52 protein-coding genes (2 of these 52 running past the window's edge) are annotated in these 57,671 nt (G+C 43.1%); 36 read left to right on the forward strand and 16 right to left on the reverse strand.

Annotated features, from left to right (window positions below; genetic code table 11):
- The 7 genes from D1164_RS07020 to D1164_RS07050 form a co-directional block, all read left to right on the forward strand.
- Positions 1-483, forward strand: the 3' portion of a protein-coding gene (locus D1164_RS07020) for a Crp/Fnr family transcriptional regulator (protein WP_119349245.1). Its footprint begins 219 nt before the window's first position; only the last 483 of its 702 coding nucleotides appear in the window; its start codon lies off the left edge, out of view; it ends in the stop codon at positions 481-483.
- Positions 484-487: 4 nt separating this feature from the next.
- Positions 488-1,285 (forward strand): class I SAM-dependent methyltransferase, encoded by a 798-nt coding sequence (locus D1164_RS07025; RefSeq protein ID WP_119349246.1) that lies wholly within the window; start codon positions 488-490, stop codon positions 1,283-1,285.
- Positions 1,286-1,450: 165 nt separating this feature from the next.
- Positions 1,451-1,675 carry a phospholipase D-like domain-containing protein gene (locus tag D1164_RS07030; protein ID WP_119349247.1) on the forward strand — a complete coding sequence of 75 codons (225 nt, stop codon included), beginning with the start codon at positions 1,451-1,453 and terminating at the stop codon, positions 1,673-1,675.
- A 220-nt stretch (positions 1,676-1,895) separates the two neighbouring features.
- Positions 1,896-2,534, forward strand: a complete 639-nt coding sequence (locus tag D1164_RS07035; RefSeq protein ID WP_147372077.1) for a ferredoxin--NADP reductase — start codon at positions 1,896-1,898, stop codon at positions 2,532-2,534.
- A 4-nt stretch (positions 2,535-2,538) separates the two neighbouring features.
- A complete protein-coding gene (gene miaB / locus D1164_RS07040) occupies positions 2,539-3,879 on the forward strand; it encodes a tRNA (N6-isopentenyl adenosine(37)-C2)-methylthiotransferase MiaB (RefSeq protein WP_119349249.1) in 1,341 nt (446 codons plus the stop codon).
- A 211-nt stretch (positions 3,880-4,090) separates the two neighbouring features.
- Positions 4,091-6,286 carry a S9 family peptidase gene (locus tag D1164_RS07045; RefSeq protein ID WP_119349370.1) on the forward strand — a complete coding sequence of 732 codons (2,196 nt, stop codon included), beginning with the start codon at positions 4,091-4,093 and terminating at the stop codon, positions 6,284-6,286.
- Positions 6,287-6,425: 139 nt separating this feature from the next.
- Positions 6,426-7,184 carry a Bax inhibitor-1/YccA family protein gene (locus tag D1164_RS07050; RefSeq protein WP_206610944.1) on the forward strand — a complete coding sequence of 253 codons (759 nt, stop codon included), beginning with the start codon at positions 6,426-6,428 and terminating at the stop codon, positions 7,182-7,184.
- A gap of 318 nt (positions 7,185-7,502) precedes the next feature.
- On the opposite strand, the gene D1164_RS07055 is transcribed toward D1164_RS07050, so the two are convergent.
- Both D1164_RS07055 and D1164_RS07060 read right to left on the reverse strand, forming a co-directional pair.
- Entirely contained in the window at positions 7,503-9,056 is a 1,554-nt protein-coding gene (locus D1164_RS07055) for a bifunctional GNAT family N-acetyltransferase/carbon-nitrogen hydrolase family protein (protein ID WP_172594372.1), read from the reverse strand.
- Between the two features lie 83 nt (positions 9,057-9,139).
- Positions 9,140-10,150: an aspartate-semialdehyde dehydrogenase gene (locus D1164_RS07060; protein WP_119349252.1), complete on the reverse strand. Its 1,011-nt coding sequence runs from the start codon at positions 10,148-10,150 to the stop codon at positions 9,140-9,142.
- Between the two features lie 82 nt (positions 10,151-10,232).
- Between D1164_RS07060 and D1164_RS07065 the strand changes: the two genes are divergently transcribed.
- The 4 genes from D1164_RS07065 (at position 10,233) to ppk1 (ending at position 15,880) form a co-directional block, all read left to right on the forward strand.
- Complete coding sequence (locus D1164_RS07065; protein WP_119349253.1) at positions 10,233-11,669, forward strand: T9SS type B sorting domain-containing protein; 1,437 nt, start codon at positions 10,233-10,235, stop codon at positions 11,667-11,669.
- A 102-nt stretch (positions 11,670-11,771) separates the two neighbouring features.
- Positions 11,772-12,242 carry a regulatory protein RecX gene (locus D1164_RS07070; RefSeq protein ID WP_119349254.1) on the forward strand — a complete coding sequence of 157 codons (471 nt, stop codon included), beginning with the start codon at positions 11,772-11,774 and terminating at the stop codon, positions 12,240-12,242.
- Positions 12,243-12,284: 42 nt separating this feature from the next.
- Positions 12,285-13,374, forward strand: a protein-coding gene (gene prfB, locus D1164_RS07075; RefSeq protein ID WP_194074852.1) for a peptide chain release factor 2 whose coding sequence is annotated in 2 segments (ribosomal slippage) — positions 12,285-12,347 and positions 12,349-13,374 — 1,089 coding nt in all. Because the reading frame shifts where the segments join, the coding sequence is not laid out codon by codon here.
- A gap of 103 nt (positions 13,375-13,477) precedes the next feature.
- The gene (gene ppk1, locus D1164_RS07080) at positions 13,478-15,880 is read left to right on the forward strand and encodes a polyphosphate kinase 1 (RefSeq protein ID WP_119349255.1); all 2,403 of its coding nucleotides are present in this window, start codon (positions 13,478-13,480) and stop codon (positions 15,878-15,880) included.
- A 58-nt stretch (positions 15,881-15,938) separates the two neighbouring features.
- Here the strand turns inward: ppk1 and D1164_RS07085 are convergent, their stop codons facing one another.
- The 3 genes from D1164_RS07085 to D1164_RS07095 form a co-directional block, all read right to left on the reverse strand.
- Complete coding sequence (locus D1164_RS07085; protein ID WP_147372079.1) at positions 15,939-16,670, reverse strand: hypothetical protein; 732 nt, start codon at positions 16,668-16,670, stop codon at positions 15,939-15,941.
- A gap of 366 nt (positions 16,671-17,036) precedes the next feature.
- Positions 17,037-18,497, reverse strand: coding sequence for a NupC/NupG family nucleoside CNT transporter (locus D1164_RS07090; protein ID WP_119349257.1), 1,461 nt, complete (start codon positions 18,495-18,497; stop codon positions 17,037-17,039).
- Positions 18,498-18,506: 9 nt separating this feature from the next.
- A complete protein-coding gene (locus D1164_RS07095; RefSeq protein ID WP_119349258.1) occupies positions 18,507-19,100 on the reverse strand; it encodes a bifunctional nuclease family protein in 594 nt (197 codons plus the stop codon).
- Between the two features lie 320 nt (positions 19,101-19,420).
- Here D1164_RS07095 and rplU point away from each other — a divergent pair, with 320 nt between their 5' ends.
- From rplU to serS, 3 genes are all read left to right on the forward strand, one after another.
- Positions 19,421-19,732, forward strand: coding sequence for a 50S ribosomal protein L21 (gene rplU / locus D1164_RS07100; RefSeq protein WP_119349372.1), 312 nt, complete (start codon positions 19,421-19,423; stop codon positions 19,730-19,732).
- Positions 19,733-19,747: 15 nt separating this feature from the next.
- Positions 19,748-20,317 carry a 50S ribosomal protein L27 gene (gene rpmA, locus D1164_RS24275; protein WP_449405540.1) on the forward strand — a complete coding sequence of 190 codons (570 nt, stop codon included), beginning with the start codon at positions 19,748-19,750 and terminating at the stop codon, positions 20,315-20,317.
- Between the two features lie 274 nt (positions 20,318-20,591).
- Positions 20,592-21,878 carry a serine--tRNA ligase gene (gene serS / locus D1164_RS07110; protein WP_119349373.1) on the forward strand — a complete coding sequence of 429 codons (1,287 nt, stop codon included), beginning with the start codon at positions 20,592-20,594 and terminating at the stop codon, positions 21,876-21,878.
- 2 nt (positions 21,879-21,880) lie between these two features.
- Here the strand turns inward: serS and D1164_RS07115 are convergent, their stop codons facing one another.
- The 6 genes from D1164_RS07115 to D1164_RS07140 form a co-directional block, all read right to left on the reverse strand.
- On the reverse strand, positions 21,881-22,813 hold the full coding sequence (locus D1164_RS07115; RefSeq protein ID WP_119349259.1) for a CPBP family intramembrane glutamic endopeptidase: 933 nt from the start codon (positions 22,811-22,813) through the stop codon (positions 21,881-21,883).
- A gap of 2 nt (positions 22,814-22,815) precedes the next feature.
- Positions 22,816-23,526, reverse strand: coding sequence for a 3-keto-disaccharide hydrolase (locus D1164_RS07120; protein ID WP_206610945.1), 711 nt, complete (start codon positions 23,524-23,526; stop codon positions 22,816-22,818).
- A 293-nt stretch (positions 23,527-23,819) separates the two neighbouring features.
- Positions 23,820-27,488 (reverse strand): methionine synthase, encoded by a 3,669-nt coding sequence (gene metH / locus D1164_RS07125; RefSeq protein ID WP_119349261.1) that lies wholly within the window; start codon positions 27,486-27,488, stop codon positions 23,820-23,822.
- A gap of 160 nt (positions 27,489-27,648) precedes the next feature.
- Complete coding sequence (locus D1164_RS07130) at positions 27,649-28,398, reverse strand: UPF0280 family protein (RefSeq protein WP_119349262.1); 750 nt, start codon at positions 28,396-28,398, stop codon at positions 27,649-27,651.
- 59 nt (positions 28,399-28,457) lie between these two features.
- A complete protein-coding gene (locus D1164_RS07135) occupies positions 28,458-28,868 on the reverse strand; it encodes an NIL domain-containing protein (RefSeq protein WP_119349263.1) in 411 nt (136 codons plus the stop codon).
- Positions 28,861-30,024 (reverse strand): homocysteine biosynthesis protein, encoded by a 1,164-nt coding sequence (locus D1164_RS07140; protein WP_119349264.1) that lies wholly within the window; start codon positions 30,022-30,024, stop codon positions 28,861-28,863. The genes D1164_RS07135 and D1164_RS07140 overlap by 8 nt, the downstream gene beginning before the upstream one ends.
- A 104-nt stretch (positions 30,025-30,128) precedes the next feature.
- Here D1164_RS07140 and D1164_RS07145 point away from each other — a divergent pair, with 104 nt between their 5' ends.
- The 10 genes from D1164_RS07145 (at position 30,129) to D1164_RS07185 (ending at position 38,591) form a co-directional block, all read left to right on the forward strand.
- Positions 30,129-31,514: a glycoside hydrolase family 88 protein gene (locus D1164_RS07145; RefSeq protein WP_119349265.1), complete on the forward strand. Its 1,386-nt coding sequence runs from the start codon at positions 30,129-30,131 to the stop codon at positions 31,512-31,514.
- Between the two features lie 46 nt (positions 31,515-31,560).
- Positions 31,561-32,391 (forward strand): sugar phosphate isomerase/epimerase family protein, encoded by an 831-nt coding sequence (locus tag D1164_RS07150; protein ID WP_206610946.1) that lies wholly within the window; start codon positions 31,561-31,563, stop codon positions 32,389-32,391.
- A gap of 2 nt (positions 32,392-32,393) precedes the next feature.
- Entirely contained in the window at positions 32,394-33,542 is a 1,149-nt protein-coding gene (locus D1164_RS07155; protein WP_119349266.1) for a Gfo/Idh/MocA family protein, read from the forward strand.
- 62 nt (positions 33,543-33,604) lie between these two features.
- Positions 33,605-34,375, forward strand: coding sequence for a 3-ketoacyl-ACP reductase (locus tag D1164_RS07160; protein WP_119349267.1), 771 nt, complete (start codon positions 33,605-33,607; stop codon positions 34,373-34,375).
- A gap of 34 nt (positions 34,376-34,409) precedes the next feature.
- Positions 34,410-34,898 carry an RNA polymerase sigma factor gene (locus tag D1164_RS07165; protein WP_119349268.1) on the forward strand — a complete coding sequence of 163 codons (489 nt, stop codon included), beginning with the start codon at positions 34,410-34,412 and terminating at the stop codon, positions 34,896-34,898.
- 6 nt (positions 34,899-34,904) lie between these two features.
- A complete protein-coding gene (locus D1164_RS07170) occupies positions 34,905-35,585 on the forward strand; it encodes a hypothetical protein (protein WP_119349269.1) in 681 nt (226 codons plus the stop codon).
- A 73-nt stretch (positions 35,586-35,658) separates the two neighbouring features.
- Entirely contained in the window at positions 35,659-37,041 is a 1,383-nt protein-coding gene (glmM, locus tag D1164_RS07175; protein ID WP_119349270.1) for a phosphoglucosamine mutase, read from the forward strand.
- Positions 37,042-37,172: 131 nt separating this feature from the next.
- On the forward strand, positions 37,173-37,298 hold the full coding sequence (locus D1164_RS24105; RefSeq protein WP_262707162.1) for a hypothetical protein: 126 nt from the start codon (positions 37,173-37,175) through the stop codon (positions 37,296-37,298).
- A 13-nt stretch (positions 37,299-37,311) separates the two neighbouring features.
- Entirely contained in the window at positions 37,312-37,785 is a 474-nt protein-coding gene (locus D1164_RS07180; RefSeq protein ID WP_119349271.1) for a methylglyoxal synthase, read from the forward strand.
- 101 nt (positions 37,786-37,886) lie between these two features.
- Complete coding sequence (locus D1164_RS07185) at positions 37,887-38,591, forward strand: queuosine precursor transporter (RefSeq protein WP_119349272.1); 705 nt, start codon at positions 37,887-37,889, stop codon at positions 38,589-38,591.
- A gap of 217 nt (positions 38,592-38,808) precedes the next feature.
- Here D1164_RS07185 and tsf read toward each other — a convergent pair whose 3' ends face one another.
- From tsf to rplM, 4 genes are all read right to left on the reverse strand, one after another.
- On the reverse strand, positions 38,809-39,636 hold the full coding sequence (gene tsf / locus D1164_RS07190) for a translation elongation factor Ts (RefSeq protein ID WP_119349273.1): 828 nt from the start codon (positions 39,634-39,636) through the stop codon (positions 38,809-38,811).
- Between the two features lie 39 nt (positions 39,637-39,675).
- Positions 39,676-40,515, reverse strand: a complete 840-nt coding sequence (gene rpsB, locus D1164_RS07195) for a 30S ribosomal protein S2 (protein ID WP_119349274.1) — start codon at positions 40,513-40,515, stop codon at positions 39,676-39,678.
- 100 nt (positions 40,516-40,615) lie between these two features.
- Positions 40,616-41,002: a 30S ribosomal protein S9 gene (gene rpsI, locus D1164_RS07200; RefSeq protein ID WP_119349275.1), complete on the reverse strand. Its 387-nt coding sequence runs from the start codon at positions 41,000-41,002 to the stop codon at positions 40,616-40,618.
- 5 nt (positions 41,003-41,007) lie between these two features.
- Positions 41,008-41,463, reverse strand: a complete 456-nt coding sequence (gene rplM, locus D1164_RS07205; RefSeq protein ID WP_119349276.1) for a 50S ribosomal protein L13 — start codon at positions 41,461-41,463, stop codon at positions 41,008-41,010.
- Positions 41,464-41,839: 376 nt separating this feature from the next.
- On the opposite strand from rplM, the gene D1164_RS23630 reads away from it, so the two are divergent.
- The 5 genes from D1164_RS23630 to D1164_RS07225 all read left to right on the forward strand — a co-directional run bounded on the left by D1164_RS23630 (position 41,840) and on the right by D1164_RS07225 (position 48,512).
- Positions 41,840-42,220, forward strand: a complete 381-nt coding sequence (locus D1164_RS23630; RefSeq protein ID WP_147372081.1) for a hypothetical protein — start codon at positions 41,840-41,842, stop codon at positions 42,218-42,220.
- Between the two features lie 161 nt (positions 42,221-42,381).
- Positions 42,382-42,642, forward strand: coding sequence for a hypothetical protein (locus tag D1164_RS07210; protein WP_119349277.1), 261 nt, complete (start codon positions 42,382-42,384; stop codon positions 42,640-42,642).
- Between the two features lie 87 nt (positions 42,643-42,729).
- Positions 42,730-44,238: an efflux RND transporter periplasmic adaptor subunit gene (locus D1164_RS07215; RefSeq protein WP_172594373.1), complete on the forward strand. Its 1,509-nt coding sequence runs from the start codon at positions 42,730-42,732 to the stop codon at positions 44,236-44,238.
- Positions 44,239-44,250: 12 nt separating this feature from the next.
- On the forward strand, positions 44,251-47,337 hold the full coding sequence (locus D1164_RS07220) for an efflux RND transporter permease subunit (protein ID WP_119349279.1): 3,087 nt from the start codon (positions 44,251-44,253) through the stop codon (positions 47,335-47,337).
- A complete protein-coding gene (locus tag D1164_RS07225) occupies positions 47,334-48,512 on the forward strand; it encodes a TolC family protein (protein WP_119349280.1) in 1,179 nt (392 codons plus the stop codon). The genes D1164_RS07220 and D1164_RS07225 overlap by 4 nt, the downstream gene beginning before the upstream one ends.
- Positions 48,513-48,570: 58 nt before the next feature.
- On the opposite strand, the gene D1164_RS07230 is transcribed toward D1164_RS07225, so the two are convergent.
- A complete protein-coding gene (locus tag D1164_RS07230) occupies positions 48,571-48,942 on the reverse strand; it encodes a DUF423 domain-containing protein (protein WP_119349281.1) in 372 nt (123 codons plus the stop codon).
- 189 nt (positions 48,943-49,131) lie between these two features.
- Between D1164_RS07230 and D1164_RS07235 the strand changes: the two genes are divergently transcribed.
- The 7 genes from D1164_RS07235 to D1164_RS07265 all read left to right on the forward strand — a co-directional run.
- Complete coding sequence (locus D1164_RS07235; protein WP_119349282.1) at positions 49,132-50,370, forward strand: hypothetical protein; 1,239 nt, start codon at positions 49,132-49,134, stop codon at positions 50,368-50,370.
- Between the two features lie 51 nt (positions 50,371-50,421).
- Entirely contained in the window at positions 50,422-52,398 is a 1,977-nt protein-coding gene (locus D1164_RS07240; RefSeq protein WP_119349283.1) for an SDR family NAD(P)-dependent oxidoreductase, read from the forward strand.
- 101 nt (positions 52,399-52,499) lie between these two features.
- Positions 52,500-53,774 (forward strand): zinc-binding dehydrogenase, encoded by a 1,275-nt coding sequence (locus tag D1164_RS07245; protein ID WP_119349284.1) that lies wholly within the window; start codon positions 52,500-52,502, stop codon positions 53,772-53,774.
- Positions 53,775-54,091: 317 nt separating this feature from the next.
- Positions 54,092-54,874, forward strand: a complete 783-nt coding sequence (locus D1164_RS07250) for an inositol monophosphatase family protein (protein ID WP_119349285.1) — start codon at positions 54,092-54,094, stop codon at positions 54,872-54,874.
- A 249-nt stretch (positions 54,875-55,123) separates the two neighbouring features.
- The gene (locus D1164_RS07255) at positions 55,124-55,981 is read left to right on the forward strand and encodes a YitT family protein (RefSeq protein WP_119349286.1); all 858 of its coding nucleotides are present in this window, start codon (positions 55,124-55,126) and stop codon (positions 55,979-55,981) included.
- Between the two features lie 12 nt (positions 55,982-55,993).
- On the forward strand, positions 55,994-57,301 hold the full coding sequence (locus D1164_RS07260) for a M23 family metallopeptidase (protein WP_119349287.1): 1,308 nt from the start codon (positions 55,994-55,996) through the stop codon (positions 57,299-57,301).
- Positions 57,302-57,500: 199 nt separating this feature from the next.
- On the forward strand, positions 57,501-57,671 hold the 5' portion of the coding sequence (locus D1164_RS07265; RefSeq protein ID WP_119349288.1) for a hypothetical protein. The gene runs 699 nt beyond the window's last position; 171 of the gene's 870 nt are visible here — the first part of the coding sequence; it begins with the start codon at positions 57,501-57,503; its stop codon lies beyond the right edge, outside the window.

Genomic DNA, 57,671 nt, shown 5'->3' on the forward strand with positions numbered 1-57,671 from the left:
GGGAAGGAACAAATTATTCGGTTTGCCAAAAGAGGTGAGATTATCGCTTATCGCTCATTGTTAAGCCAGGAACTGGCATGTTCTACTGCAAAAGTTATTGACGAGGCAATTTTGTGCCACATTCCTTATCAAACCCTGCTTTTCCTGATAAAAAACAACTGGCAGTTTTCGCACCACATGCTCCAGATAGTTTGCCGGGAACTGCGTGAGTCCAACGATTACATTACTGACATTGCCCAAAAAACAGTACGAGAAAGGCTCGCAGAGGTTTTATTGCTGTTAAAGGAAAACTTTGAGCTCGACAATCAAAATACCCTTCAAATTTCACTTACCCGTGAAGAATTGGCCAACATGGTGGGAACAGCTACCGAATCGGTCATCCGGCTCCTTTCAGAATTTAAGCAAGACAAGTTGATTGAATTGCAAGGCCGCAAAATAAAATTCCTTGATATCGCAGGACTACACCGGGTAGCCAATATTTAATCTGATGCAGAAACGGCACAAAAACAAGGAGCAGTACTTTTTAGAACAGGCGCTTACCACCCAAAAACATGTTATCCCTTATCTTTCAGGGGTTTTGGATGTATCGGAGCAGACTGAAGTACTTGAAATTGGTTGTGGCGAGGCCGGCAACCTGAAACCCTTTCTCGATTTGGGCTGCAAAGCCACGGGGGTCGATATTTCATGCGGAAGGATTGAACTGGCCAAAACATTTTTTGCCAGTCACCCGAACAAAAATAATATTGAACTTATTTGCGAGGATATTTACAAAACTGACTTGCAGGGAAAAACTTTCGATTTGATCGTTATGCGCGATGTCATCGAGCACATTCCGGATCAGGAAAAATTTATGGGTTACGTAAAAAAATTCCTGAAACCCGGTGGAAAATTCTTCCTGGCGTTTCCTCCCTGGCAAAATCCGTTTGGCGGACACCAGCAAACCTGCCAAAGTAAAATCCTCTCAAAAATGCCATACTTTCATCTGCTGCCAAAAAGTATCTACAAATTCATCCTTACCCTTTTTGAAAAAAATGAACAACGAATAGAAGGACTGCTTTTTATAAAAAAAACCGGCATTTCCATCGAACGCTTTGAGCGGATTCTCAGGCATGAAAATTACACGATTGATAAACGTACATTCTATTTAATTAATCCGAATTATGAAACCAAATTCGGACTGAAACCGCGTTCCCAATTCAGGCTGATTGGAACCATTCCCTGGCTTCGGAACTTTTTTACGACGGCGGCCTATTATGTTATTTCGAATGGAGAGAAGTCCACCTGAAAATATAAAATCCTTTCATCAATCCGATAAATTTCACCTGCTGACTTAGCTGTTCCAGCTAAATACAGAATAATCAAATTCACACAAAACACTCAGAACTTTGCCACCAAAAACGATTTGATTTCTTCATCATCTTTTTTGTAACTTTGAAAAAAAAATGTAACAATGACAATCGAAAAAACATACGAAATAAAGAGCAATGAATTGACAATCAAACTTCCCAAAAAGTTTGAATCAATTAAAAAAGTTCGTGTTATTGTTGAGGTTGCTGATGATAAAAGAAGTAAAAAAATCCAACTGCTCAAAAAAGCTTCCAAGGATCCTCTTTTTAACTCTGATATAGAAGAAATAAAAAAAGACTTCAGGTATTCGGATAAAGAGGCAATATGAAATTTATCCCCAAGTTATCTGATTTCCCTATAAAATATTTAACATCCAAATAACTACTGACAACCCCACAACTGATACAGCCTTCAAAAAATATTAAGACTGGGAATAAAGGCACTTCCGGTAAATGATAACATTCCAATCAAACGCTTTCAATTGTCAAAAAGGATAATTTTGTATTTTTGTCCTTTTGTTAAAAGAAACAAAACAGGAGAAAGTTAAAATGCATCAGATAACAGCGGTTAGAAATCTGACTGATTCTGCGTTCATCCTTCAAATGGAGCGAAAGGAACTGCCGTTTCAAACGGGGCAGTTTGTTATTTTGCGCCATCCCGGAAGTATTGCCCAGCGCGAATATTCCGTTTATAGCGGCGAACAGGAGGATGTGCTGGAAGTACTGGTGCGTGAAGTAACCGACGGCCAGGTATCGCCCCGCTTAAAAAAACTGCGGCCCGGCGATAAAGTTGAGGTGGACGGCCCATTTGGTTTTTTCCGGTTCCAACCGCAAACATTCTCCACACAAAAGTTTCTGTTTGTGGCTACAGGCACAGGAATCAGTCCATTCCACAGTTTTGTTCACACCTATCCTGACCTGGACTACCAACTGATCCATGGAGTGCGTTTTGGGGAAGAGGCTTATGAACACGACCATTTTGACAAACAAAAAGTTACGCTTTGCACCAGTGGCGATAAAACCGGTGATTTTAACGGAAGGGTGACAGATTACCTGGCCACCCGGGATATAGCGCCTGACCTGCAATGTTTTTTATGCGGGAACAGCGAAATGATTTACGAAGTATTCGATATTCTGACCGGCAAAGGAATACCGGTTCAAAACATTTACACAGAAGTTTATTTTTAAAACAATGAAGTACCATGTAATCACATTGGGATGCCAGATGAACCTTTCCGACAGCGAGCGGGTAATTTCCGTACTTGATGAAGCCGGTTACACCTGGACAGATAATGAAGAAGAAGCTGGCCTGATTGGAATACTGGCCTGCTCGGTAAGGCAAAAAGCTATCGATAAAGTTTATTCCCGCATCCACAAATGGAACAAGTGGAAAAATCATAAAAACCTGGTTACCTTTATTTCGGGGTGTATCCTGCCAAGCGATCATGAAAAGTTCCTTAAACTTTTTGATATTACCTTTCAAATGAAGGATCTGCCCCAATTGCCTGAAATGATCAGCCGGTACGGCATTACCACACCTGCCCACTTAAAACCCGGGATTGACCCATACAATAAAAATATAGAAGAATTCTGGAATGTAAAACCCTCCTACCAGTCGGAGTTTGAAGCATATATCCCTATCCAGAATGGCTGCGACAAATTCTGTACGTTTTGTGCAGTGCCGTTTACACGCGGCCGTGAGGTAAGCCGGCCTTCAAAAGACATTCTGGCTGAAGTGGCGTTGCTGGTTTCACAGGGATACAAATCGGTCACCCTATTGGGGCAAAACGTCAACTCCTACGGCCTCGACAAAAAAGGGGAGGAAATTACGTTCCCTGAATTACTCCAGCAGGTGGGTGAACTCGGCAACCGGATGAATAAGGAATTCTGGGTTTATTTCACCTCTCCTCACCCGCGCGATATGAGCGATGAGGTTTTTGAGGTAATTGCCCGCTACCCGGTTCTTGCTAAACAAATTCACCTGCCGATGCAAAGTGGCGACGACAAGGTTCTTATTCGTATGAACCGTAAACACAACATGGAAAGGTACCGCGGCATTGTGCAAACCATCCGGCGTATTTTGCCCCAGGCAACATTGTTTACCGATATTATAGTAGGTTTCACGGGGGAAACAGAAGAGCAGTTTGAAAATACCCGAAAGGCAATGGAAGAATTCCAGTTCAATATGGCTTACACGGCTATCTATTCCCCCCGCCCGGGTGCTGCCAGCCATCGTTGGGCAGACGACGTGCCGCAGGAAATAAAAAAAGAACGACTGCATGCACTAACAGAAGAATTACGCAAACACAACCGCATTTTTAATCGCAATATTGTGGGCAAAACCGTACGCGTTCTGGTTCGTGGTGCTGACCGTAAAGACGGATTCCTTTCTGCCCTTACTGAAGGGAAACTGATTGTGCGATTTCCTGCTGAAAACGAAGATTTAACCGGGCATTTTGCTGATGTCAGAATTACTTCTGCTTCCGATTTCTCGCTGGAAGGCGAACTGGTGAAAGTGGAGGAATTGGTTTAATCCGATTTGATTTCAATACAAACTAAATTCTGATTATTTTTGAACTTTTAAGGATAAACAGAAAGGAATCTCAATAATTTAATTTTGAGAAGGAATCCGCTTAAAAAAGTGGGGAAATGGATGTAACAAATTCCCCGACAATTGCCTTGCAACCTTAAATTATGAACGAGTTCCAGGATTTGAAGACATGATAAAGTTCAAAAACAGAAATATGAAAAAGTTAGGATTGACATTACTGACAGGATTAATAATTTTTACCCTGCATGCACAAACCGACCAGCAAATCACATTGGAAGATATTTTTACAAAAGGTACTTTCAGGGAAGTTTCGGTAAAAGAATTGCGTTCTATGAATGACGGAGAACACTACACCACATTCGAAAACCGGACAAAAATTATAAAATACAGTTACAAAACCGGGGAAATAGTGGAGGTTCTGTTCGATATTTCCAAAGTAGAGGATGCTCCCATATCGTCCTTTTCTGATTACGAATTTAGTGCCGACGAAACAAAAATATTGCTCACAACTGATGTAAAACGTATTTACCGGCACTCCTTCACTGCGCAGTACTACATTTGGAATGTTCTGAATGAAAAATTGACTCCGCTGTCTGATAACGGGATCCAGCAACTGGCTACGTTTTCGCCTGATGGTGACCGGGTGGCTTTTGTGCGCGACAATAATATTTTTATAAAAAACCTGAAGTTTGGTAATGAAAGTCAGATTACCTGGGACGGTGAAAAGAATAAAATAATCTATGGCGCTCCCGATTGGGTTTATGAAGAAGAATTCGGTTTTAACAAGGCCTTTTGGTGGTCGCCCGACAGTAAATTCCTCGCCTTTCTTCGTTTTGATGAAACAGAAGTTCCGGAGTTTAGCATGAAAATGTATGCGGGAGAAAGTCCTGCGTTGGAAAAAAACAGACTCTACCCGGGTGAAAAAACCTTCCGATACCCCAAAGCCGGAGAAAAAAATTCCACGGTTTCAGTCAAAAGTTATGAACTTTATTCCCGTCTTACTATTGATGTGCAAATTGGAGACGACACCGATATTTACATCCCCAGGCTGAAATGGACTCCCGATTCCAAAGACCTTGTGGTAATGCGCCTGAATCGTAGGCAAAACCAACTCGACATCTTGTATGCCAATCCTTTCACCGGCGAATCAAAACCCATTATTTCCGAAAAAAATGAACGGTACATTAGTGAAGATTTCCTGGATGCTTTCACATACCTCGATGACGGAAGGTTTATAATCACCAGTGAAAAAGACGGATGGTCGCACCTGTACCTTTACGATCGGCTGGGATTTGAACAGGGACAGTTAACCAAAGGAGAATTCGACGTAACCAAATTTTACGGGTATGATCCTGCTGAAAAACTATTTTACTACCAGGCTGCTGCCGAATCCCCTCTTCGGCGCGATGTATATTTTGCCAGCGTGGACGGCAAAAAAAAGGGAAAAATATCAACCCTTGAAGGAACCAATCATGCTGATTTCAGTAAAAATTTCAACTACTATGTAAATTATTTCAGTAGCAGCCAAACTCCTCAACTGGTTACGGTACACGACAAAAAGAACAAGCTTTTACACACGATTCAGGATAACACATTCCTGAAAAATAAATTGCAGACTTACCGTCTCCCGAAAAAAGAATTTTTCGCTTTTACCACTTCCGAAGGAATAGAACTGAATGGCTACATGATAAAACCGACCGGGTTTGACTCTTCGAAAAAATACCCGGTACTCATCACACAATACAGCGGCCCCAATTCTCAGAGTGTTTCCAATTCATGGAGCGGAATCAACTGGAATCATTACCTGGCGCAGGAGGGATTTCTCGTGGTTTCGGTCGATCCCCGGGGAACGGCAGCCCGTGGTGAAGATTTCCGGAAGGTAACTTATCTGCAACTGGGCAAATACGAATCGGACGATATGGTGGAAACAGCTAAACACCTGGGCACCCTGCCTTATGTAGATGCAAAAAACATCGGTATTTTCGGATGGAGCTATGGCGGTTTTATGACCCTCCTTTCCATGGAAAAAGGGGGAGAACTTTTTAAAGCCGGAATTGCAGTGGCACCGGTTACCAACTGGCGGTTTTATGACACCGTTTACACGGAACGTTTTATGCGTACGCCCAATGAAAACCCGGACGGTTACGACGACAATTCACCCCTCTCCCATGCCGGCGACATAAAAGGCAGGCTGCTGATTATACACGGTTCAGCTGACGATAATGTGCATGTTCAAAACACCTACGAATTTACAGAAAAGCTGGTACAGGCCGGTGTTCAATTTGACATGGCAATTTACACGAACCGGAGTCACGGAATTCGAGGAGGGAATACCACCATGCATCTTTACACACGAATGACCAACTTTTTGAAAGAGCAGTTGCAGTAAAAATGTTAATCCATTCGTGTTTTAATTATTAAACCATTTTATTTAAACAGCCCACCCGAAAATCTGTCAGGTAAACCAAGATGGCAGATTTTTTGTTATTCAAACGCCTTGAAAAATAAATTTAAAAGAAATGATTAATTTGTCAAAGACATCGAATCCTGCTTTAAGTGAGAAGGTTTTCAACCGGGAATATACCCACGCCTCTTCGGAGGGGATGACTGTAAACGGCACAATAAATAAAACGGCTTTGTCGCTTTTGCTGGTCATTGCCGCGGCAGTGTTCACATGGAATAAGTTTTTTAATGCAGCTACCCCGGATGCAGGCATGTCGGCAGTGGTACCATGGCTGGCAATCGGAGGAATTGGCGGATTAATTGCCGCACTGGTAACTGTTTTTCGGCCGCAAAGTTCCGGAATCTCAGCACCCATCTATGCTGTGCTGGAAGGGCTTATGTTGGGTGGTTTATCGGCTGTTTTCGAATCCATGTATAGCAACATTGTCATGCGCGCCGTTGCACTAACGCTGGCAGTTTTTGCAGCCATGCTTTTCTTTTACCGTTCGGGAATCATCAAGGTAACCAAAAAATTTATGATGGGAGTGCTTGCCGCTACTGCCGGAATTGCACTTGTTTACCTGGTAAGTTTTATTGCCGGATTGTTTGGCGCTCAATTGGGCTTTTTACATGGCAACAGCAATTTCAGTATCGGTTTTAGCCTGGTAGTAGTGGCCGTGGCAGCACTTAACCTGGTACTCGACTTTGCCTTTATCGAACGGACGGCAGAACAAGGCGCCCCGAAATACATGGAATGGTATGGCGCATTCGGCTTAATGGTCACACTCATCTGGCTTTATCTTGAAATTTTGAGGCTGCTATCGAAACTGGCCAGCAGGGAGTGAAATTGACGGTATCCCTGCTTCACATTCAGGAGGAAAAACAGTCGCAGATTACAGATTTAAGACCAGGATTCTTTCCACACGATTCAATATCGAATCACTTTTTTTGAAGAATTATTACATTTGAAGAAAACAAGCTGGTTATGAAATCTATCACCATTGACATATCAGACAAAGTCTATAAAACTTTCAGGGATTTTCTTGAATTACTCCCAAAAGATAGTTTCAAAATTTATTCTGCCTAAAAACCTACTCTAAAAATGGAAGAAGTTATTAACCAGACGGAAAGTTGTACGTTAGCTTAACTCGAACTGACGTTAATCAGATCTTTTTTGTATTAACCGGTACTTTTTCAGAGTTCAGGCAAACAGAATAAAGGTCGGTCCGGCGATCTTTCAGATTTCGTACTGCACCAAAATTATTTAACTCTTTAAGCAGATCCATGTCAACATCTGCTACCAGTATCATTTCTGTGTTGGGGGTAGCTTCGGCCTTAATCCCTGTGGTAGGGAAAGAAAAATCGCAGGGAGTAAAAACCACAGACTGTGCAAACTGAATATCCATATTTTCCACTTTGGGCAGGTTCCCAACCGACCCGGCAATGGCTACATAGCATTCATTTTCAATAGCCCGGGAGCGTGCACAGTAGCGTACTCTCGAATAACCGTTTTGTGTATCGGTAAGGAAAGGTACAAACAAAATATTCATCCCCTTCTGGGCTAAAATCCTCGAAAGTTCAGGAAATTCCACATCGTAACAAATCAGCACTCCCACCGGGCCACAGTCGGTCTCGAATACTTCAATCGCACTACCTCCGGACAACCCCCATGTCCTTATTTCATCAGGAGTTACATGGATTTTTTCGTACGTTTCATACGTACCATTCCGGTGGCACAGATACCCTGTGTTGTAGAGTTTATCGTCTTTTACCAGGGGGAAACTGCCTGAAACGATATTGATATTGTAAGTAATGGCCAAATTCATAAAACGATCGCGAATCTCTTCAGTATGTTCTGCCAGTTTCCGAATGGCTTCCGCATGGCTGAGGTGATTATAGTCAGCCATAAGCGGTGCATTAAAATATTCCGGGAACAACACAAAATCACCATTGTAACTGGCCACCGCATCCACAAAATATTCGACCTGGGTAAACAGTTCGTCAATATCTTTGTAAAGCCTCATCTGCCATTGAATCAGTCCGAGCCTCACCACCGATTTGTAGCCACCGGTTTTATCCGAAATTTTCTGGTAATAAATGTTATCCCACTGCAAAAGCACCGCATATTCCTTTGATTCTTTGTCTCCAGGCATATACCCCTGCAACACCTTCTTCACATGAAAATCATTAGATATCTGAAAGTTAAGCACCGGGTCATCGATTTCCTGGTATTTTACTTTCTGAATATATTCTTTGGGAGACATTTCCGTGGCGTATTTGTGGAAATTAGGTATCCGACCGCCAAAGACAATGGCTCTAAGGTTTAGCTGCTCACACAGTTCTTTTCGTGCATCGTAAAGTCGGCGTCCAAAACGCATTCCCCGGTACTCGGGCCGAATGAAAACATCTATTCCATAAAGTGTATTTCCTTTCGGGTTGTGGGTATTAAAAGTATAATTACCGATGATTTCCTCATAAGTATGATCATCCCCAAACAGTTCGTATTTTACAATAATAGACAAGGCAGAGCCCACTACCACATCGTCGACCACCACAGCCAATTGCCCTTCCGGAAAAATACGCATCAGCTTTCGGATATCCTTTTTTTCCCAGTAATCTTCCTGCCAGTTTGGATAAGCCTCCTGCAACGATTTGTGCATCTCTTCGTAATCATCAATGTTGAGCTGCCGTACTTCAACCTTTTCAATACTTTCCATGATTTGAGCGCTGTTTAATTTATGTAAAAATAAAAAATGCCCGGAATACCGGGCATTAGATATCTAATTAAATTAGGATTCGTTTATCCAACTTCACCTTCCCTGATAAGCCATTCAGCAATTTGAACAGCATTCAGCGCGGCGCCTTTTTTAATCTGATCGCCTACACACCAGAAAGTAACGCTGTTGGGATCGGTAATGTCTTTACGTATCCGGCCAACATAAACATCGTCTTTCCCCGAAACGAATAATGGCATGGGGTATTGTTTTTCTGCCGGATTGTCAAGTACAGTAATTCCTTCGGTTTTTTGGAATGCATCCTTCACTTGTTCCACTGAAAGAGGCTGCTCTGTTTCAACCCAAATAGCTTCGGAGTGTGCCCTGGCCACCGGAATACGCACACAAGTGGCGCTCACTTCGGCATCCGTATGCATAATCTTTTTGGTTTCCCAGTTCATCTTCATCTCTTCCTTGGTATAGTCATTTTCAAGGAAAACATCAATGTGGGGAATAATATTCATGGCCAGCTGATACTGAAATTTATCTACAGTAGCTTCTTTCCCTTCAGCCACTTCTTTAACCTGCTGTTCCAATTCTGCAATTCCCTGTGCTCCGGCACCACTGGCTGCCTGATATGTGGCAACACGTACTCTTTTTATTTGCGACAAATCTTCAATAGCCTTCAAAGCCACCACCATCTGAATGGTAGAACAGTTCGGGTTTGCAATAATGTTTCTCGGCCGTGTTTTAGAATCTTCGGGATTCACCTCCGGAACAACCAGCGGCACATCGTCGTCGTAACGAAACGCACTTGAGTTATCAATCATTATTGCGCCGTGTTTAGTAATGGTGGTTGCAAATTCCTTTGAGATTCCCGCACCGGCTGAAGTTAAAGCAATATCGATTCCCTTAAAATCGTCGCCGTGCTTTAGTTCCTTTACAGTCAGTTTTTTCCCTTTAAAATCATATTGCTTTCCGGCGCTCCTGGCCGATCCGAACAATACCAATTCATCCATTGGAAAATTTCGCTCCTCAAGCACGCGGAGAAATTCCTGTCCTACTGCCCCGCTTGCTCCTACAATTGCAACTTTCATTACTTAAGCTTTTTTGTTAAACAAAAATTTTAATTATTAATTATCCCGGTAAAATTACTATTTTGCCATTAATTGTTAAAAAATGGGTCGTATTATTCTGAAAATCTTAACATTCAGTTTTTCCCTGATCGCCTTTAGTGCTTCAACACAGGAAATCTGGCAGGAAAGTTTTTCGGTCCCTGAAAAAGGAATCTGGGGAAACGGAACTGGTAATATTGAATCTGATTTTTCCGGAATTACAAACTGGACCCTCGAATATTCTGGACTCAGCCTGAATACCCCAGAGAGTTATGCCAAAACAATCTCTACTTCGGGAGGAAGGTTTGAGGCACACAATATCGATGGAGAAGTGGTTTGGCGTTCTGAGTGGATAGATATTTCCGGAATGGGAAAAACAGATATTGCGCTGACAGTAGCCGAAACAGGAAGCGGCGCCAATACCGAAACCAAATACCTGAATGTTTTCTACAGACTTGATGAAGGAGACGAAATCCCTTTTCATGAAAACAGCGAAAATGCCGGCAACTGGGGTTCGGTTGTAGCTGCCTGCAAAAGCCTGGAAGGAAATACACTGCAGATTGTTTGCTATATGTCAACGTATTATTCTGCAGATAAAGTGATTTTGGACGATGTAATTGTTATGGCAGAAGAAAAATATTATCCTCCTGCCGAACCCGGCGAATTGCTTTTGTCTGAAGTCCTTTTTAATCCTCTTCCGGACGGTAAGGATTACGTCGAAATTTACAATAATTCAGAGCGGGAAATTCCGGTTAAAACCCTGTTTCTGGCTTCGCGCGATAAAGATTTACAGCTTACTCAGCTTCATGATTTGTCCGGCAAAAAATATCTTCTGCCTCCCAAAAGTTATCTGGCAATTACCGAAGATACCAGCGGGGTTTTTCCATTTTTTTATATTAAATGCCGTCCCTGTTTTCAACAAGTTACAAGAATGGCCTCCTTTAATAACGATGAAGATTACGTGGTTCTCCTGAATGAAAATCGGGAGATTCTGGATGAATTGTATTATTCAGAAAAAATGCATTCTCCGTTTTTAGCCGATGTTGAAGGTGTTTCACTGGAACGGGTTTCATTTTCTGTACCTGCAAATGCTCCGGGAAACTGGCATTCAGCTTCCGGAGATGCAGGATACGGCACACCCGGATATGTGAATTCGCAGGCCGGGAAGGAACTTTCGGGGAAGCCCAAAGTCATTTTCGAGCCAGAAGCGTTCTCCCCCAACCACGACGGATATAAGGATGAATACCTCATCCGGTATGAACTGAACACACCGGGGTATGTAGGCAATATCAAAATTTTTGATGCTGCAGGCCGGTTTGTACAGTACCTTGCCCAAAATGAAATCCTTGGAACAAACGGAGAGTTTGTTTGGAATGGAGAAGACGAAACTGGAAGCCGCCAGCCAATAGGTGTTTACGTGGTAGTGGTGGAAATTTTTAATACCGAAGGGGAAATTCACCGATTTAAGAACGGAGTGGTTTTGACTGACATTCTGGAATAACACACCACAAACTATTTGCTTACTGATTTTAAGACTATTGAACAAATAGTTGTCAAATGACGTATTTTTTTTAACTTTCGTTCCCATTTAAATCATCCTCCTATGGAAAACAAAGAAAAAACCGCACAGGAAATTTTCACCCGGATGGCCACCCTTTGCAGTCGCTCCGAACAGTGTTCAACCGATATCCGAAAAAAAATCGTTGCGGCCGGACTTGACGAGAACGAGGCAGACGACATTATCGAAAAACTAAAAGTTGAAAAATTTGTTAACGATGAGCGGTTTATCCGGGCTTATGTTTCCGATAAGTTTAAATTTAATAAATGGGGCAGGATAAAAATAAGGCATTATCTTTCGATGAAAGGCCTTCAGGAAGAATTGATTCAAAACGGGTTGGAAGAACTGGACAAGGAGAAATATAAAAATGTTTTGATAAAAACATTAAAAGAGAAAGCGCGTAAAGTGAAAAAAAAGAACAAGTTTGAAAAGATGGGACAGATCATTCGTTTTGCCCAAAATCGCGGATTTGAGCCGGAACTAATTCACCGGTATTTAAATGAAGTTGTAGAGTGAATGAGATTCTTACTACCTTTGCAGACCACAAAAAAAGAAAGAATGATTTTAAAAGACCAGGTAAAAGACCTCCTGGAGCGCCGGGACGCGCTAAGGAGGCATCTTTGACTACGATGCCAAATTACTACAATTAAAAGAAGAAGAGTTAAAAACCCAGGATCCCGATTTTTGGTCTGTACCCCAGGAAGCTGAAAAACAGATGAAAGCCATTAAGTCCATCAAGGAATGGACTACCGGTTTTGAAAAAGCAAATCAGGCAGTGGAAGATTTTGGGGTATTGTATGAGTTTTTTGAAGCAGATGAGGCCTCCGAAGAGGAAGTGGATAAGGCTTACTCCGAAGCCATTAACCTGGTTGAAAAGCTGGAAACTAAAAATATGCTTCGCAGTGAAGAAGACCATCTGGGAGCCGTGCTGAAAATAAATGCCGGTGCCGGCGGTACAGAAAGCAATGACTGGGCCGAGATGCTTTTCCGCATGTACACGCGCTGGTGCGAAGACAAAGGATACAAAATAAAAGTGGCCGACATGCAGCCCGGAGACGAAGCCGGAATAAAAAGTTGCACCGTAGAAGTAGAAGGCGATTTTGCTTATGGTTACCTGAAAAGCGAAAACGGCGTTCACAGACTGGTGCGCCTTTCACCTTTCAATGCACAGAATAAACGCATGACTTCCTTCACTTCTGTTTATGTAGCTCCGCTTGTTGACGACACCATTGAAATAGAGATCAACCCGGCTGATATCACCTGGGAAACTTTCCGCAGTAGCGGTGCAGGAGGACAAAACGTGAACAAAGTAGAAACCGGTGTGCGACTGCGCCACGCTCCCACCGGCATTGTGATTGAAAACACGGAAAGCCGTTCGCAGGGCGGAAACAAAGAGAATGCGTTACGCCTGCTCAAATCACAACTCTACGAAATAGAACTCCGCAAACGCCGCGAAAAAGAGATGGAAATCGAATCCAAGAAAAAGAAAATAGAATGGGGCTCCCAAATCCGTTCGTACGTGTTGCAACCATACAAAATGGTAAAGGATCTGCGCACCAACTTTGAAACAGGCAATGTGAATGCAGTACTTGATGGAGACCTGGACGGATTGATTAAAGCATACCTCATGGAATTTGGAGGACAGTAATTCTACCAAATAAAATTTGTCGATCGGTATTTTTTTATATTTTTAAAAGAGTATTGAGTAGATAATATATTTTACAGAGTTGCCTTTATAAAATGATTCCGGTATGTATTCAAATGAAAATTTCATAAACAGGGAAATAAGCTGGCTATCGTTTAACGAACGGGTATTGCAGGAGGCAGAGGACCCCAACACCCCGTTGTTTGAACGCATCCGCTTTATCGGAATTTTCTCCAACAACCTCGATGAGTTTTTCCGTGTACGGGTGGCAACAGTTCGCCGGATGGTTGATCTGGGAAAAGATGAGGAGAACCTGCTGGGCAACTTCACTCCCCGTGAATTGCACGACCGAATTCAGGAAATTGTTTACGAACAGCAGGGAAAGGTGCAGCAAATCTTTAAAGATCTCCTGCTCGAACTAAACCAAAACAACATTTTTATAATAACTGAGAAGGATCTGAAACACAGCCAGGGAATTTTTGTAAAAAAATATTTTTATGAAAAGGTACTTCCCAACCTGGTCCCCATCATGTTAAGCAAAAAAAACAAATTCCCTTACCTGCGCGACCGTTCCGTTTATCTGGCTGTAAAACTTTCGAAAAAATCGGATCCGGAGGATTTTGCCTATTCACTCATCCGCATCCCGGGCATTTCGGTTCCGCGGTTTCTGGTACTTCCCAAAGAGAAGAAAAAAACGTATGTAATGATGCTCGATGATGTGATCCGGTATTGTTTCGACGACCTTTTTTTCTATTTCGATTACGACGTTTACGAAGCGTATACCATCAAAATGACACGTGATGCCGAGCTGGACATAGACGATGATATCTCCAAAAGCTTCATTGAAAAGATGAGCAGTAGCCTGAAAAAAAGGAAAAAAGGCAAACCGGTCAGACTGATTTACGATCGTGACATCCCTGAAGACCTGTTGGATTTCATTCTTAAAAAAATGAGACTCGACAACGAGGAAAATACCATTCCGGGAGGAAGATACCATAATCACAAGGATTTTATGAATTTCCCGGAAATTGGGAAAAAGCGTCACTATTACACCAAACTTCCACCCTTCAGGCACAAAGATCTGCCGCCACACACCAGCATCCTGCGTATATTACGCCAGAAAGATGTTATGTTGCATTACCCGTATCAAACATTCAACCACTTTATCGACTTTTTGCGCGAAGCAGCCATCGATCCCCAGGTAAAAGAAATCGGGATTACCATTTACCGGGTAGCAGACGATTCGAAGGTTGTTAACGCCCTTCTGAACGCTGTTCGAAACGGGAAAAATGTAACGGTAGTTATTGAACTGCAGGCTCGTTTCGATGAGGAGGCAAACATTTACTGGTCGAATAAACTGCAGGAAGAAGGGGCAAACGTAATAAACGGCATCCCCGGAATGAAGGTACATTCTAAACTGGCTTGGGTACAACGCCTGGAGGATGAAAAAAATAAAAACTACGCCTACATCGGTACCGGAAATTTTCATGAAGGAACCGCTAAAGTATATGCCGACGATGGTTTGCTGACTGCCGACCCCCGTCTGGCTGATGAAGTGGAAAAAATTTTTAGTTTTTTTAAACAGAATTACCGCCACTACAATTACGAACACCTTATTGTCAGTCCCTTTTTTATGCGCGACTTCTTTTCTCAACACATCGATCGCGAAATTGAACTGGCCAAACAAGGGAAAAATGCACGGATGATCTTAAAAATGAACAGCCTGATTGATCCCGGCATGATGAAAAAAATATACAAAGCGGCAGAAGCAGGAGTAAAAACAGAACTGATTGTAAGGGGTATCTTTGGGCTGCAACTCGACCATAAAAAGGCCAGGGGAAATATTTCAGCCATCAGTATTGTGGACAAGTATCTTGAACACTCGCGCATATTCCTCTTTGGCAACAACGGGGATGAAAAAATATACATCTCTTCTGCCGACTGGATGCCGCGAAACCTGAACCGGAGAATAGAGGTCGCCTGCCCTGTTTACGATGAAGAAATCAGGGAAGAATTGAAAGAGATGCTAAACATTCAGTTGTGGGACAACACAAAGGCCCGCATCCTCGATCCGCTGCTGCAAAACCAATACAACAAGCGCAACACGGAATCTACTTTCCGGGCGCAGGAAGACTACTATAATTTTATAAAAAAGAAACACCATATCGTTATGAAAATTTACCACAATCCACGCTGTGCTAAAAGCCGGGCCGGATTGAAATATCTGGAAGAAAAAGGGTTTGACCTGGAGATAAAAAAATACATGAAAGAAGGTATCTCCGAGGCAGAACTGAAGGAAATCATACAAAAAACAGGAAAAAAACCTTTTGAGCTTGTACGCACGCAGGAGGAAGAATACAAAACTAATTACAAAGAAAAAGAATTGTCGGATGACGAGTGGATAAAAATCCTCTCCGAAAACCCAAAGTTACTGCAGCGTCCGGTTGTAGTTAACGGAGACAAGGCAGTACTGGCCAATCCTCCTGAAGCGGTAGAAGAAATATTGTAAAAAAATGGGCGCTTCCCCGAAGAGAAGCGCCCAGGCTAAAAGATAAAAAAACTTCTTATTAGTCGCCCCAAACAACTTCAGTTGAAGCGATTGAAATAAACTGAACATTGTAATCTTTATTAGCTGTAGCTCCCGATTCATAAAGAATACCAAGCACCTCTAACCGGTAGGTTTCACCATCCTGTGCTTTATTGGAACTATCTACCCATCCCTGGTCTGAGGTTCCGAATGAGAATTCGGTTTTACTATCTTCAACTTTAGCACTCATGTAAATCAAATCGTCTGAATCATCAAACAATCTAACGAAATATCCATCTGCCTCATTGAGCTTTTCCCAGGTAATATTTAACTTACTATTGTCAAACTCGGTGGTATCAATAACCATCATCCCCAACTCTTCATCCTCCAATTCGTCTTTTACATCAATTGGGGCTTCGTCCGTCTGAGTACTGGTCACAGTGAATACATAGTCGCCGGTATCGGGCATAGTGTCTTTATAGTTTTCTGTTTCCGGGAAGAGGCTGAATACGCGTTTATTCTCTGCGCTTTGATCCAGTGTCCAGGAACCATCCTCAGGGCCTTCTACTGTAACCGATTCCAGCTCCTTGTTACCCAATACCCAAAAAGCAAGAGCATACTTTTCTTCACCATCCTGTACCATCTTCTGCACAAAAACATCGGGCGCTGCATCCACTGCTGCTGGTTCCGGATCGTCTACACATGATGTCAAAACAACAGAAGCCAACGTAAAAGCTGTAAAAAACTTCCAAATCATTGTTCTCTTTCTCATTTTTTTAATTTTTCAAATAGATTAATAAATTACGTTTTTCAATTTTTCTCGTTATCGTGTTCTTTTTGAAAAAACTATTCGTCGGTTAACTGACGGATAGAATCCCTTTCTAAACCTAACGCTTATAGTTGATGCTCTATTTTGCCGAAGGGTTGCGTAGGGGAGGATTTTTTTTTACAGTTGGCATGATACCTCTAAAGTTTTTGAAGTATGCCATTAACATTTGGCCTGTCGAATATTCTGTCAGACAGAATGGTTACAGATTACCCGGCTAAGAAGAGAAGGAAATAAAAAAATAACTGAAACAATAGATTTTTAATGTTCGGCGGATGAAACAATCCTTTTTTCACAGTCTCCCATTTCCTTTCACCCCATTATCATTCCGATAATCGTTGCACTCATCAGCGATGCCAGTGTGCCTGCCACCAAAGCGGGTACACCGTATTTCGAAAGCAGCACCCGGCGTCCCGGTGCCAGCGCACCAATACCTCCAATCTGTATTCCGATTGAGGAAAAATTAGCAAATCCGCACAAAATATACGTTGCCATAATAATGGATTTGGGATGGGCAAAAACACCGGCAGATTTCAACTCTGCCAGGCTGATGTAACCAACAAACTCGGTAAGAATTATTTTTTCGCCCAGCAACCGGCCCACCACCATGATATCTTCAGCACTCACGCCAATGAGCCACATAACAGGGGCAAAGGTATATCCCAGAATAAACTGTAACGAAAGCTGGTCATAACGCCCGTTTGTTCCCTGCCTAATAAAATCGTTTAAAGTGGTCCATTCCCCTATCTTTCCCACGGCAAAATTAAACATGGCAATGAATGCAAGAAACACCAGCAGCATGGCCCCAACATTCACAGCCAGCTTTATACCGTCGCCGGTACCATTAGTAATGGCATCCAGCATATTACTGCCAATCTTACTACGGCTCACCTTAATTTGTTTGTTAATGGCTTCGGTGGGTGGCACCAACATTTTGGAAAAAACAATAGCAGCCGGCGCTGCCATAACGGATGCAGCCAGCAGGTGTTTGGCAAATTCCAGCCGCAATTGCGGATCATTTCCACCCAACAGCGCAATATATGCAGCAAGTACACCGCCCGCCAAGGTGGCCATTCCCCCCGTCATTACCAGCAAAATTTCCGACTTGCTCATCTTTTCCAGATAAGCTTTTATCATTAGGGGAGATTCGGTTTGACCCAAAAAAATATTTCCTGCAACCGAAAGCGCTTCGGCTCCCGAAATTTTTAACGCACGCGTAAAAACCCAGGCCAACGCCCAAACAATTTTTTGAATAATTCCCCAGTAAAACAGCAGGCTGGTGAGCGCAGAAAAAAAGATAATTGTCGGCAATACCTGGAAAAGAAAAATAAACCCATAGGTATTTTCATCCATTAAACCACCCAACAGAAACTCACTTCCCTCCTTTGTAAAATCAAGTATTTTGACAAAAATATATCCTAAAACCTCAAAAACTGTTCGGATAAACGGAACATAAAGCACCCCAATGGCCAACAATATCTGTACAGTCAATCCTGCAATAACAGTGCGCCATGGAATGTTTTTTCTACTGGAACTTGACAAGAAGCCAATCAAAACAAGCACACCCATTCCCAATATTCCCCGCAACAGGGTAACAAAAGAGAAACCTTTTTCATGTTCTTTCGACAATAAAAGAATGGATTTATCCGCAGTACTTTTCCTTGCATCAAGTTGTTCATTGGGAGACTGAACAAAAGCAGTTGTTTGGGCGACAACCGGTTGAAAAAAGAAAATGCCGGTGCAAACAATCACTAAGGCAAGGATCTTTTTCATCCTGCCAGGTTAATTCTTCTTTCGGTTATTGATTTCATCCCGCAGGACAGATGCCTTTTCATAATCTTCGTTTTGAACCGCTTCACTGAGCATCTCTTCCAGTTCCTGCAAAGTATAACGCGAAAAGGGTGACGAACCGGGCGGTTCTGATTTTTCGGAAACATTTGCAGTCCCGGGTTGCTTTCCCTCATCCGCTTCAAGCACAATACCTGCTTTCGACAAAATTTCTTCTGTTGTGTAAATAGGACAACGAAACCGCAGGGCCAGTGCCACTGCATCGGAAGTACGTGAGTCGATTTTTACTTCCCTGCCATCCATCTCGCAAAATAATTCAGAATAAAATATTCCCTCTTCGAGTTTATGAATTACCACTTCAAGCAATACAATATTAAAAGCCAACGCAAGGTTTTTGATCAAATCGTGTGTCAGCGGGCGGGGAGGTTTTAGCCCTTCAAGCTGAATGGCAATGGCCTGTGCTTCAACTGGCCCGATAATTATCGGAATCCTACGATCCCCATTTTCTTCCGACAAAACCAATGCGTAAGCCCCTGACTGTGTCTGGCTTACAGATAGCCCCAAAATATTCAGTCTTATTTTTTGCATTCTCTTCCCAATCTGCTTTTAGTGTGAACCCAGCCCGGTTTTACGGAATGGATTTCAGATATATCGTGTGTAACAAAACTATTCAATAAGATAAAAACAAATATAACAATCATTTTTGGTTTAGCTCAGAATTGTTGGTTTGTTTTCGAACTACTAAAAAGTGTATTTATTGACTATATTTTTGAAAAATAGTTCTTTCAGTATTTGCCAATGTGCTAAAAATAACTACTTTTGCAGTCCGAAATTTTGAACCGTTCAGGCCCGATAAGAGGAAAACAAATGAATTCCCGCCTGCCGGTATTACATTAAAAGTTGAAATTATGTACGCGATTGTAGAAATTGCAGGGCAACAGTTTAGAGTAGAAGCAGACAAAAAACTGTTTGTTCATCAGCTTGAGGCCAATGAAGGCGACTCAGTTGATTTTGACAAGGTTTTACTTGTTGACAACGACGGCAAAGTGGCCGTTGGTACTCCCACCGTTAAAGGTGCAAAAGTAACAGCCAAAGTGCTGGAACACGTTAAAGGCGACAAAGTGCTGGTGTTTAAAAAGAAACGCAGAAAAGGTTATAAAAAACTGAATGGACATCGCCAGCAGTTCACACAGATTCAAATTGAAAACATTGTTGGATAATTAAAATAAATTACCATGGCTCATAAGAAAGGTGTAGGTAGTTCGAAAAACGGACGCGAATCGGAAAGCAAACGACTTGGAGTAAAAATTTACGGGGGTCAGTATGCAAAAGCTGGTAATATTTTAGTTCGCCAGCGTGGAACACAACATTACCCCGGCGATAATGTGGGAATGGGAAAAGATCATACCCTTTTTGCTTTAATCAACGGCACAGTAATGTTCAAAAAGAAAAAGAAAAACCGCTCGTTTGTGTCGGTTGAACCGGTAATTGATTTAGACGTGGCTGTTGCCGAAGCACCGGCTCAGGCTGTTAAAGAAGTACCGGCAGCAAAGGCAGAACCGGCAAAAGAAGAAAAAGTTGCCGAAACGAAAGAGGAAAAAGGCGACGCAGATGATCTGAAAAAGCTGGAAGGTGTTGGACCAAAACTGGAAGAAATTCTGAATGAAGCCGGAATTACAACTTACGCAGGGTTGGCAGCTACTTCGCTTGAAAAACTGAAAGAAATCCTTGAAGGCGCCGGAAGCCGTTACGCTTCAAAAGACCCGGCTCCATGGATTGAACAGGCAAAAGAACTGGCGAAATAAAAATCACCGGATTTTTATTCACCATAAAAGATAGTAAAACTCTTGCCGGATAAGGCAGGAGTTTTTTTATGATCTTTTATGAAAAAAGTAATATTTCTCATAAAAATAGAAACGCTTCATTTATCTACCTGATAAAAAATAGCAGTTGAATCGAAAAGAAAGATTTATTCTGGCACAGGTTAACCTTTTTAACCCAGAATTTAATTCCCTTTTATGATTGTACTGTTGTGCCGTTACATTTATTAAATTTGCACCTTCATTTAAAGGCAAAAACATGCTCAACCTGAAATTCATTCAAGACAACCCGGAATTAGTTGTTGAAAAGCTGAAAAGAAGAAATTTTGATGCGGAAAAAGTTGTTGAAAGTATAACAGAGCTGTACCGTAAAAAAAACAAATTACAGGGACAGGCCGATCAGGCCAAATCTGAAATGAACCGCATTTCGAAAGAAATAGGAATATTATTTCGCGAGGGTAAAAAAGAAGAAGCGAATGCGGCAAAGGAACGCACTTCGGAATTAAAAGATAATATTAAACAGTTTGATCAGCAATTTACGGAGATTGAACGGATGGTGACCGATCTGCTGGTGCAACTGCCCAACCTGCCACACGACTCAGTTCCTTTGGGAAAAGGAGAAGAAGATAACGAAGTGGTTACTTCGGCTGGTGAAATTCCACAACTAACAGAAAATGCACTTCCTCACTGGGAATTGGCACAAAAATACAATCTGATCGATTTTGAATTGGGTGTAAAAATTACCGGTGCCGGGTTTCCTGTTTACCGCGGGAAAGGCGCTCAACTGCAGCGTGCACTTATCAATTTTTTCCTGAACGAAAACCGAAATGCCGGTTACGAAGAGATTCAGCCGCCGCTGGTAGTAAATGAAGATTCAGGATTTGGTACAGGACAGTTGCCTGACAAGGAAGGACAAATGTACCATGTTACAGCAGACAACCTTTACCTGATTCCTACTGCCGAAGTACCGGTGACAAACATTTACCGCGATGTCATTCTGGATGCCAAAGACCTTCCATTAAAAAATACGGCATACAGCTCCTGCTTTCGCCGTGAAGCAGGCTCCTACGGGAAAGACGTACGTGGCCTGAACCGGCTGCACCAATTCGATAAAGTAGAAATTGTGCAGGTTGCACACCCCGAAAAGTCTTACGATATACTGAATGAAATGGTAAACCATGTAGCCGGACTGCTCAAAAAAATGGAACTGCCATACCGTATTGTTCGGCTGTGCGGCGGCGATTTGGGTTTTACCTCTTCGCTCACCTACGATTTTGAAGTTTGGTCAGCTGCCCAGCAAAAGTGGCTGGAAGTAAGTTCGGTATCCAACTTCGAATCTTTCCAGGCTAACCGGTTAAAACTTCGTTTCCGGGACGAGGGTTCCAAAAAACCGCAGCCGGCACATACACTCAATGGCAGTGCCCTGGCATTGCCACGTATTGTAGCAGCATTGCTCGAAAACAATCAAACGGACGAAGGAATAAAAATCCCAAAAGTGTTGGTGCCTTACACGGGTTTTGACCTTATTGATTCCGTATCGAAATAATCTTATTTAAGTGAAAGGGAGTATTTATTGTTCTCCCTTTTTATTATCCATATAAAAAATACGGTCAATGCCAGACTGAGTAACACTGCATAATAACTTCCGGCAGTAGTCCCGATTTCTTCTACCTGCGGGTCAAGAATGTTTTTGTCTATTAAATACATGGAAACCACGGCAAACCCGTTATTGAAAAAATGGGCGATAACAGGCAGCCAGATGGAGCCGCTCCACACAAGTAAATAGCCAAAAAGAACCCCCAGCAACAGGCGGGGTACAAAGCCGTAAAACTGAATATGCAAGGCGCTGAATAAAATAGCTGAAACCCAGATTCCCCAGTGAAAACTTTTGGTCCAGTTAGTAAAAATACGCTGAATAACCCCCCGAAAAAGCAACTCCTCCCCAATAGCCGGTAAAAAGGCAATCATAAAAAGGTTAAACAACAAACCACCCGTTGTTTCCACTTTCAAAAATGCTTCTGTAAGTTCAGCTGCATTTTCCTCGGCATTTTTCATCCATTGTTCCACTCCGGAAAGCCATTCCGGGAAGTACATCTGACTATTCCACTCACCAATAAAATTAATTGCGGGAAGAATAATAACAATCAAAACCGCTACCAGAAAAATGGAAAGGGTTGTAACCTTTTTGTCCATAAAAAGGTATTGGGCCATTTTTCCATGAAAAAGCCGGGCAAGCACAAAAGGAGGAACTATAAACAACCCAATGGATTGTACTACCTGAAAGTATTTTAATATGCGGATGTTTTCCGGATTATCGAAATTCCCCGCAGAGGGAATACTCAAAACAGAGTCTATCCCAAACAGCGGGATAACAACAATGGTGGAAACCAGCAGGAACGCCAGAAAACTCACCAGGATAACAAAGGCAGAAAACATCAGTTGCGGGAACGGTTTCATTTCCCTGAAGGCTGAAGAAACCATTCTTAAAGTTCCCTGATTTTAATATTCCTAAACATCGTTAATCCGCCATGGTCCTGCAACCCAATATGCCCTTTCTTTGCCATGCCGTAATGCTCCCTCTCTTTCCACTTACTATTTTCTTTCAGCTCGTACCACTCATCGCTCCAAAGTTCGTACTCCACTACTTTCTTTCCGTTCAGCCAGTGTTCTACATGTGGGCCTTTCACAATCAGCCGGGTCTTATTCCATTCGTCAATTGGAACCACTTCAGCCTCTTGCGGTGCGTGCATGTCGTAGTTTGCTCCGGAATACTGGCTGTCTTTTAACTCAGTGGGCCATCCTTTGTCATCAATAAGCTGGTACTCCGGACCTGATTCGTAAATGGCATTTACAATCCCTTCCTGTACATGAAAGAAAATCCCGGAGTTACTTTCCGGAGAAACCTTCCACTCCATGTACAACTCAAAATCCTGAAATTCTTTTTTGGAGATGATGTCTCCGCCGTGATCGGAGCCAACACCGGAGTTATTCAAAACTCCGTCCACAATTTCCCAGCCGGTTACTTTTCCACCATTAAACGTTTTCCAGTTTTCAAGCGATTTCCCGTCGAAAAGCAACTCCCAACCTTCTTCAACTTCCTTTTTTGTAAGGGTATTAATTGCGGTGTCTTTAGGTGCACAACCTGCCATTCCATAAGAAAAAGCAATCAGAATGAGATAAACTAAATATTTCATGTTTTTATACGTGTTAATTTTCAATAGAAAACTATGCCTGCCCGGCTTGCTCAGTCAGACAGGGAACTCGCCATTATAAAAATCCTACTGTGTGTAAAATTTATTCCCATAGCTCGTTTCGTAAAATTCTTTTTGGTTAAAAATACCGGCTAAAATTAAAGATTTGTCGGCACTTTTTAAAGCATTGGGTTAAAAATCGAGTTCGAAATAAATGTAAAAAGCCAAAGTCTGGCTTTGGCTTTTTACATATTCCGGATTTCCATCCCTTTTATCCAACATTATTGTTCATTCCTTTACTTGTAATTCAGATTGGTGGGCAGAAATTTTTCGATAAACTCTACGGGTTTTCCTTTGCGGCGTGCATAATCGGCAACCTGGTCGCGCCCCACTTTTTCGAGACTGAAATAGCGCGACTCCGGATGGGCAAAATACTGTCCTGACACCGAAGCATTGGGATACATGGCAAAATGCTCTGTAAGCTCTATCCCCACTTCTTCTGCCTTCAGTAAATTAAAAAGGGTTTCCTTTTCCGAATGCTCGGGACAAGCGGGGTAACCCAATGCAGGGCGGATTCCCTGGTATTTTATGCGCTGAAGTTCCTCCTGTGTGAGGTCTTCATCCGGGGCATACCCCCAAAAATCTATCCTGACTTTTTCATGAAGTAATTCAGCAAATGCCTCACTCAACCGGTCGGCCAGCGCCTCCAGCATAATTGCCTTATAGTCATTATGGTCTTTCCTGTACATCTCCTTCCAAGGCTCAATACCCACTCCGGCAGTGGTGGCAAAACCACCGCAATAATCCGCTTTACCAGACTCCAGCGGCGCCACAAAATCGGAAAGGCACAAATTAGACGCCCCGTCCTTTTTCTTTTCCTGCTGCCGGAAATGATAAAACCTTCCTATTTCTTTATTTCGCAGTTCATTCTCATAAAGGACAATATCATCGCCATCGGCATTGGCTGGCCAAAGACCAAACACGGCATTGGCCTGCAACATTTTCTTTTCAATAATCTCATCGAGAAATTCATTGGCTTCGGCAAAAAGTTTTCGCGCCGCTTCACCTTGTTTTTCGTCGTCGAGAATCTGCGGATAGTGCCCTTTCAGACCCCAGGCCAGGAAAAAGAAGGTCCAGTCGATGTACTCCCTCAACTCTTCCAGCGGATAATCAATAAGTTGTTGCACCCCTTTCACGTGAGGCCTGTAAAGCGGACTGTCATCCCAGTCTATCCGGAGTTTATTCCGGCGTGCCTGCTCCAACGTCAGGTACTCTTTCGGTTTGCGCTGCCCCTGGAACTTACGCACCTCTTCATAATCCTCTTTTACAGACTGAATGTATTTTTCATTTTTGGCGATAAGGTTCGAAACCACATTCACGGCCAGCGATGCATCTTTCACATGAATCACCGGGTGCGAATATTCGGGTTCGATTTTTACTGCCGTATGAATCTTCGAGGTGGTGGCGCCTCCAATCAGCAATGGGATATCCATTTTACGCCTTTCCATCTCTTTGGCAATGTCCACCATAATTTCAAGCGAGGGGGTTATCAATCCACTCAGTCCTACAATATCGACCTGCTCCTTCAGAGCGGTATCCAGAATTTTTTCTGTAGGAACCATTACCCCGAGATCGATAATTTCGTAGTTATTGCACGCCAGTACAACCCCCACAATATTTTTACCTATATCGTGCACATCCCCTTTCACGGTAGCCATCAACACTCTTTTTTGTTTGCTGACGTCTTTCATTCTGGCTTTATCGGCCTCGATGTATGGCAACAGGTAGGCCACTGCTTTTTTCATTACGCGGGCTGATTTTATTACCTGCGGCAAAAACATTTTTCCCGAGCCAAACAAATCACCCACCACGTTCATCCCGTCCATCAGCGGGCCTTCAATAATATTCAGCGCCGGCTGATATTTTTCAAGCGCTTCAGCCATGTCTTCATCCACAAAATCAGGAATTCCTTTTACCAGGGCATGTTCCAGCCGTTTTTCCAGAGAAAGGTTCCGCCATTCATCTTTTTTCTCTTCTTTTTTGCCCTCCTCTTTAACCTCCTCAGCAAATTCCAGCAACCTTTCAGTGGCATCGGGCCGGCGGTTCATCACCAAATCCTCTGTCCTTTTCAAAAGTTCTTCGGGTATTTCATCGTAAATCTGTAACATCCCGGGATTTACGATACCCATATCAAGTCCGGCGCGGATGGCATGAAACAGGAACACCGAATGAATGGCTTCGCGCACCACATTATTTCCCCTGAACGAAAACGATACGTTACTTATTCCGCCACTGGTTTTGGCATGGGGAAGGTTCTGCTTAATCCATTTTATCGTTTCAATAAAATCCACGGCATAATTACTGTGTTCCTCCATACCGGTACCGATGGTCAGGATATTGGGATCGAAAATAATGTCCTGCGGAGGAAAGTTTACCTTTTCAGTCAGAATCTTGTAAGCCCTTTCGCAAATTTCAATACGGCGCTGGTAAGAGTCTGCCTGCCCTGTTTCGTCGAAGGCCATCACCACCGCTGCCGCACCAAAACGTTTAATTGTTCTGGCCTGTTCGATAAATATTTCTTCTCCTTCCTTTAAACTGATGGAATTTACAATGGCTTTCCCCTGCAGGCATTTCAATCCTGCCTCAATTACTTTCCATTTGGAAGAATCCACCATTACCGGCAGTTTGGCAATATCAGGTTCGGCCATCATCAGGTTCAGGAAGGTGACCATCTCTTTTTCAGCATCGAGCATGGCGTCGTCCATGTTCACGTCAATGGTCTGGGCCCCGTCATCTACCTGATTGCGGGCAATGGACAGCGCCTCTTCATATTTTTTATCGCGAATAAGACGCGCAAACTTACGCGACCCGGATACATTGCACCGTTCGCCAATATTCATAAAATTGGTTTCCGCAGTAAGGGTAACCGGCTCCAGACCACTCAGCCTGGTGTTGTCATCTTTCGGGTTAAGATGGTGTGGTTTGGCGGTAGCAGCTATTTGGGCAAACGCACGAATATGATCGGGAGTAGTGCCACAGCATCCTCCAATAATATTTACGAAGCTGTTATCCAGGTAATCTTTAAGGTATCCCGCCATTATTTCGGGAGTTTCGTCGTAGCCGCCAAACTGGTTAGGCAGGCCGGCGTTCGGGTGTGCACTGACATGAAACGGCGCTTTCTGCGAAAGTTCTTTCACATACGGACGCAAATCAGTAGCCCCCAGCGAACAATTCAGTCCGACACTCAGCAGATCGATATGCGAAACAGAATTCAGGAAAGCTTCCAGAGTTTGTCCGGAAAGCGTACGTCCGCTGGCATCGGTAATGGTCCCAGAAATCATTAAAGGAATTCTAACTCCCCGTTCTTCCAGCGCTTCCTCAACAGCAAAAATGGCCGCTTTGGCATTCAGCGTGTCGAAAATGGTTTCGATGAGCAACAAATCAATGCCTCCATCAATAAGGCCTTCTATCTGCTCACGATATGCTGTTTTTATTTCATCGAATGTAACAGCCCTGTAACCAGGGTCATTTACATCGGGCGACAAGGACAACGTTTTATTGGTTGGCCCCAGCGTCCCGGCCACAAAACGCGGCTTTTCCGGATTTTGTTCTGTAAACTTTCTGGCGGCTTCGCTGGCTATTTGGGCCGAAGCTTTATTCATCTTATACACCAAATCCTGTAAGTTATAATCAGCCTGCGAAATTCGGTTGGCATTGAATGTATTGGTGAGGATAATGTCTGCTCCTGCATCCAGGTATTTATTATGGATTTCGGTAATAACTTCCGGATACGTAAGAGACAGCACATCATTATTGCCCTTTTGATCGAATTTTACATCCTTCAGCAGTTGCCCGCGGTAATCTTTTTCTGTTAACTTATATTCCTGCAAAAGTGACCCCATCGCTCCGTCCATGACCAAAACCCGGGACTGTAGTTCTTTTCGAATATCTTTTTTATTTGTCATCTGATTTTAATTTCAATTTTTATGAGCCGTTTTAAATCTTTACTGAAAAACCGACCATATAATTTTTTGTTGGCGCTTGAAGTAAAAGGAATATCCTCTCATAATATTTTTTAAAATGTTGGCCCGGCATTGTTGTCATTAAAACTATCTGTTTCACAAACTACTTCAAAATTTTCAACTCCAATTCTCCCCGAACTCCCACTTTATCTCCACAAACTATTACAACAGAAAGTATTTCCGTGTATTTTTCAGAAAACGTCAAAACTCCCTCAATATCTTCCGGCACTTTCACGTTGTTGCCCAGAGCAGTAGCAAAAGCATCAGCCAAAAGTACATCTTTACAAACCACTGCTACAGCATCGGCCCTGCCAAAGCTCAGTGACGGCCCCACCGTACCCGCTGAAGTACAAATTCCCACTTTACCCATTCCTGAAGGAAGAACAATTCCAAGCTTTTCCGAGAGAGGTGAACTTCCTGCATAAACGGAAAAAACAAGTTCATTGTTCAAAAGGGAAAAAATATCACCGCCATTCTCTACAACCATCTCCTTTACAGAAAAGTTTTGCAAAATGGCTTCCCCCACTTCACGGGCAAACATTCCGGCCACCGATGCCATGGGACCAATTCCTGCTTTGGCAGAAGCATTCGCCATTTCTTTTGCTTCACCGGGCGCAGCTATTCCCGGGTAAAAAGGCGTCAGGCTTTTGGCAAATGCCGGTTCCGTTTTAATGTATGCATCCAGTTTATGGCGCAGGTGTTCTATTGCAACAAGGGCCTCATATTCTATCTCTTTTCGAAAAGATTCCGGATCAATACCAATCCAAAGGTCGGTTTCGAGGTATTTTACCTGAAATTCTCTGAAACGCTCTTTATTGTATTTATTTCGGTAAGATTGCCTGTCGTTTTTCAATTTCCGCTGTTTTTACCTTCTGGTATTATACCATTTGGTACAAAATTTTATCCCGGATTTTACCTGAAATCAATTTCAAACAAATGAAGCGGGCATGCCGGGATACATAGCTCACATACCACACATTTACTTTTGTCAAATTCCAGTTTCCAGTTTTTTTTACTCATGGTAAGAGCGCCTGCAAAACACACTGCCGTACAATTGCCACAGTCGATACACTTTTCTTCCTGAAAGTGAATACGTTTATCCAAAGGTTCACAAATAACCTGATGCTCGGTAAGGTATTTCACCCCCTTCTCGATGTTTTCCTTTTTCCCCTGTAATTCAAGAAGTAAACTGCCGCGTTTACCCGGATAAACCTCAGCCTTCAGAATATTTATCCGAATGTCGTAATCACGCACCAGTTGGTAGCTCAGTGGTTTGTCACCGCTTTGGGGAGGAAAATTCAATATGTACCTTTTTTTAATCATGTTCCACCTCCGTTTCTTTTAAGCTGTTAAGCGATGTATTTTGTGGGAAAATCTGTACCGGTTTCGATAATTCAAACTGCCCTTTTTCCAACCATTCTTTTAATTCTCCGGCAATTTTTCGGGCCTTTGCCAGACTGGAAACGGGAGCAGTGCGCACCTTTTTCCCCTTCACTTTAATGAACCCTGATTGCAGTTGCTCGTAATTTACCTGTTCCAGCTTGGGCATTCCAACCGTTCCGTAATCGAGTACCGATGTTTCAATCTGCCGGTTATTAATGGAAACTCTTCGGGCCATATCTTCATCGAGGATGGGGATAGGAATACCAATTCCGATAAACATACTTACCCCGTACTTTTCGTAATAAACGGCCTGAAGGTATTCCGGCGACATCTCTTTCAAATTACCGATAACCGCTATGGTTGCCGCATTGGTAACCGGGACGCCATATTCGTTTTTCGGACGCGTAGTATGAAACTGGGTGCCGTTCCAAACCACAAAACCCTGGGTGCCGCCAAGAAAAATACGTGTGCCGAGGCCTATTGTCCGGAGGTCGGGGTCATTCAGCAATGGGCTGAGTTCTCCCGAAGTGGAATAAGTCGCATTCCGCAAATTTGGCAACAACGTTCCCATGTAGGTATGAATCATTTTTTTCGTGGTATTCACGGCCACGTTATAATTTTGATATGCATTCCGGGGGTTAAAAAGCGTAAATTCGTTAATGGAGTCGATGTTTATCCTGGTACGGACATGTTTCCGTGGATAGCAGTCAGTTCCCTTTCCCCAGGCTTCCAGCACCACATCTTTTCCTTCCAGCAAATCCTGAATGACATGTGCTCCACCGTAGGCAGGATTCTCAGGATCACAAGCCGTAGCCCCAATGTAGGAATCAACGGCTGCCAGTCCTTCGTAACAGGGAACACCATTCAACCTGATTTTTTCCATTCGTATTGGCGGACTGGTATGCCCAAAATTGATAATGGCGCCCGATGAACACATGGCGCCAAACGTGGCGGTAGTTACCACATCTACTTTTTCGGCAATTTCTGCAGGGCTGGCACTCTGAGCCATTTGGGCTACTTCCTCGGCTGTGAGTACCACGGCTTTCCCCTGTTTTAACTTTTGGTTGATTTCTTCGTAGGTTTTAATTTTTGGCATAATAAAAAGCAACGTTTTCTGATAGCCTACAAATTTAGCCGAATTTACTTCAACTTATTTATCCTTTCTGCTAATTTTACGTGCTGAATTTCAGTTTCTGTATTATGATTAAAATCGATTTTCAAATTCAGCCTGAAGATTTACAGAAAAAGATAGCGCTTTTCTGGGACCTTTCGGCAGAAAAAATTAGACGTATTGACAAACGGTACGATTCTTCCAAAGGTTCGCCGGTATTTACAGTTGACGGGAAATATACCACGCGTGGCTGGACTGAATGGACACAGGGATTTCAGTTTGGTTCGTCCATTCTCCAATTCGATGCTACCGGGGATAATTATTTTCTGGAGTCGGGGCGGAAAGCCACTCTCGAAAAAATGGCGCCGCATCTAAGCCACACCGGTGTTCATGACCACGGATTTAATAACCTGAGTACCTACGGAAACCTGTTGCGTCTGATGATGGAAGGAAAAATCCCTTTCAATGAGTGGGAGAAAAGCTTTTATGAACTGGCCCTGAAAATTTCAGGCTCAGTACAGGCCGGTCGCTGGACGCCAATCAAAGACGGCGGCTTCATCCATTCCTTTAACGGCCCGCATTCATTATTTGTAGACACCATACGTTCATGTCGTATTTTAGTTGTTTCACACCTGCTCGGGCATGTGTTACAAGGAGAGAACGACAAAAAAATCTCCCTTCTGGAAAGAGCGGTTCAGCATATTTCAGCGACAGCCCAATATTCTGTTTTTTACGGAGAAGGGCGCGACAGCTACGATGTGTGGGGACGTACTGCCCACGAAAGTATTTTTAATGTAACCGACGGCAATTTCCGGTGCCCCAACTCGCAGCAGGGTTACACCGGCTTTTCCACGTGGACACGTGGTCTGGCCTGGGCTATGCTGGGATTTGCCGAAGAGCTGGAAGCTTTTCAGCAATTGAACGAAGAAGATTTGAAAAATGTTGGTGGCAAAAAGGAAACGGAAAACAGGATGCTAAAAGCCGCCCGTGCCACCTGCGATTTTTATATCGAAAACACTCCGGTTGATGGAATTCCTTACTGGGATACGGGAGCCCCAAACCTTTACAAACTGGGTGACTACCTGAACAAACCTGCTGACCCGTACAACGCATGGGAACCGGTTGACAGTTCCGCAGCAGCCATTGGCGCCCAGGGTTTGTTAAGACTGGGCAAATTATTAAAGGAAAACAATGAACCGGATGCCGGCAACAAATACTGGCAGGCTGGTTTAACCGTTATGAATTCACTACTCGATTATCCTTACCTGAGTACTAATCCACAACACCAGGGATTGATTTTGCATAGTATTTACCATCAACCCAATGGTTGGGATTTTATTCCGCCAGGCCAGAAAATTGCCTGTGGTGAATCGTCGATGTGGGGAGATTACCATGCCCGTGAAGCAGCGCTCTATTTGAAACGGATAATTGAGAATGAAAAGTATTATACATTCTTTAAGTATTTGAAAATATAGTACTTTAAAACAACAGCTAAAATCCGGCAATACTAAAAAAATTTTAATGGCAACAGCATTAACTGATTTTTCGAAACTGTGCATTCATACCATGACCACAAAACCATGGGATTTGAAACAATGTATAAAAAACTACAGTGCGAAAGGAATTCATGGCATCACCATCTGGCGTAATGTGCTCGAAGGACAAAACCTGCGGGATGCCCGCACGATGCTTGACGATTACAACATGGAAGTTGTTTCTGTCGCGCGCGGTGGTTTTTTCCCATCTGTAGAGGAAAAAAAACGGCAGGCTGCAATGGATGATAACTTGTGGGCCATCAACCAGGCGTTTCTTGTCAGGGCGCCGGTGCTTGTCCTGGTTTGCGGCGCTGACGGCCGGCAACCTCTTGAAAAGTCGCGTGAACAGATTAAAGAAGGAATAATACGTATTCTTCCTGAAGCAAAAGCAGCTGGCGTAAAACTGGCCATCGAACCTCTGCACCCCATGTATGCCGGAGACCGTTCCGCCATTAACACCCTGGCCCAGGCCAATCAAATGGCCGAAGAAATCAATTCCGATTTTGTAGGAGTAGCCGTAGATGTGTACCATTTGTGGTGGGACAATAACCTGCAACAGGAGATTCTACGCTGCGGAAAAAACGGCAACCTGCTTGCTTTTCATGTATGCGACTGGAATGTGCCGACGAAAGACTTTTTAAACGATCGTGGCTTGATGGGCGACGGCTGCATTGATGTTCCCCAAATAAGGGGATGGGTGGAAGATGCAGGATTTTCCGGTTACAATGAAGTGGAAATCTTCTCCCATAAATACTGGGCTACAGAACAAAAAGAGTATCTTGAGAAAATAAAAAATGCATATTTAAAATTTACCTGAAAATGACGATACACAAAGTAGGAATAATCATGAACGGCGTGACTGGCCGGATGGGTACCAACCAGCACCTGATGCGTTCCATTGTTGAAATTATGAAACAGGGAGGGGTGCAAATAAGCGCTACTGAGTTTATTATGCCCGACCCGATACTGGTGGGACGAAATGAAATCAAGCTGGAAAAGCTGGCAAAAATGTCGGGCGTGGAAAAATGGACCACCGACTTGGATTCGGTAATGAACGACCCGTCATATCAGATTTATTTTGATGCCCAAACCACCGGCAGGCGGGCTGATGCTGTAAAAAAAGCCGCGCTGGCAGGGAAACATGTTTATTGCGAAAAACCAGTAGCAACCGATACAGAAACAGCCCTGGAACTTTACAAGGTTTGCAAAAATGCCGGAGTCAAGCATGGCGTGGTACAGGACAAACTTTGGCTGCCGGGCCTTATCAAGTTGAAACGCCTGATGGAAAACGGTTTCTTTGGAAAAATCCTCTCGGTAAGGGGCGAATTCGGGTACTGGGTTTTCGAAGGGGACACAGTGCCGGCACAGCGGCCAAGCTGGAATTACCGGAAAGAAGACGACGGCGGCATCATTGTGGACATGCTCTGCCACTGGCGATACGTACTTGACAATTTGTTCGGCCAGGTGAAAGGGGTATTTTGCCTCGGAGCTACCCACATCCCGGAAAGGGTGGATGAACAGGGTAAGCCTTACAAATGTACCGCTGACGATTCAGCTTATGCCACATTCGAACTGGAAGGTGGTGTGATTGCCCATTTCAACTCGTCGTGGGTAACCCGTGTGCGGCGCGACGATCTGCTCACCCTCCATGTTGATGGCACCAAAGGTTCGGCAGTGGCCGGCCTGCGGGAATGCTGGACCCAGCATTACGGAAACACGCCCAAACCCGTGTGGAACCCCGATATTCAGCAACCCATTAATTTTTATGAGGGCTGGAGCAAAGTGCCGGAGCAGGAGCATTACGATAATGCTTTTAAAGCACAATGGGAACTTTTTCTGAAACATGTGGTAAAAGATACTCCTTTCCCCTGGAACCTGATTGAAGGCGCCAAAGGAGTTCAGCTGGCTGAAAAAGGGCTGGAAAGTTGGGAAAAGAAAACATGGGTGGAGATACCTGACGTTATTTAAACGCTTTCAGGATACAGTGTCATTCCCATAAAATTGAAAACCCATAATAAATAAAACGCAAAATGAATAAGACAGCGCTCATTACCGGAGGTTCACGGGGAATCGGTCTGGGCATTGCCAGGGAATTGGCCAAAGCCGGTTTCAACCTGGCTATCAACGGAGTCAGGAATCAGGAGTCTGTTCAGCCGGTGTTGAATGAACTCAGCGAATTGGGAACAGATGTGATTTACGTTAAAGGCGACGTTTCAAAAGCAGAGGACAGGGAACAGATACTCCAAACGGTAACAGATCGTTTCGGAAACCTGAATGTATTGGTAAATAATGCCGGAATAGCTCCCCGCGAACGGAAAGATATCCTGGAAGCTTCCGAAGACATTTTCGATGAAGTACTCCAAATCAACCTGAAAGGGCCGTACTTCCTTACTCAATTATTTGCCCGCCACATGGTGGAAAGTAAAAAGAAAGATCCGGGTTTTCCCTGTTGCATTATCAACGTTTCGTCGGTTTCGGCAACCGTAGCATCAACCAACAGGGGCGAATATTGTATCTCAAAAGCCGGTATTGCCATGGCTACCAGGCTTTGGGCTGCCAGGCTGGGAGAATTTGATATTCCGGTGTATGAAATACAGCCGGGGGTCATCGCTACCGACATGACTTCCGGAGTAACCGGAAAATATGACCGCCTTTTCGAGCAGGGCCTGTGCATCCAAAAGCGATGGGGATTGCCCGAAGATGTCGGAAAGGTGGCTGCTGCAATGGCCACCGGGTTGCTGCCCTACTCTACCGGACAGGTTGTGATGGTGGATGGTGGAATGACAATACAACGGTTGTAATAATTTTTATCTCTGAAAGACTAATAAAGCAGTTTTGGAAAGGGAATTTTTACAAATAATCAGGGAAAACCAGGGTATCATCTACAAAGTATGCAACATATATTGTGATACAGAGGAAGACCGGAATGATCTCTTCCAGGAAATTGTTGCCCAACTGTGGAAGTCGTTTCCATCTTTCCGGAACGAATCGAAAATAACCACATGGATGTACCGGGTAGGACTGAATACTGCCATTACTTCTTTTAAAAGAAACAAACGCAGGCCTGACCAAAACCGGCTGTCCTATGAAAATTTTCAGATGGCTGATGAAAATTATGAAGCAGAGACAGAAGAGAATATTAAGCTGCTTCACAGCGCTGTGGCCCAGCTAACAGGCGTTGAAAAGTCGATTATCCTGTTATATCTCGAAAATAAAAAATATGAAGAGATTGCCGAAATAACGGGCATTACACAAAATTACGTACGGGTGAAAATGAACAGGATAAAGAAAAAACTGAAAAAACTGATGGATAAGGAGGAATAGGGAGTTATGGAACTGAAAGATTTGAAAAAAACCTGGGAACAACTCTCGCCAGACAAGGAACTGGACGAACAACAAATCAGGGAAATGCTACGTAAGAAGACCCGGAATTTAATCGACCGGATCGATCGAAACATTCGCATTGGGTTTGTGGCACTTTTTATTCTGATTGTCTTGTTTATTCTCGACGACTTTGTTTTTGCTCCCATGCTCATTAAAAAGGTGGGTAATAATGTGGAAATTCCGGAATGGCTTGTGTTCCTGAGCATTTTCAGCAACGTTTTGATCTTTACCACTTTTATCTATTTTGTTGTGCAGTACTACCGGGTGAAAAGAAGCTGTGATATTTCCTGTAACCTGCGTGAAACACTGATAAAAATTACCGGCATTCTCCGTATCTATCAGAGACTGTTCTATCTGGCACTGCTCATTTTAACGCTTGCCATGATTCTGCAGTTTGTGTCCGGCATGTACTCAGGCATGGCGCTTGGGATAGAAGATCAGGGCATTCTTTTTTCCGATATCCCGCTGGGCAAATTACTGTTGGCTGGGGTTGTAGGCCTGACCGTTTTGGTTCTAACCGTCGGCGGTATCTACCTGCTTATGCGCTGGGGGTTCCGGCGTCTTTACGGAAATTATATCAGTAAACTAAAAAACGCCTTGCAGGAACTAAACGAAATTGAACAGTAACAATTAATTCCTGTTATCATTCCTCTTTTCCCAAAAGGGTTATTATTTTTGCCTCTCAAATTCATTCAAAAAAATGGCATTAATAAAATCTATTTCCGGAATCCGCGGAACAATTGGAGGTAAACCCGGAGAAGGACTCAGTCCGCTTGACGTAGTAAAATTTACAGCAGCTTATGCTACCTGGGCCAGGCAAAATTCAGCAAAAGAGGAACTAAAAATTGTAGTGGGCCGGGATGCCCGCATCTCAGGGGAAATGGTTAGTTCCCTGGTAGTAGCAACGCTCAGCGGAATGGGATGCCATGTCGTGAATATTGGCCTCGCCACCACTCCTACTACTGAAATTGCCGTAACCGAAGAACAGGCCGATGGCGGATTGATTCTTACAGCCAGTCACAATCCCAAACAATGGAACGCCCTTAAACTTCTGAATAATAATGGAGAGTTTCTGGATGCCAACGAAGGCGCACAGGTTCTTCAATGGGCAGAATCAGGAGATTTTGTTTTTGCCGAAGTAGATAAATTAGGAACCGTGGTAGAAAAAGATTACACATTAGTGCATGTACAAAAGGTTCTGGATTTGAAACTGGTGGATAAAGCCGCCATTGAAGCAGCTAATTTTTCCGTGGCGGTTGACGCGGTCAATTCTGTTGGTGGCATTGCCGTACCGGTATTGCTGAAGGCTCTTGGAGTAAAAAATATAGTTGAAATAAACTGCGACCCCACCGGCCATTTTGCCCATACCCCGGAGCCCATTCCCGAAAATTTAACGGAAACTTCGGAAATTATCAGGCAAAACAATGTGGACATAGGCTTTGTTGTGGATCCCGATGTAGACAGGCTGGTTGTTATCAATGAAGATGGCTCCATGTTTAATGAAGAATATACGCTGGTAGCCATCGCCGATTATATTTTAAAAAACACTCCTGGAAATACCGTTTCCAACCTTTCTTCCAGCCGTGCCTTGCGTGATGTAACCGAAAAGCATGGCCAAAACTACACGGCCGCTGCCGTAGGCGAAGTGAATGTAGTCGCACAAATGAAAAAGACAAATGCTGTAATTGGCGGCGAAGGAAACGGTGGCGTCATTTACCCCGCCAGCCATTATGGCCGGGATGCACTGGTAGGAGCAGCCTTATTTCTAACCCACCTGGCCAAAAGCGGATTAAAATGTTCCGAACTTCGAAAATCCTATCCTGATTATTTTATTTCCAAAAATAAAATCGAACTCACTCCTGAAATCGATGTAGATACATTGCTGGAAAAGGTAAAAGAAAAATACCAGTCGGAAACAATAACCGACATTGACGGCGTAAAAATCGACTTCCCGCAATCATGGGTACACTTGCGTAAATCAAATACCGAACCCATTATCCGGATTTATGCCGAAGCAAAATCTGAAAACGCCGCGCGTGAACTGGCCTCAGGAATCATCGCCGATATTCAAAGTTTTCTTTGATTTTTAAATTTGAATAAAGAAACGCTGCTTGGTTGAGGAGAATAGAATCAACCGGTAAGAATAAAATATACATTTACGCCGTAAATGTAATTTTATCCTCTTACTTTTAGAGGAATAAAATTCAAAAAACCATGGAAATGAAAAAAGCCATGAGTGAAAATCTTCAGGCACAGCCGAATTTTTATCCTGACAGCTATCCGGATTCGGGCTTTTGCCTTACGATGCCTTATGGCTCTTCTATCACCATTAAAAATTAGCAATTTAAAAATCATGAAAAAGAAAAAAAATATCGGTCTTGTTGCACACGACAACCGTAAAAAAGATATCATTGAATGGGTTACCTACAACTGGAAGGAGCTGGTTCAACACAATCTGATATGTACCGGCACAACAGGCAAGCTCATCGAAGAAGCCATTGCGCAGAAATGTGCCGAAAATGGGGTGGTCCCTCCTCTGGTTACACGTTTAATGTCAGGACCTCTGGGAGGTGACCAGCAACTGGGTGCCCTGATTTCTGAAGGGAAAGTAGATATCCTGATTTTCTTTTGGGATCCTATGCAGCCCCAACCCCACGATGTGGACGTAAAAGCACTGCTACGGATTGCCGTTTTGTATAACATCCCGACAGCTTCGAACCGTTCTACTGCAGACTTCATTGTATCGTCAAGTCTCTTTCACGAAAGTTACAAACCTATTGTGAAGGATTACGAGGTGTACATTAAAAGAGATGTGGATTTGAGCTGAGTAAGCTAAAAGTTTCGAAGAAAAGGCATAACTTTGCCAGTGCAAATTTGAAGAAGTAGAATTCCCGCAGGTTCCATCACCCTGCGGCAAAAAATAAAAAAATGTATAATGAAATCCTTTGGCTAGCCATGCTGCTGGCAAATTTCCTGCTGATTATTTTAGCCTACAAACTATTTGGAAAATGGGGTCTTATTATGTGGATCCCCGTTTCGGTGATTGTTGCCAACATCCAGGTTGTTCAAACGATAAAACTGTTTGGGCTGGCTGCCACGCTTGGCAACATAGTGTATGCTACCTCGTTTCTGGTAACCGACATCCTGTCCGAAAATTATGGAAAACGGGAAGCGAAAAAAGCAATATGGATTGGCTTTTTTAGTCTTATTTCAATGACATTGCTGATGAATATTGCCTTGTACTTTAAACCACTCGAAGGCGATGATTTTTCATTTATCGCACATGAAGCCACTACTACCATTTTTAAGCTGATGCCGCGCATTGCGCTGGCCAGTTTGGCAGCCTACCTGCTTTCTCAGCAACATGATGTGTGGGCCTTCGACTTTTGGAAAAAACGGTTTCATAAAGAAAACCAGCTTTGGTTGCGCAATAACCTCAGCACGATGGTTTCACAACTCATCGACAGCTCTGTATTTGTGCTTATCGCTTTTTACTCCGTATTTGAAGGCGAGGTCTTACTCGAAATTTTTATTACTACCTATTTTCTGAAATGGATTGTGGCTGCTGCCGATACTCCGTTTGTTTACTGGGCAAGAAGGATCTTTAAAAAGGGTGAATTTTTAATAAAATAATGATGACCTCATTCTTATAGTTCTCCTTTGTAATTCTCTGTCAAAAATCCGGGAGAATACAACACGGTCACCGCATTCTCTGCCCTGCTATATCAAAAAAAGAGCTCCGAAATCATTCAGAGCTCTTTTTTTATCGTATCTGCTCAGTATTTAAATACTTTGCATTTATACTGTTCCGCCATTTAAAAAGCGGTTATATAAAATTCTTTTGAACCGATTAAATATCCAGCGAGTAACGTTCAAATCCGGTCACTTTCAAATCTTTATCATTCTGTGCCAGATAATCTTTCACTGAAATTTTTCCGTCTTTAATAAATGCCTGGTTCACCAAAGTAACTTCTTTGTACCATTTATTAAGCGAACCCTGGGCAATTTTGTCTAACATTGCTTCCGGTTTGCCTTCCAAACGGAATTTTTCTTTGGCAATCTCCAGTTCCTTATTAATTACCTCCTGCGGAATAGAATCTGTATCAACAGAAACAGGAGACATAGCTGCTACCTGCATGGCAATGTCTTTGGCAATCTGCTCATCCACACCGGCTTTATTAAAACCAACCAAAGTAGCCAGTTTATTTCCAGGGTGAATGTAACTTACCACTGTTTCAGCTTCAATTTTTCCAAAATAAGAAAGATCGAGTTTTTCACCAATAACACCAGTCTGTTCTGTCACCTGCGCTTCAATGGCTCTCCCGTCAAGTTCAAGTGCTTTCAGCGCTTCTAAGTTTTCAGGTTTTTGCGACAAAGCAACATTCAGGATGCTATCTGCAAAAGCCACAAAATTTTCATTTTTTGCTACAAAATCGGTTTCACAGTTTAGAACAACCAATCCACCAACTTTTCTATCGTCTGTGATTTTAGCCAGAACAGCACCTTCCGATGCTTCCCTGTCGGCACGTTTGCTGGCTACTAATTTTCCTTTTTCGCGAATGATTTCGAGAGCCCTGTCAAAATTACCGTCTGCTTCAGCCAGGGCATTTTTACAATCCATCATCCCTGCTCCGGTAACTTTTCTTAGTTTTACTACGTCGGCTGTTGTAAATGACATAAAACTTACTTTTAATTTTTGTTATACTGCTGCTGTTCGCTATTCTTCTTCATCACCGGTATCGTCGTCGCTTTCCTCAATATCTTCATTCTCATCGACGTCCTCGTTTTCAACGGGTTTTTGTTCAGAAGCTTTCTTTATTTTTCTTCTGCTTTTCTTCTTCGGAGCTTCATCTTCATCTTTCCTCTCGGCTTTCCTCTCGTTCAGTCCTTCGCGTACGGATTCTACCATAGCTCCCACAATCAGTTTTATAGATTGAGAAGCATCATCGTTCGCAGGAATAACAAAATCGATTCCTTCAGGGTTCGAGTTGGTATCTACAATGGCAAATACCGGTATGCCAAGACGCTGTGCTTCACGAACGGCAATTTTTTCCTTCATCACGTCTACAATGAACAATGCTGCCGGCAAGCGGGTAAGATCAGCAATACTTCCCAGTACTTTTTCGAGTTTTGCTCTTTGACGTGTAATCTGCAATTTCTCTCTTTTCGACAGGTTGTCCCAACTCGGATCTTTTGCCAGCTTATCGATCGAGATCATCTTTTTAACAGCTTTCCGGATGGTAGGAAAGTTTGTGAGCATTCCACCTGGCCAACGTTCCGTAACGTAGGGCATTCCCACGCTCTTCACCTGTTCAGCAACCAATTCTTTGGCCTGTTTTTTCGTGGCAACAAAGAGAATTTTCCTACCTGATTTGGTAATCTGTTTTACGGCTGCTGCCGCTTCATCAATCTTTACAATTGTTTTTTGTAAATCGATGATATGAATCCCGTTTTTTTCCATGAAGATGTAAGGCTCCATGTTCGGGTTCCACTTTCTTTTGAGGTGCCCAAAATGAGCGCCTGCATCCAATAATTCCTGAAATGATACTTTTGGCATCTGTTTACTTTTTTATGATTCTAAAAGCAACCGTTGAGTAGTTCCTTCTTACGGGAAGTCTCAACCGTTTTAGATCCATATAATTTAACAATAAAAAATATTAACGTTTTGAGAACTGGAACCGTTTCCTTGCTTTCGGACGACCTGGCTTTTTACGTTCTACTTCGCGCGGATCGCGTGTGAGGAATCCTGCCGCTTTCAAATCTTTCCTCGCTTCCGGGTCAATTTTAACCAGGGCGCGAGTAATAGCCAGACGCAAAGCTTCGGCTTGGCCTTTAATTCCACCGCCGTCGAGGTTCACTTTGATATCGTATTTTTCCACCGCTTCAGCAATATTTAACGGCTGGGTAACAATATACTGCAGAGTTGTAGTTGGGAAATATTCTTTAAACTCACGTTTGTTGACTGTGATATTCCCTTTGCCTTCGTTCACGTAAATACGTGCAACTGCTGATTTTCTACGACCTATTGTATTTACTACTTCCATTTTTCTTAATTATTCGTACTTAAATCGACAACTTTTGGTTTCTGCGCCTCGTATTTGTGCTCAGCGCCAACAACTACGTGTAGGTTCCTGAACAATTGCCTTCCCAACTTATTTTTTGGCAACATTCCCCTCACGGCTTTTTCAACCAGCCTTTCAGGATATTTGGCCAAAATCTGTTTCGGCGTTTGCGAAGTCTGTCCTCCCGGGAAACCGCTGTGGCGGAAATGTACCCTGTCAGTCAACTTTTTTCCGGTAAGTTGTACTTTTTCAGCATTTATCACAATTACGTTATCACCACAGTCAACGTGTGGTGTATACTCGGGCTTGTACTTGCCCCTAAGGATTTTTGCAACCTCGCTGGCCAAACGGCCCAGCACCATATTTTCGGCATCAATCAGCACCCACTCCTTATTTGCGGTTGCCTTGTTAACCGAAACGGTTTTGTAACTTAATGTATCCACTCGTACTAAAATTTTTATTCAACATTTAACCGCATCCAGTGGTTTTTTTCAGGTTTTTCGGGCTTCCCTGAAATCTGTTACCCAAAGGAAATCAATCTTTTATACTATTTATAAGTACGGACAATAATCGGGACTGCAAAAGTATTTTCTTTTTTTTAATTACCAAAACATAACTCTCTTTTTTTCATCCGGATAAGAAATATTTTAAAATGAATTTCAATGGATTGCAATTTGATTTGATGTCAGGCCACTTCTTTTGAATCTAAACATTCTCCAATCTTCAGGTGTTTTTGCTTCAGAGAACATTATTTTCCTAAAAACGGGCAGTCATTTTTTTAGCCTGTGCAGATAATTGTTATTTTTGAAGCGAATGAAAATGAGGAACATCATATCAACCATTCTGCTTGCGGTTTATTCAATCGTTCTCGGCCACAATGTTGTTCCACATCATCATCACTTCGTAAATCCTGAGTTTTATTGTCAGCATGAAGAAGTTCAGCACAAGGGAAGTTGCTGCCATTCTTCTGTTTCTGACCACGAACATGACTCTCACCAACATCAACATTGCGATTTCAATGAGAAAATCATTCTTACAAAATCAGGCTACTTCTCCATTCTATTCCTGCCAGCTTCAACAGTTGAAATAGAATTTTCAAACCAGCGGGAAAAAGTATTTTACGCAAACTACACTGTTAACTCCTGCTCTGATCCAAATTTACGACACATTCTTCTTCGGGGGCCTCCTTTGGTTTCATGATTTATCTATTTTGTCACTTTCCCATGTTTTAGTTTTTCAATGCACTCCAATTGAGAATTTCTGTATTCAGAAATTACGGATGTGTTGTACATGAAAAGTGATACCACAGCATTTCGAACCACACTTTCAACCTATTATTAATTACGAAGAAATTGTAAATCATGAAAAAGATAGCATTCATTTTAACGATTGTCATATTTGTATTCACCTCCTGCGGGAGCGAAAAGAAGAAAGACAATGAGAAGACCCACACGCACGAAGACGGCACTGTTCACCGAAACGATGCGCATGAATATAAGGCGATGCCCGAACAGGAATCGTTTGAAGTGGAAGCCGATTCGACACAACAACATGCCGTTAAAAAGCAACATGATCACGATTATATGCATGAACATGAGGGGAAACATGATCACCAGCATTAACAGCGAAAAATTAAAAGCCAGATGCAACTCCTGTTCATCATCTGCTCCGGGATTTGCACAAGTTATTACTCACTTTACAATACTACAATGAAAGCAATACTTTATAGTATGGTTTTGATGGGGTTGTTTTTTTCATCCTGTCAGAATCAGCATACCAAAGAAGAAGCACACGGCCACAGCGGCGAGGAAGCCAGTTTTCAGTTTACTGCATACCAATCCGGGTGGGAAGTGTTTGCGGAAACAGAACCTTTTATTAAAGGTCAAACATCAGAAATTCTTGCACATATTACTAATTTATCTGATTTTTCGCCCCTGAAAGAAGGAACCGTTACGGCCAGCCTGATTGTTGGCACAAAAGGAATCAGACAAACACTCGAAAAGCCGACACGGGACGGTATCTATCTTTTTAACCTGCAACCAGATGTCACCGGGAGCGGGAGGTTACTTTTTGAAATTGCAACGCCCGACAGCTCCTATTCCGTAACCATAAACGGGGTAACTGTTTTTGCTGATGAACACGATGCTTTTCACGAAGCCGAAAAAGTGGCCATCAGTAATCCTAACGCCATTACCTTTACCAAAGAGCAATCATGGAAAATTAATTTTGCTACGGGAATGCCCCAAATGATTCCGTTTGGCGAAGTTATTAAAACCACAGCCCGGATACAGCCGGCCCAGGGAGAAGAAATGATTTTAACCGCCCAGACCAACGGAGTGGTTCACTTCAACAGAAAAATACTTTCCGAAGGCATTCAGGTATCAAACGGCCAAACATTGTTTAACCTCGCCGGTAGCCAACTGGTTGACGACAACATGCGGGTAAGGTACAATCAGGCAAAAAATAATTATGAAACGGCCAAAGCCAATTACGAGCGAATGGCAGCGCTGGCTGAAGAAAACATTGTTTCGCAAAAAGCGTTGCTCGATGCCCGCAATTCTTTTGAAAATGTCCGCCTGGTCTTTGAAAACCTTCAGCAGAATTTTAATGAGAACGGACAAGTCGTCCGGAGCCCGCAACAAGGGTACATCAAACACCTTTACGTTTCAAACGGCCAGTATGTAAATGCAGGCGAGCCCCTTGTGAGTATCACGCGAAATAAAAACCTGTTTCTTAAAGCTGAATTGCAGCAAAGTTATGCCAACAATTTGCCCTTTATTAAAACGGCAACTATTCATTCGCTCACAGATGATGCCGTTTTCACGCTGAAAGAACTTAATGGTGAAATTATTTCATTCGGAAAGAATGTCTCGGATGAAAACTACCTGATTCCGATAACAATCAGGGTAGAAAACAGAAACAGTTTTATTCCCGGAAGTTTTGTTGAAATTTACCTGAAAGCACAGCCTGACACAGAAGTTTTAACCGTACCCAATGCATCGCTGATTGAAGAGCAGGGAAGTTTTTCAGTACTGGTTCAGCTGTCTCCTGAAAAGTTTGAAAAGCGGGAGGTAAAAACAGGCAGCACGGATGGAATCAGAACAACGATCGTAAGTGGGTTGAATTTGGATGACCGCATTGTACTGAAAGGGGCCACCCTTGTGAACCTTGCCGGCGTTTCCAATACCCTCGATCCACACGCAGGGCACGTTCATTAAAAACAAAAAACAATGTTAGACAATATTATAAAGTTTTCACTAAAAAATAAACTGTTGGTGCTGGTTACGGCGGGAGTTGTAATGCTGGGTGGTTTATACGTTGCCCCGAACATGGATGTGGACGTATTTCCGGACTTAACGGCCCCTACAGTGGTTGTAATGACCGATGCCCATGGAATGGCGGCCGAGGAAGTGGAGCGGCTGGTTACTTTTCCGATTGAAACTGCCGTAAACGGAGCCACTGACGTGAGGCGGGTACGATCCAGTTCTTCGCTTGGTTTTTCTTTCGTTTGGGTGGAATTTGACTGGGGGACAGACATTTACCAGGCGCGCCAGATTGTAAGCGAAAAACTGGTTACGGTAGCCAACGAAATGCCCATTGGAGTGAGTCCGCCGGTACTTGCACCGCAATCTTCCGTAATGGGCGAAATTTTGTTTATCGGCATGCAGGCCGATTCCACCAGCATGATGGATTTACGGACTTTTGCCGAATGGAACGTAAAACCGGTGCTATTGGCAACCGGCGGGGTTTCGCAGGTAACGATTATTGGCGGAGATTACAAGCAATACAAAGTACTGGCCGATCCACAAAAAATGAAATATTACGGTGTTTCTCTGAACGAGTTGGCTGAAACCTGCGCGGGAATTTCACAAAATTCAACAGGCGGTGTGGTCCGGCAATACGGAAACGAATACACTGTGCGGGGCGTGGCACGTACATCCAACATCGAAGAACTCGGAAACTCGTTTATCAAACAGATTAATGGTGCTCCCATAAGGGTGAACGATGTAGCTGAAGTAATTATAGGCAGTGCAGTAAAGCAGGGATACGCATCACAAAATGCCACCCCTGCCATTATCCTTTCGGTTTCGAAACAACCCAATGTAAATACATTAAAACTCACCGAAAATATTGAAGCCAATCTGGCCGAATTAGAAAAAACGCTTCCACCCGATGTGAACCTCGATACAAAAATTTTTCGCCAGGCTGATTTTATTGAAAAATCAGTGGGTAACGTGCAAAAGGCACTCATCGAAGGGGCCGTATTTGTGGTTATAATCCTGTTCCTTTTTCTGGGCAGCTTCCGTACCACCATTATTTCGGTTGTTTCCATCCCCTTATCGTTACTGGTAGCCATTCTGGTTTTCAAACTGATGGGAATTACGATCAACACGATGAGCCTCGGCGGGATGACCATTGCCATTGGTTCGCTGGTGGATGATGCGATTATCGATGTAGAGAATGTGTACAAACGATTACGCCAAAACCATCAAAAACCGAAAGAAAAAAGAAAATCGGCATTTAAAGTGGTTTTTGAAGCATCAAAAGAAATCAGGGCCTCCATTTTAAATGCTACTCTCATTATTATTGTCGCGTTTATGCCTTTGTTTTTTCTCTCGGGAATGGAAGGCAGAATGCTGAAACCGCTGGGGATTGCTTACATCGTTTCGCTGTTTGCATCACTGATTGTGGCGTTGACCGTAACACCGCAGTTGTGTAAAATTTTACTTTCAACAGAAAAATACCTTTCGCGAAAACAAAAAGAAGCCTGGCTAACCCGGAAGTTAAACGCAGGCTACAGTAAATCGCTGAGTTGGATTTTGAATCATAAAACGGTTGCCATTGCTACCACCCTCGGGTTGTTTGTTGCCGCATTACTCACACTAACAACCATGGGAAGGAGTTTCCTTCCTGAATTTAATGAAGGCGCACTCACCATTTCGGCCATTAGCAAGCCAGGCATTTCGCTGGAAGAGTCGAATAAACTTGGGAACCTCATCGAGGAGGAACTACTGAAAATCCCGGAAGTAAGCACTACCGCAAGAAGAACAGGACGGGGCGAACTGGATGAACATTCGCAAACCACCAACAGCGCCGAAATCGACGTCAATTATGAACTGGATAAGAGGGAAAATGAAGCATTCCTGGCAGATGTCAGGCAAACGCTTGCTTCTATTCCGGGAATTGCAGCTACTGTAGGTCAGCCACTGGGGCACCGAATCGACCACATGCTGTCAGGAACCCGGGCAAACATTGCCATCAAACTTTTTGGTACCGATCTCAACAAAATGTTCAACCTGGGGAACCGCATAAAAAATTCGATCACAGGTATTGAAGGACTCGTGGATGTGAATGTGGAACAGCAGGTGGAAATTCCACAAATTCAACTTCGCGCCAAACGCGACATGCTGGCAAGCTACGGAATACCGGTCAGCCGGTTTAACAGCTATGTTGATGCTGCTTTTGCAGGAGAAAAAGTGGCTGATATTTACGAGGGCCAAAAAAGTTTCGATTTAATTGTGCGACTGAATAAAGACTACACTGAAAGTATGGAGGGAATAAAAAACGCACTGATTGAAACCGCTGATGGGAAAAAAGTTCCGCTCAACCAGGTAGCTGAAATTGTTTCAGCATCGGGTCCCAGTTCCATTAGTCGCGAAAATGTACAGCGTAAAATTGTAGTTTCCGCTAATGTTTCCGGACGTGATTTGCTTAGCGTGGTAAATGAAATCAAGGAGCAAATCAATGCCAACATTGAACTTCCGGAAGGTTACCGGATTCAATATGGCGGGCAGTTCGAGAGTGAAGCCCGTGCATCGCAAACATTGCTTCTTGCATTCATTGTGGCGATTATGCTGATTTTCCTGATCCTTTTTCAGGAATTCAGGGATGCCAAACTTTCCGGAATTATTTTACTCAACCTTCCGCTGGCACTCATTGGCGGCGTGTTCACCATATTTTTCACCACCGGAATCATTAGTATTCCTGTAATCATCGGTTTTATTACCCTGTTTGGGATTGCCACCCGTAACGGAATCCTGCTGGTTTCAAATTATAATCATTTACAATCGAAAGGAATTTCACCCCGGGAAACCATCATCAAAGGTTCTGTTGACCGGCTGAATCCTATTCTGATGACGGCGCTGACTGCAGCGTTGGCACTTATTCCGCTTGCCTTCAACGGTGATGCCACCGGAAATGAGATTCAAAGCCCGATGGCAAAAGTTATTCTTGGCGGACTGCTTACTTCCACACTGCTCAACATTTATATTGTACCTATTGTGTACAGTTTTTATCTAAAAAAGAAAAGTTCATGAGAAAAATATTGTTATTAACTAGTTTGTTTTTGATTTCGTTTGGAATTTCGGCCCAGACTGAAACAAGCCGGATCCTTTCAGAAATTGAAAAAAACAACACCACACTGGAAGCTTATCACAATGTAAATGAAGCACAAAAAATGGAAAACCAAACGGGGATTTACCTGGAAAACCCGGAAGTTGAATATCACTATTTGTGGGGCAATCCAATGATAATTGGAAAAAGACAGGATGTTACCGTTACACAATCATTCGATTTTCCGACTTCTTACGGATTAAAGAAAAAAATTGCCGGTGTACAAAACGAACAGGCTGATTTGGATTTCCGGATGAAGCGAAGTGAGGTGTTGTTCCGGGCAAAAACCGTTTGCATCGGGTTAACTTACCTGAATGCAATGCACGAGGAGTTAAAAAAACGGGAACAGAATGCCCGGGATATTTTTGAAGCGTACGAAGCCAAATTTAAAAACGGCGAAACCAATATTATTGAAAAAAATAAAACGCGTTTAAACCTGCTGAACGCCCAAAAGGCCATCCGTGAAAACGAAACACAACAAAACGTTTTACTGGCTGACCTCAAACGTCTCAACGGCGGGAAAGAAATTCGTTTTACACAAAGTGAATTTGCCCCTGCTGAACTTCCAGAGAATTTTGATTCCTGGTTTGAAGAAAACCGCGAACAGAACCTGCTGCTGCAAATGGTTTCCAACAAAATTGACATTCGTGAAAAACAGCTAAAACTGACCAAAGCGTTGAATTTACCTAAGTTTTCAACAGGATACATGTCCGAATCCGTTGAAGGGGAAGCTTTTAAAGGGATTGCCCTGGGAGTTACCATTCCACTCTGGCAGAACAAGAATACGGTTAAGCTGGCGGAGTTGCAACAAAAAGTGGCCGAAGAAATAGCCGCCGATGAACAGGTTCAGAGCTACAACCGGCTGAAAAGCCATTACGAGAAAGCGCAACAACTTCAGGAAACATTAAAGGACTATACCCAGGTGCTTGAATCAGTCAATTCAACAGAACTACTGAAAAAAGCACTGGATGCCGGTGAGATTTCTTTGATTGATTACCTGATGGAACTTTCGCTGTATTACGGCACCGTGGATAATATTCTTTCCATCCAAAACGAATTGAGTCAGACGCTGGCGGGACTGTATTACTACCAGTTGTAAAATATCCAATTGTTGTAAGGGAAGGTTCTCATTCCCGAAAAGGTGAGAGCCTTTCTTTTTAAATTTTCTTCCAAACCGCCAGAAACAAAACGACCCATCCGGCAATAAAACTCAACCCGCCCAACGGAGTTATCGCTCCCAGCCATTTTATGCCTGACACTGCCAGCACATACAAACTTCCCGAAAACACAATAATTCCTGCCGTCAACAGAATGGCCGACCATTTTAAGAGCCCTGACGGGTACATCACAGCCAGGATTCCAATGAGCAGCAATCCCAATGCGTGATAAAAATGGTATTCCACACCGGTTTTATACGTTTGAAGCATGTCGGTTGAAAGTTGCGATTTTAATCCATGTGCTCCAAACGCACCCAAGGCAACCGCCAGTGCCAGAAGTACCGAAGCGGTCATTAAAATTGTTTTAGCCATTTCTTTGAATTTTGTAATGACATTAACAAAATTGGAAACCGGATGTTTGATAGGCTTATGAAGTGGGCTTGGGCATAAAATTCAGTTAAAAAAATAAAAGCCTCAACCTTTTATTTCAAAAACAGGATACCAAAGGACAGCCAATTCTCCCCGCTTTCCTAATTTTGCACGGATAAAAAATCGCAAAAAATGGAAAATAAGAATAGTATTTTCAGCACATTCCCTGAAACAGCAGATTTACTGGAATGGTATAAACAACAAAAAACACACCCAATTCCGGAGATCAACGGGCATATTCATACCCCTCACTCGTTCAGTGCCTTTTCGAATATAGAACAGGCTTTTCAGATGGCTCAAACCGAAGGCATCAGCGTGTTGGGCATCAATGATTTTTACACCACAGAGGGTTACACAGAATTTGCCAGCCTGGCAACAAAGTTCAACGTTTTTCCATTATTCAACATTGAATTTATGGCACTGCAGCACGACTTGCAGGACGCCGGAATTCGGGTGAACGACCCCAACAATCCGGGACGTACATATTTCAGTGGGAAAGGATTACGTTTCCCGGTAAAAATGAGTGCCGGCTCGCAGGAAAAAGTGGAAGAATTACAGCAGGAAAGCAACCGCCAAACTTATCAAATGGTGGAAAAACTGAATGCTTTTTTTGTTGAAAACAACATTGACCTTCATTTTGATGCCGCCACCATACAAAAGGAATTGGCTAAAAATCTCTTTCGTGAACGGCACATTGCCCAGGCCATTCGCCAGGCCGTTCTTGCGAAAGAAACTACAGATGACGGAAGAAAGTTACTTTTTCAAAAAATCTTTTCTGGGAAGGAGTTACAATCGCCATTGAAAAATATTGCCAAGATAGAAAACGAAATCAGGGGAAACCTGCTGAAGTCAGGGGGTGCAGCATTTGTTCCCGAAGATCCGAAAGCTTTCCTTTCTTTGGAAGAAGTAATTGACGTTATTACTGACGCAGGCGGAATTCCCTGCTACCCCGTTTTACTGGATGACCCCAAGGGAAATTTCACCGATTACGAAGCGGATAAAAATGCACTGCTCCAGGCGCTGGTTGAGAACGACGTGTATTCCATCGAACTGATTCCGGGCCGGAACAACTTCAAAATCCTCAAAGATTTTGTCACCTTCTTTCACAAGAACGGATTTGTAATTACTTTCGGTACCGAACATAACACCCCCCAACTGGACCCGCTGAAGGTCAGCTGCCGGGGAGGAGTTGAGCTGGATGATGAACTGAAAAAAATCAATTACGAAGGCGCAGCCATTATTGCTGCTCACCAATATTTCCTCAGTAAAGGTATGGAGGGGTATCTGGATGGAAGAAAAGCCAAAATTGCTGAAAAAGAAAGTTTTATTGAGTTAGGAAAAGCAGTGATTGCATATTTCCAGAAACCTTGAAGGTTTTAAAAACTTTTAAGGTTTAAACCACTTATAAAAATCAAAAAAATCATGAACCAGGAAATACAAGATCTCATTGAAGTTTCGAGATACTACGGGCAGAACAAGTCTTACGTGATTGCCGGTGGCGGAAATACTTCTTTTAAAAATGATCAGCATCTTTGGATAAAAGCCAGCGGAATCAATTTAGGGAATATCAGTGAGAGCGGATTTTGCGTACTCGACCGTGCCAAACTGAATGCGATTCCCAACCAGCAGTTTTCGACCGACACGGTACAACGGGAAGAGGAGGTAAAAAACGCCCTGCTCAACAGCCGGGTGGATCCCGGTTCCGGACTGCGCCCTTCGGTAGAAACATCGCTACATAACCTGTTCAGCTACAAATTTGTGGTGCATACACACTCCACACTGGTAAACGGACTAATGTGCAGCAACCAGGCCGAACAAAAAACCCTGGAAATCTTCGGAGAGGAAGTTCTTTATGTACCTTACTCTGATCCCGGATATATTCTTTTTAAAATTATTGCAGATAAAATAGATGAATACAACCAAAAATTCCACCGGGATCCGCAAATTGTGCTGATTCAGAATCACGGTATTTTTGTAGCTGCCAATACTGTCGACGAAATAAAAGGCATTTATGCCGGTATTGAAACAAAACTGAAAAGCACATTTGCTGTTTTTCCTGAATCAGTGGAAATACCTGTTTCCGAAAAAATGGCAGAAATATTGCCCGCTGTGCGCATGTTACTTTCCGAAGAAAAGCTGAAAGTTGCCACGGCATTCAACAGTTCCTGGGTTGCCAACTTTATTACCCAAAAAGACACATTCGAAAAAGGACTTGCCCGGCCGTTTAATCCCGACCAGATGGTGTACTGTCTTTCAGAATACCTTTTTGTTGAGCACTCCGATACCGCCGAAAAAATAATTCTGGAGGCTCAAACCAAAATAGAAGAATTCCGGAACCGGCGGGGCATGATGCCCAAAATTATATTCATTCAGAACGAAGGGGTTATTGCTGCTGAAGAATCGGCCGTTTCTGTAGGTTATTTAAAAGATATGGTAAACGACTTCTGCCAGATAAGTATCCTTTCTGAGAATTTTGGCGGCCAGCATCCGCTCACACCAGCCCAGGTTGCATTTATCGAAAACTGGGAGGTCGAAAATTACCGCAAAAAGGTTTCGCTGGGCGGAAAAGCGCAGGGTCGACTGGAAAATAAAACGGTAGTGGTTACCGGCGCTGCACAGGGTTTTGGTGCAGGTATAGCTGAAATACTTTTTAACCAGGGAGCTAACATAGTGGTTGCCGACCTCAATGAAGAAAAGGGAAAAGAATTTGCCCGGCAACTCAATTCCAAAGGAACAAAAAACAGCGCTGAATTTGTTTCAGTGAACGTTTCTGAAGCTGCATCAGTGGATGAAATGGTACGTAAGGCAGTACTCCGGTTTGGTGGGCTGGATGTACTGATTTCCAACGCCGGAATTTTACGTGCCGGCGGCCTCGACGAAATGGAGCCTTCCACTTTTGAGCTGATGACAAAAGTGAACTATACCGGTTATTTCCTGTGCGCCAAATATGCACAAAGGGTGATGAAAATCCAGCACCGGTACAAACAGGATTTCTATATGGATATCATTCAGGTTAATTCCAAATCGGGTTTAAAAGGAAGCAACAGAAATTTTGCTTACGCGGGAGGAAAGTTTGGCGGCATTGGTCTAACACAGTCCTTTGCGCTGGAACTGATGCCATTCAACATCAAGGTAAATTCCATATGCCCGGGCAATTATTTCGATGGCCCGCTGTGGAGTGATCCCGAAAAGGGACTCTTCGTTCAGTATCTGAATGCAGGAAAAGTGCCGGGCGCCAAAACTATTGCCGACGTAAAACTGTTTTATGAAGCACAGGTTCCGGCAGGGCGCGGCTGTACACCCGAAGATGTGGCAAAAGCCATTTTTTATGTCATCGACCAGCAATACGAAACCGGACAGGCAGTGCCTGTAACCGGGGGACAAAATATGTTGAAATAGCAGTAAAAAGGAGTAATAAGTGGTGAGGAAAAATTAAGTCTGAAATATGGATGGGTTATCTGTCACAACACTCAGACCTCACTACTCAAATCTAAAAAAATATGAAAACAAAAGCAGTTCGTCTATATGGCAAGGAAGATTTGAGGCTCGAGGAATTTGAACTTCCGCAGATAAAAGAAGATGAAATTTTAGCCAAAGTAGTATCCGACAGTATTTGTATGTCTTCATACAAAGCAGCCAAACAAGGCCCAAAACACAAACGGATTCCGGATAATGTGAATGAAAATCCGGTTATTATTGGCCATGAAATGGCTGGCGAGATTCTGGAAGTAGGCGCCAAATGGCAACACAAATTCAAACCAGGGCAAAAATATTCTATCCAAACAGCCCTTTATTACGAAGATGGGCCACTTGGAGTATTGAGCGCACCAGGTTATACTTATCCGAATATTGGTGGTGATGCAACTTATGTTGTCATTCCCAGGGATGTATTGGTACAAGATTGCCTGCTGACTTACGACGGCCCCGGTTTTTATCCGGCATCAATGGCTGAACCGCTAAGTTGTGTAATTGGTGCCATGCATGCCAACTACCACACCAAGCCCGGCTCATACATGCACCAGATGGAGATTGTAGATGGCGGCAAAATGGCAATCCTCGCCGGGGTAGGTCCCATGGGATTGGCAGCTATCAACTATGTAGTAAACCGTAAAGACCGGAAGCCTTCGTTATTAGTGGTAACGGATATTGACGATGTCCGCCTGCAACGTGCAGCCGATATCTTTACAGTAGAGTGGGCTAAAGAGAATGGCATTGAACTGGTTTACCTCAATACTGCCGGGGTTGAAAATCCGGTAGAGAAACTGAAAGAAATATCAGGAGGAACAGGATATAACGATGTGTTTGCATTTGCACCGGTAGCTCCGGTTATTGAACAGGCTGACGCCATTCTGGCATTCGACGGTTGTCTCAACTTTTTTGCCGGCCCTACCAACCCTGATTTTTCAGCCAAACTGAACTTTTACAATGTCCATTATGCGGCAACTCACATAACCGGTACCTCGGGTGGGAACAAAGATGATATGGCAGAAGCCTTGGATTGCCTGAGCAAAGGCCTTGATCCAGCCGGACTGATCACCCATATCGGCGGACTGAATGCTGTAGCCGAAACGACCCTTAACCTGCCCAACATTCCTGGTGGAAAAAAACTGATTTACACGCATAAAAAACTGCCTCTCACGGCGATTGATGATTTTGCGGAAAAAGGGAAAAACGACCCGTTTTATGCTGACCTGGCAAATTTGGTAAGCAAAACCAAAGGACTGTGGAACCTGGAAGCAGAAAAATATTTACTGGAGAACGCTCCTGAAATTTAAATACGGATAATATTCCCGTCTCACTGCAGGATTTTTATTTCGTAGTGAGACAGGAATATCAAACGGTCAAAGGCTCTTTATAATAGTATGCTCTGGTTTGTAGCAGTTTATAAAACGATGGGGAAAATTGTTTGAGTAAGAACAAGCATCATTCAATATTAGTCTGAAAAAAATTTCCCAAAGTAAAGAATGGGAAAAAGATTCAGGGCAACACAGTATGGAACCATGAATCAGACTCTGACAAAAAAATTAAACGAATAATAAGGGAATGAACCAGGGAATTTTTCTTATTATCGTTTATCCAAAAAAAACGAATTATGAACAACCTCACTCCGGAATTAACCATTGCACTTGAAGCGGCCCGCGCGGGCGCTGAAGTTATCCGCCAAAAATTTGGCGATTCGTCAAATGCCCGAATAAAGGGGGAAGCCCAGGGTTTGGTGACCGATACTGATTTGGCTGCCGAAAGGGCTATTTTTGAGGTATTAAAAAGAAATTCATCTTACAATATCCTAAGTGAGGAGAGTGGTTGGCTTAGAAAAGAACCCGGAAGAAAATGGGTAGTCGACCCGCTGGACGGAACCACCAACTTTGCCCGAAATATTTCGCTTTTTGCCGTATCTATCGGCTTAATGGAAAACAATGATTTTCTTGCGGGGGTTATTGTCGATCCCATTTCACAAAACGAGTACTATGCCACCAAAGGAGGTGGGGCTTTTTGTAATGGTCAAAAAATATCGCTGCCTGTTTTACCCGCTGATTTTAAACCGGGTATTTTTCTTAATCATGGATATGGAGAACCCGACAGAACCAAGTTCAGAGAGTTAGTTAACCGGCTTGCCATCTCTCACGACATATTGAAACTTGGCACTACTGCCCTTGAGTTGTGTTATGTGGCATCCGGCTCATCCGATGGTTTTATTTGTTCGGGAGATTCCCTTTGGGATTTTGCAGCAGGCGTTGTGATTGCAACAGAATCAGGTTGCAAATTCACCGACTGGCAGGGGAACCCGTGGAACGGTGATAATAGTTTCCTGATTGTTGCCCGGCCTGAAATACACGACACATTAGTAGAAAGAATCCGGGATTTACAATATTAAATGGGAATAAAATTCTTACTACCATTCGAAATTTTAACTAAAAGATAACGGCCTTTCCGGGGTTTCGTAAGAAACCAAATTTCGCTCCCTCCTGAAACAGAGATTGGAACAAATTATCCTGTTTTGAATCTCTGTCAAACTCCTTTTTATCTGATAAACCTCATCATTTATTCTGCTTTCGATTTGTTTTTTTGTCCCCGTTTTAACTGAAAATCATTTATTTTGCAGAACTTATCGGAAAAACAGAATATGAACAAGAAACAGGCAAGTGCTTTAAAGGATTACATCTTTATCACCTTTGGGCTGTTACTGTTTGCATTAGGGTGGTTAGTATTTCTCATTCCTTCCGAAATTACGGGTGGAGGGATTAGCGGTGTGGGCGCCGTCCTTTATTTTGCGGCCAAAATTCCGGTCAGTGCAACTTACCTTTCCATCAACGTGATTTTGGTACTGATTGCAATTAAAATTCTGGGCGCCAACTTCGGTGTAAAAACCATTTACAGTATCCTGACACTGTCTCTGTTTTTTGCACTGTTCCAGGGACTTGTTAAAGAGCCCATTGTTGACGACATGTTTCTTTCGGCGGTATTGGGTGGCATGGCCTGCGGAATCGGGCTTGGAGTGGTTTTTTCGCAGGGCGGCAGCACGGGTGGGACCGACATTTTTGCCATGATTGTAAATAAATACCGCAACATTAGCCCGGGACGGATTATTCTTTATTGTGATGCCATTATTATAGCTTCGTCGTATTTTGTATTTCAGTCTCCGGAAAAACTGGTTTACGGATATGTTTCCATGTGGGTGGTATCCTATTCACTTGATTCGTTCTTGAGCGGCGCGAACCGTTCCGCACAAATGTTTATTGTGTCAAAAAAATACGAAAAAATTGCAGATTTTATCAATAATGAGGCCATAAGAGGCGTTACTATATTGGACGGAACAGGCTGGTACACCCGCGAAAATTCCAAAATAATTATGTCGGTTGTGCGCAAAAAAGAAACCAGTCTGATATTCAGAAAAATAAAAGAGATAGACCCGGAAGCGTTTATAACTATGGCAAGTGTGATGGGCGTTTACGGGAAAGGATTTGATAAAATAAAACTATAAACAGAAATCTTGATGGGTAGAAATATTCGCCTAATATTATCAGTTATTGTGTTACTAACTTTTGCAGGATGGTCTTTTTCGTGCCGGCAAACGAAAAAAAATAAAAAAACGACACAAATTGAATTGGATACAATTACGCCGTTACCGCCACCTGTATTAAAATATGGCCTCCCGGTAGATTCGTTTATTTTGGAAGACGGCACAATACGCCCCAACCAGCACCTGAGCCATATCCTTGGAAGTTATGGGGTGAATATGGGAACGATCGACCGCATTGCAAAGCAATCAAAAAATGTTTTCGACGTACGGAAAATAAAGGGCGGAAACAGCTACACTATTTTTCAAACATCCGACTCACTGGCTGAGGCCCGTTATTTTGTATATGAAAACTCAGCTACAGATTACTACGTCTTCGAGTTATTCGATTCACTACGTGTTTACCGGGGAGAGAAGGAAATCGAAACCCGGCTTCGTACTGCCCACGGAGAAATTGAATCTTCCCTTTGGAACGCCATGGCTGACAACGGGATAGACCCTATGATGGCGCTACGATTGAATGATATTTATGCCTGGAGTATTGATTTTTTTGCCATCCAAAAAGGCGATCGTTTCCGGGTAATCTATGATGAATTATTTGTGGACTCCGTATCTATTGGTATTGGTGAAATTTATGCGGCACAGTTTGATCATTATGGCGATGAAAATTATGCGTTTCGTTTCTACCAGGACGAACGGTATGATTATTTCGACGATGAAGGTCAAAGTCTTCGGAAAGCATTCCTGAAAGCGCCGCTTGATTTTTTTCGGATCAGTTCCCGGTTCTCCCACAGCCGGATGCACCCGGTGTTACGTATCCGCCGTCCGCACCATGGGGTAGATTATGCTGCCCCCAAAGGTACCCCGGTTAAAAGTATTGGCGACGGAACCGTTATTACCCGTGCCTATCAAAGAGGTGGTGGCGGGAACTACCTCAAAATAAAGCATAACTCGGTTTACACCACCGTTTACATGCACCTTTCAGGATTTGCAAAAGGAGTCGTTCAGGGGGCCCGGGTAAAACAGGGACAGGTGATTGGTTTTGTCGGGTCAACCGGCTTATCTACCGGCCCTCACCTCGATTTTCGCGTATATAAAAATGGGTCGCCAGTCGATCCGCTTAGAGTGGAAGCACCACCCGTTGAGCCGGTAGACAAAGAAAAAATGCCGGAATACATTGCATTGAAAGATTCGCTGATGACCGAATTGCAAAAAATTGACTGGGAACCCGGTGTGTTGGCCGGAACCAATCAGACCGGGGGCAGTGCATCATCAATACAGTAACCCCATACTTTGTGAACAAACATTCAATTTATTCACTTCGCCCTTAAAAACCGCTACACTTTATTTGACTCATTTTAATATGAGGGCTGGCACAATACAATCCAGTTTACTCTGTTATTTATCTGTATAGTAAAAATAATACGATTAACAGGAAATCAGTATCTTTATTCACAAATTTCCTTTAATACAGATATTTTTTATGCGTCAGTCAATCCACAGAATATACATCTCCTTTTATGTTCTAATTATACTCGGTACTTTGGGGGGATTGATACTTTATGGCGCGAACTATTACTCTACACAAATTGATGAAAGGTACTTTCATGAACAACACGAACTACTAAAACCGACAGGGTTAATCGGGCATGGG

It is taken from the genome of Mariniphaga sediminis (assembly GCF_003573545.1).
In the GTDB taxonomy this organism is placed as follows: domain Bacteria; phylum Bacteroidota; class Bacteroidia; order Bacteroidales; family Prolixibacteraceae; genus Mariniphaga; species Mariniphaga sediminis.

Bases quoted from the DNA above. Each gene is read 5' to 3' on its own strand.
- D1164_RS07025 (WP_119349246.1), top strand. From the start codon at position 488: ATGCAGAAACGGCACAAAAACAAGGAGCAGTACTTTTTAGAACAGGCG.
- D1164_RS07030 (WP_119349247.1), top strand. From the start codon at position 1,451: ATGACAATCGAAAAAACATACGAAATAAAGAGCAATGAATTGACAATC.
- D1164_RS07035 (WP_147372077.1), top strand. From the start codon at position 1,896: ATGCATCAGATAACAGCGGTTAGAAATCTGACTGATTCTGCGTTCATC.
- miaB (WP_119349249.1), top strand. From the start codon at position 2,539: ATGAAGTACCATGTAATCACATTGGGATGCCAGATGAACCTTTCCGAC.
- D1164_RS07045 (WP_119349370.1), top strand. From the start codon at position 4,091: ATGAAAAAGTTAGGATTGACATTACTGACAGGATTAATAATTTTTACC.
- D1164_RS07055 (WP_172594372.1), bottom strand. From the start codon at position 9,056: ATGGAAAGTATTGAAAAGGTTGAAGTACGGCAGCTCAACATTGATGAT.
- D1164_RS07060 (WP_119349252.1), bottom strand. From the start codon at position 10,150: ATGAAAGTTGCAATTGTAGGAGCAAGCGGGGCAGTAGGACAGGAATTT.
- D1164_RS07065 (WP_119349253.1), top strand. From the start codon at position 10,233: ATGGGTCGTATTATTCTGAAAATCTTAACATTCAGTTTTTCCCTGATC.
- D1164_RS07070 (WP_119349254.1), top strand. From the start codon at position 11,772: ATGGAAAACAAAGAAAAAACCGCACAGGAAATTTTCACCCGGATGGCC.
- ppk1 (WP_119349255.1), top strand. From the start codon at position 13,478: ATGTATTCAAATGAAAATTTCATAAACAGGGAAATAAGCTGGCTATCG.
- D1164_RS07085 (WP_147372079.1), bottom strand. From the start codon at position 16,670: ATGAGAAAGAGAACAATGATTTGGAAGTTTTTTACAGCTTTTACGTTG.
- D1164_RS07090 (WP_119349257.1), bottom strand. From the start codon at position 18,497: ATGAAAAAGATCCTTGCCTTAGTGATTGTTTGCACCGGCATTTTCTTT.
- D1164_RS07095 (WP_119349258.1), bottom strand. From the start codon at position 19,100: ATGCAAAAAATAAGACTGAATATTTTGGGGCTATCTGTAAGCCAGACA.
- rplU (WP_119349372.1), top strand. From the start codon at position 19,421: ATGTACGCGATTGTAGAAATTGCAGGGCAACAGTTTAGAGTAGAAGCA.
- rpmA (WP_449405540.1), top strand. From the start codon at position 19,748: ATGGCTCATAAGAAAGGTGTAGGTAGTTCGAAAAACGGACGCGAATCG.
- serS (WP_119349373.1), top strand. From the start codon at position 20,592: ATGCTCAACCTGAAATTCATTCAAGACAACCCGGAATTAGTTGTTGAA.
- D1164_RS07115 (WP_119349259.1), bottom strand. From the start codon at position 22,813: ATGGTTTCTTCAGCCTTCAGGGAAATGAAACCGTTCCCGCAACTGATG.
- D1164_RS07120 (WP_206610945.1), bottom strand. From the start codon at position 23,526: ATGAAATATTTAGTTTATCTCATTCTGATTGCTTTTTCTTATGGAATG.
- metH (WP_119349261.1), bottom strand. From the start codon at position 27,488: ATGACAAATAAAAAAGATATTCGAAAAGAACTACAGTCCCGGGTTTTG.
- D1164_RS07135 (WP_119349263.1), bottom strand. From the start codon at position 28,868: ATGATTAAAAAAAGGTACATATTGAATTTTCCTCCCCAAAGCGGTGAC.
- D1164_RS07140 (WP_119349264.1), bottom strand. From the start codon at position 30,024: ATGCCAAAAATTAAAACCTACGAAGAAATCAACCAAAAGTTAAAACAG.
- D1164_RS07145 (WP_119349265.1), top strand. From the start codon at position 30,129: ATGATTAAAATCGATTTTCAAATTCAGCCTGAAGATTTACAGAAAAAG.
- D1164_RS07150 (WP_206610946.1), top strand. From the start codon at position 31,561: ATGGCAACAGCATTAACTGATTTTTCGAAACTGTGCATTCATACCATG.
- D1164_RS07155 (WP_119349266.1), top strand. From the start codon at position 32,394: ATGACGATACACAAAGTAGGAATAATCATGAACGGCGTGACTGGCCGG.
- D1164_RS07160 (WP_119349267.1), top strand. From the start codon at position 33,605: ATGAATAAGACAGCGCTCATTACCGGAGGTTCACGGGGAATCGGTCTG.
- D1164_RS07170 (WP_119349269.1), top strand. From the start codon at position 34,905: ATGGAACTGAAAGATTTGAAAAAAACCTGGGAACAACTCTCGCCAGAC.
- glmM (WP_119349270.1), top strand. From the start codon at position 35,659: ATGGCATTAATAAAATCTATTTCCGGAATCCGCGGAACAATTGGAGGT.
- D1164_RS24105 (WP_262707162.1), top strand. From the start codon at position 37,173: ATGGAAATGAAAAAAGCCATGAGTGAAAATCTTCAGGCACAGCCGAAT.
- D1164_RS07180 (WP_119349271.1), top strand. From the start codon at position 37,312: ATGAAAAAGAAAAAAAATATCGGTCTTGTTGCACACGACAACCGTAAA.
- D1164_RS07185 (WP_119349272.1), top strand. From the start codon at position 37,887: ATGTATAATGAAATCCTTTGGCTAGCCATGCTGCTGGCAAATTTCCTG.
- tsf (WP_119349273.1), bottom strand. From the start codon at position 39,636: ATGTCATTTACAACAGCCGACGTAGTAAAACTAAGAAAAGTTACCGGA.
- rpsB (WP_119349274.1), bottom strand. From the start codon at position 40,515: ATGCCAAAAGTATCATTTCAGGAATTATTGGATGCAGGCGCTCATTTT.
- rpsI (WP_119349275.1), bottom strand. From the start codon at position 41,002: ATGGAAGTAGTAAATACAATAGGTCGTAGAAAATCAGCAGTTGCACGT.
- D1164_RS23630 (WP_147372081.1), top strand. From the start codon at position 41,840: ATGAGGAACATCATATCAACCATTCTGCTTGCGGTTTATTCAATCGTT.
- D1164_RS07210 (WP_119349277.1), top strand. From the start codon at position 42,382: ATGAAAAAGATAGCATTCATTTTAACGATTGTCATATTTGTATTCACC.
- D1164_RS07215 (WP_172594373.1), top strand. From the start codon at position 42,730: ATGAAAGCAATACTTTATAGTATGGTTTTGATGGGGTTGTTTTTTTCA.
- D1164_RS07220 (WP_119349279.1), top strand. From the start codon at position 44,251: ATGTTAGACAATATTATAAAGTTTTCACTAAAAAATAAACTGTTGGTG.
- D1164_RS07225 (WP_119349280.1), top strand. From the start codon at position 47,334: ATGAGAAAAATATTGTTATTAACTAGTTTGTTTTTGATTTCGTTTGGA.
- D1164_RS07230 (WP_119349281.1), bottom strand. From the start codon at position 48,942: ATGGCTAAAACAATTTTAATGACCGCTTCGGTACTTCTGGCACTGGCG.
- D1164_RS07235 (WP_119349282.1), top strand. From the start codon at position 49,132: ATGGAAAATAAGAATAGTATTTTCAGCACATTCCCTGAAACAGCAGAT.
- D1164_RS07240 (WP_119349283.1), top strand. From the start codon at position 50,422: ATGAACCAGGAAATACAAGATCTCATTGAAGTTTCGAGATACTACGGG.
- D1164_RS07245 (WP_119349284.1), top strand. From the start codon at position 52,500: ATGAAAACAAAAGCAGTTCGTCTATATGGCAAGGAAGATTTGAGGCTC.
- D1164_RS07250 (WP_119349285.1), top strand. From the start codon at position 54,092: ATGAACAACCTCACTCCGGAATTAACCATTGCACTTGAAGCGGCCCGC.
- D1164_RS07255 (WP_119349286.1), top strand. From the start codon at position 55,124: ATGAACAAGAAACAGGCAAGTGCTTTAAAGGATTACATCTTTATCACC.
- D1164_RS07260 (WP_119349287.1), top strand. From the start codon at position 55,994: ATGGGTAGAAATATTCGCCTAATATTATCAGTTATTGTGTTACTAACT.